48 protein-coding genes (1 of these 48 cut by a window edge) are annotated in these 57671 nt (G+C 41.5%); 25 read left to right on the plus strand and 23 right to left on the minus strand.

Annotated elements, in window-relative coordinates; genetic code table 11:
* Position 1 precedes the first annotated feature (1 nt).
* The 8 genes from ACQ96U_RS20515 to ftsY all read right to left on the minus strand — a co-directional run bounded on the left by ACQ96U_RS20515 (position 2) and on the right by ftsY (position 8237).
* Positions 2 to 610: a PEP-CTERM sorting domain-containing protein gene (locus tag ACQ96U_RS20515; protein WP_431723138.1), complete on the minus strand. Its 609-nt coding sequence runs from the start codon at positions 608 to 610 to the stop codon at positions 2 to 4.
* A 289-nt stretch (positions 611 to 899) separates the two neighbouring features.
* Complete coding sequence (locus tag ACQ96U_RS20520; RefSeq protein WP_431723139.1) at positions 900 to 1409, minus strand: glycine cleavage system protein R; 510 nt, start codon at positions 1407 to 1409, stop codon at positions 900 to 902.
* 65 nt (positions 1410 to 1474) lie between these two features.
* The gene (locus tag ACQ96U_RS20525) at positions 1475 to 2983 is read right to left on the minus strand and encodes a DUF3360 family protein (protein WP_431723140.1); all 1509 of its coding nucleotides are present in this window, start codon (positions 2981 to 2983) and stop codon (positions 1475 to 1477) included.
* A 543-nt stretch (positions 2984 to 3526) separates the two neighbouring features.
* The gene (locus ACQ96U_RS20530) at positions 3527 to 3745 is read right to left on the minus strand and encodes a hypothetical protein (protein ID WP_431723141.1); all 219 of its coding nucleotides are present in this window, start codon (positions 3743 to 3745) and stop codon (positions 3527 to 3529) included.
* Between the two features lie 257 nt (positions 3746 to 4002).
* A complete protein-coding gene (gene rpoH / locus ACQ96U_RS20535) occupies positions 4003 to 4857 on the minus strand; it encodes an RNA polymerase sigma factor RpoH (protein ID WP_431723142.1) in 855 nt (284 codons plus the stop codon).
* Positions 4858 to 5027: 170 nt separating this feature from the next.
* Positions 5028 to 6086 (minus strand): permease-like cell division protein FtsX, encoded by a 1059-nt coding sequence (ftsX, locus tag ACQ96U_RS20540; RefSeq protein WP_431723143.1) that lies wholly within the window; start codon positions 6084 to 6086, stop codon positions 5028 to 5030.
* Positions 6083 to 6769 carry a cell division ATP-binding protein FtsE gene (gene ftsE, locus ACQ96U_RS20545; RefSeq protein ID WP_431723144.1) on the minus strand — a complete coding sequence of 229 codons (687 nt, stop codon included), beginning with the start codon at positions 6767 to 6769 and terminating at the stop codon, positions 6083 to 6085. Before ftsE ends, ftsX begins: the two co-directional genes overlap by 4 nt.
* A gap of 58 nt (positions 6770 to 6827) precedes the next feature.
* The gene (gene ftsY, locus ACQ96U_RS20550; protein ID WP_431723145.1) at positions 6828 to 8237 is read right to left on the minus strand and encodes a signal recognition particle-docking protein FtsY; all 1410 of its coding nucleotides are present in this window, start codon (positions 8235 to 8237) and stop codon (positions 6828 to 6830) included.
* Between the two features lie 242 nt (positions 8238 to 8479).
* Here ftsY and ACQ96U_RS20555 point away from each other — a divergent pair, with 242 nt between their 5' ends.
* From ACQ96U_RS20555 to ACQ96U_RS20595, 9 genes are all read left to right on the plus strand, one after another.
* On the plus strand, positions 8480 to 9871 hold the full coding sequence (locus ACQ96U_RS20555; RefSeq protein WP_431723146.1) for a M16 family metallopeptidase: 1392 nt from the start codon (positions 8480 to 8482) through the stop codon (positions 9869 to 9871).
* Positions 9872 to 9873: 2 nt separating this feature from the next.
* The gene (locus tag ACQ96U_RS20560) at positions 9874 to 11430 is read left to right on the plus strand and encodes a M16 family metallopeptidase (RefSeq protein WP_431723147.1); all 1557 of its coding nucleotides are present in this window, start codon (positions 9874 to 9876) and stop codon (positions 11428 to 11430) included.
* Complete coding sequence (gene rsmD / locus ACQ96U_RS20565) at positions 11399 to 12025, plus strand: 16S rRNA (guanine(966)-N(2))-methyltransferase RsmD (protein WP_431723148.1); 627 nt, start codon at positions 11399 to 11401, stop codon at positions 12023 to 12025. The genes ACQ96U_RS20560 and rsmD overlap by 32 nt, the downstream gene beginning before the upstream one ends.
* Positions 12026 to 12538: 513 nt before the next feature.
* Complete coding sequence (locus ACQ96U_RS20570; protein WP_431723149.1) at positions 12539 to 12904, plus strand: DUF5362 domain-containing protein; 366 nt, start codon at positions 12539 to 12541, stop codon at positions 12902 to 12904.
* Between the two features lie 140 nt (positions 12905 to 13044).
* Positions 13045 to 14484 (plus strand): coniferyl aldehyde dehydrogenase, encoded by a 1440-nt coding sequence (locus ACQ96U_RS20575; protein ID WP_431723150.1) that lies wholly within the window; start codon positions 13045 to 13047, stop codon positions 14482 to 14484.
* Between the two features lie 30 nt (positions 14485 to 14514).
* Positions 14515 to 15072 (plus strand): hypothetical protein, encoded by a 558-nt coding sequence (locus ACQ96U_RS20580; RefSeq protein WP_431723151.1) that lies wholly within the window; start codon positions 14515 to 14517, stop codon positions 15070 to 15072.
* Between the two features lie 67 nt (positions 15073 to 15139).
* Positions 15140 to 16753 carry a GMC family oxidoreductase N-terminal domain-containing protein gene (locus ACQ96U_RS20585; RefSeq protein ID WP_431723152.1) on the plus strand — a complete coding sequence of 538 codons (1614 nt, stop codon included), beginning with the start codon at positions 15140 to 15142 and terminating at the stop codon, positions 16751 to 16753.
* 291 nt (positions 16754 to 17044) lie between these two features.
* Positions 17045 to 17530: a pantetheine-phosphate adenylyltransferase gene (gene coaD / locus ACQ96U_RS20590; RefSeq protein WP_431723153.1), complete on the plus strand. Its 486-nt coding sequence runs from the start codon at positions 17045 to 17047 to the stop codon at positions 17528 to 17530.
* Between the two features lie 72 nt (positions 17531 to 17602).
* Positions 17603 to 17854, plus strand: a complete 252-nt coding sequence (locus ACQ96U_RS20595; protein WP_431723154.1) for a YfhL family 4Fe-4S dicluster ferredoxin — start codon at positions 17603 to 17605, stop codon at positions 17852 to 17854.
* 186 nt (positions 17855 to 18040) lie between these two features.
* Here ACQ96U_RS20595 and ACQ96U_RS20600 read toward each other — a convergent pair whose 3' ends face one another.
* Both ACQ96U_RS20600 and mutM read right to left on the minus strand, forming a co-directional pair.
* On the minus strand, positions 18041 to 18478 hold the full coding sequence (locus ACQ96U_RS20600) for a hypothetical protein (protein ID WP_431723155.1): 438 nt from the start codon (positions 18476 to 18478) through the stop codon (positions 18041 to 18043).
* Positions 18479 to 18810: 332 nt separating this feature from the next.
* The gene (gene mutM / locus ACQ96U_RS20605; protein ID WP_431723156.1) at positions 18811 to 19626 is read right to left on the minus strand and encodes a bifunctional DNA-formamidopyrimidine glycosylase/DNA-(apurinic or apyrimidinic site) lyase; all 816 of its coding nucleotides are present in this window, start codon (positions 19624 to 19626) and stop codon (positions 18811 to 18813) included.
* A gap of 227 nt (positions 19627 to 19853) precedes the next feature.
* Here mutM and ACQ96U_RS20610 point away from each other — a divergent pair, with 227 nt between their 5' ends.
* Together ACQ96U_RS20610 and ACQ96U_RS20615 are read left to right on the plus strand one after the other, a co-directional pair.
* The gene (locus ACQ96U_RS20610) at positions 19854 to 20747 is read left to right on the plus strand and encodes a CheR family methyltransferase (protein ID WP_431723157.1); all 894 of its coding nucleotides are present in this window, start codon (positions 19854 to 19856) and stop codon (positions 20745 to 20747) included.
* Positions 20748 to 20935: 188 nt separating this feature from the next.
* Positions 20936 to 21823 carry an ABC transporter substrate-binding protein gene (locus ACQ96U_RS20615; protein WP_431723158.1) on the plus strand — a complete coding sequence of 296 codons (888 nt, stop codon included), beginning with the start codon at positions 20936 to 20938 and terminating at the stop codon, positions 21821 to 21823.
* A 31-nt stretch (positions 21824 to 21854) separates the two neighbouring features.
* On the opposite strand, the gene yegQ is transcribed toward ACQ96U_RS20615, so the two are convergent.
* From yegQ to radC, 4 genes are all read right to left on the minus strand, one after another.
* Positions 21855 to 23195 (minus strand): tRNA 5-hydroxyuridine modification protein YegQ, encoded by a 1341-nt coding sequence (gene yegQ, locus ACQ96U_RS20620; RefSeq protein ID WP_431723159.1) that lies wholly within the window; start codon positions 23193 to 23195, stop codon positions 21855 to 21857.
* 112 nt (positions 23196 to 23307) lie between these two features.
* The gene (gene rpmG / locus ACQ96U_RS20625; protein WP_027707329.1) at positions 23308 to 23463 is read right to left on the minus strand and encodes a 50S ribosomal protein L33; all 156 of its coding nucleotides are present in this window, start codon (positions 23461 to 23463) and stop codon (positions 23308 to 23310) included.
* A 16-nt stretch (positions 23464 to 23479) separates the two neighbouring features.
* Positions 23480 to 23716: a 50S ribosomal protein L28 gene (rpmB, locus tag ACQ96U_RS20630; protein ID WP_431723160.1), complete on the minus strand. Its 237-nt coding sequence runs from the start codon at positions 23714 to 23716 to the stop codon at positions 23480 to 23482.
* 255 nt (positions 23717 to 23971) lie between these two features.
* The gene (gene radC, locus ACQ96U_RS20635; protein ID WP_431723161.1) at positions 23972 to 24658 is read right to left on the minus strand and encodes a RadC family protein; all 687 of its coding nucleotides are present in this window, start codon (positions 24656 to 24658) and stop codon (positions 23972 to 23974) included.
* A gap of 182 nt (positions 24659 to 24840) precedes the next feature.
* Between radC and coaBC the strand changes: the two genes are divergently transcribed.
* The 5 genes from coaBC to slmA all read left to right on the plus strand — a co-directional run bounded on the left by coaBC (position 24841) and on the right by slmA (position 31293).
* A complete protein-coding gene (coaBC, locus tag ACQ96U_RS20640) occupies positions 24841 to 26049 on the plus strand; it encodes a bifunctional phosphopantothenoylcysteine decarboxylase/phosphopantothenate--cysteine ligase CoaBC (protein WP_431723162.1) in 1209 nt (402 codons plus the stop codon).
* Between the two features lie 18 nt (positions 26050 to 26067).
* Positions 26068 to 26526 carry a dUTP diphosphatase gene (gene dut, locus ACQ96U_RS20645; RefSeq protein WP_431723163.1) on the plus strand — a complete coding sequence of 153 codons (459 nt, stop codon included), beginning with the start codon at positions 26068 to 26070 and terminating at the stop codon, positions 26524 to 26526.
* Positions 26527 to 27988: 1462 nt separating this feature from the next.
* Positions 27989 to 29431, plus strand: a complete 1443-nt coding sequence (locus ACQ96U_RS20650) for a phosphomannomutase/phosphoglucomutase (protein ID WP_431723206.1) — start codon at positions 27989 to 27991, stop codon at positions 29429 to 29431.
* Positions 29432 to 29632: 201 nt separating this feature from the next.
* Positions 29633 to 30520, plus strand: a complete 888-nt coding sequence (gene argB, locus ACQ96U_RS20655) for an acetylglutamate kinase (RefSeq protein ID WP_431723164.1) — start codon at positions 29633 to 29635, stop codon at positions 30518 to 30520.
* A gap of 173 nt (positions 30521 to 30693) precedes the next feature.
* On the plus strand, positions 30694 to 31293 hold the full coding sequence (gene slmA, locus ACQ96U_RS20660) for a nucleoid occlusion factor SlmA (RefSeq protein ID WP_431723207.1): 600 nt from the start codon (positions 30694 to 30696) through the stop codon (positions 31291 to 31293).
* Between the two features lie 6 nt (positions 31294 to 31299).
* Here slmA and ACQ96U_RS20665 read toward each other — a convergent pair whose 3' ends face one another.
* Both ACQ96U_RS20665 and pyrE read right to left on the minus strand, forming a co-directional pair.
* Positions 31300 to 32286 carry a hypothetical protein gene (locus ACQ96U_RS20665; RefSeq protein ID WP_431723165.1) on the minus strand — a complete coding sequence of 329 codons (987 nt, stop codon included), beginning with the start codon at positions 32284 to 32286 and terminating at the stop codon, positions 31300 to 31302.
* 72 nt (positions 32287 to 32358) lie between these two features.
* Positions 32359 to 33003, minus strand: a complete 645-nt coding sequence (gene pyrE, locus ACQ96U_RS20670) for an orotate phosphoribosyltransferase (RefSeq protein WP_431723166.1) — start codon at positions 33001 to 33003, stop codon at positions 32359 to 32361.
* Between the two features lie 83 nt (positions 33004 to 33086).
* Between pyrE and ACQ96U_RS20675 the strand changes: the two genes are divergently transcribed.
* Positions 33087 to 33872 carry an exodeoxyribonuclease III gene (locus tag ACQ96U_RS20675; protein ID WP_431723167.1) on the plus strand — a complete coding sequence of 262 codons (786 nt, stop codon included), beginning with the start codon at positions 33087 to 33089 and terminating at the stop codon, positions 33870 to 33872.
* A 101-nt stretch (positions 33873 to 33973) separates the two neighbouring features.
* Here ACQ96U_RS20675 and rph read toward each other — a convergent pair whose 3' ends face one another.
* Positions 33974 to 34702, minus strand: a complete 729-nt coding sequence (gene rph / locus ACQ96U_RS20680; RefSeq protein WP_431723208.1) for a ribonuclease PH — start codon at positions 34700 to 34702, stop codon at positions 33974 to 33976.
* Between the two features lie 280 nt (positions 34703 to 34982).
* Between rph and ACQ96U_RS20685 the strand changes: the two genes are divergently transcribed.
* Positions 34983 to 35852 (plus strand): YicC/YloC family endoribonuclease, encoded by an 870-nt coding sequence (locus tag ACQ96U_RS20685; RefSeq protein ID WP_431723168.1) that lies wholly within the window; start codon positions 34983 to 34985, stop codon positions 35850 to 35852.
* A gap of 204 nt (positions 35853 to 36056) precedes the next feature.
* Here the strand turns inward: ACQ96U_RS20685 and ACQ96U_RS20690 are convergent, their stop codons facing one another.
* Both ACQ96U_RS20690 and ACQ96U_RS20695 read right to left on the minus strand, forming a co-directional pair.
* A complete protein-coding gene (locus ACQ96U_RS20690; protein WP_431723169.1) occupies positions 36057 to 37214 on the minus strand; it encodes a Fic family protein in 1158 nt (385 codons plus the stop codon).
* 258 nt (positions 37215 to 37472) lie between these two features.
* Positions 37473 to 38453, minus strand: coding sequence for a YecA family protein (locus tag ACQ96U_RS20695; RefSeq protein ID WP_431723170.1), 981 nt, complete (start codon positions 38451 to 38453; stop codon positions 37473 to 37475).
* A gap of 464 nt (positions 38454 to 38917) precedes the next feature.
* On the opposite strand from ACQ96U_RS20695, the gene ACQ96U_RS20700 reads away from it, so the two are divergent.
* Together ACQ96U_RS20700 and ACQ96U_RS20705 are read left to right on the plus strand one after the other, a co-directional pair.
* Positions 38918 to 39274: a nucleotide pyrophosphohydrolase gene (locus tag ACQ96U_RS20700; protein ID WP_431723171.1), complete on the plus strand. Its 357-nt coding sequence runs from the start codon at positions 38918 to 38920 to the stop codon at positions 39272 to 39274.
* 17 nt (positions 39275 to 39291) lie between these two features.
* Positions 39292 to 41667 carry a DNA/RNA helicase domain-containing protein gene (locus tag ACQ96U_RS20705; protein WP_431723172.1) on the plus strand — a complete coding sequence of 792 codons (2376 nt, stop codon included), beginning with the start codon at positions 39292 to 39294 and terminating at the stop codon, positions 41665 to 41667.
* 226 nt (positions 41668 to 41893) lie between these two features.
* Here ACQ96U_RS20705 and ACQ96U_RS20710 read toward each other — a convergent pair whose 3' ends face one another.
* From ACQ96U_RS20710 to tssI, 4 genes are all read right to left on the minus strand, one after another.
* Positions 41894 to 45247 carry a DEAD/DEAH box helicase gene (locus tag ACQ96U_RS20710; protein WP_431723173.1) on the minus strand — a complete coding sequence of 1118 codons (3354 nt, stop codon included), beginning with the start codon at positions 45245 to 45247 and terminating at the stop codon, positions 41894 to 41896.
* 716 nt (positions 45248 to 45963) lie between these two features.
* Complete coding sequence (locus tag ACQ96U_RS20715) at positions 45964 to 47262, minus strand: inosine/guanosine kinase (RefSeq protein ID WP_431723174.1); 1299 nt, start codon at positions 47260 to 47262, stop codon at positions 45964 to 45966.
* A 534-nt stretch (positions 47263 to 47796) separates the two neighbouring features.
* On the minus strand, positions 47797 to 48525 hold the full coding sequence (locus ACQ96U_RS20720; protein WP_431723175.1) for a hypothetical protein: 729 nt from the start codon (positions 48523 to 48525) through the stop codon (positions 47797 to 47799).
* Positions 48509 to 52777, minus strand: coding sequence for a type VI secretion system tip protein TssI/VgrG (tssI, locus tag ACQ96U_RS20725; RefSeq protein ID WP_431723176.1), 4269 nt, complete (start codon positions 52775 to 52777; stop codon positions 48509 to 48511). Before tssI ends, ACQ96U_RS20720 begins: the two co-directional genes overlap by 17 nt.
* A gap of 395 nt (positions 52778 to 53172) precedes the next feature.
* Here tssI and gmk point away from each other — a divergent pair, with 395 nt between their 5' ends.
* From gmk to ACQ96U_RS20750, 5 genes are all read left to right on the plus strand, one after another.
* A complete protein-coding gene (gmk, locus tag ACQ96U_RS20730; protein ID WP_431723177.1) occupies positions 53173 to 53790 on the plus strand; it encodes a guanylate kinase in 618 nt (205 codons plus the stop codon).
* A gap of 201 nt (positions 53791 to 53991) precedes the next feature.
* Entirely contained in the window at positions 53992 to 54240 is a 249-nt protein-coding gene (gene rpoZ, locus ACQ96U_RS20735) for a DNA-directed RNA polymerase subunit omega (protein ID WP_431723178.1), read from the plus strand.
* A gap of 208 nt (positions 54241 to 54448) precedes the next feature.
* Positions 54449 to 56569 carry a bifunctional GTP diphosphokinase/guanosine-3',5'-bis pyrophosphate 3'-pyrophosphohydrolase gene (gene spoT / locus ACQ96U_RS20740; protein ID WP_431723179.1) on the plus strand — a complete coding sequence of 707 codons (2121 nt, stop codon included), beginning with the start codon at positions 54449 to 54451 and terminating at the stop codon, positions 56567 to 56569.
* A gap of 59 nt (positions 56570 to 56628) precedes the next feature.
* The gene (locus ACQ96U_RS20745; RefSeq protein WP_431723180.1) at positions 56629 to 57021 is read left to right on the plus strand and encodes a RidA family protein; all 393 of its coding nucleotides are present in this window, start codon (positions 56629 to 56631) and stop codon (positions 57019 to 57021) included.
* Between the two features lie 172 nt (positions 57022 to 57193).
* Positions 57194 to 57671 carry the 5' portion of a substrate-binding periplasmic protein gene (locus tag ACQ96U_RS20750; RefSeq protein ID WP_431723181.1) on the plus strand. Its footprint extends 326 nt past the window's final position, so 478 of the gene's 804 nt are visible here — the first part of the coding sequence; the start codon lies at positions 57194 to 57196; the stop codon falls past the right edge of the window.

The raw sequence follows: 57671 nt of genomic DNA on the forward strand, positions 1-57671 counted from the left end.
ATTAACTGTTTTTACGGCGAAGTTGAGACATACCTAACAGCGTAACACCAAATAACAATGCTGTTGCAGGCTCTGGAACACGTACATTATAGTTGAAATCATCCATCACCCACTGATATTCACTTTGATTTTCACTGTAAATAACCAGGCGATCAATGTTGTGCCAGTCGAGACGGACACTTAATGGCACATCGGTTCCTATATTAAATCTGTCACTTAGATAAACTTGCTGATTATCGCGCCAACCCGCAAACATAATGTCCTGGTCATTCCAAGCCGAAGTAAAGTTAGCACCAATAAAATCAAATGTTGAGTCTTGGTTTAACCAATCGAAAATAGCAGGACCAGCTCCATATGCATTAAAAATAGCATTAGAACCAGAAGTAACACCTGTAGTATATCCACTGTTTGTCTCAACATATTCTCGACTGTATGCAACAATAGGTGCTGACCCATTTCTTGACCATGAAAAACCACCATAGCCTTGGGGCAAAGCTGTTTCAGAAGTTCCTGGATCTAAATCATCAAATGTAATAACCCCCGCTTGAGCTGATGCGATACATGCAACAGCAGCAACTGTTGATAGTGTACGACTTATTATTTTTATCATTCATTTCTCCTAATCTTTTTCTTTATTATTAGTGAGGCATGTATGTGCAATAATGCACACAATAAAAACAAATGACAATTTTTAACTCATACTTCAGTTGTAGCTTATTTAACTATTTTAAAGTTATAGATTCATTGCACTCTTATTTGATAGAGCATATTTACTACATTTAGTTGGGATTTATTGGGAGGAAAGAAAAAACAATATGTATTACAAGAGGGTAATTCGAAGGGTTAATAACAACAAACTACTCATTGTGTAGTTTGTTGTTATTACTTAAAGTAGCCTGCTACTGTTCAGCGAGAATATTAGCAACAACACGAACATTTAAAGCTTCAAGCTCAGCAACAAGTGAATCCTGGTCAATATCAGTGGGTACTTTTAAGTTAAAGTCTGCTTTAAAAACACTTCGCCCTAACTCTGTTACAGCAAAGCGGTGACATTCCATATTACTAATACTCGCACCACAGCTTTCCAAGATATTAGATATATCATTAATAAAGCCTGGCCGGTCATCGGCTTCAACCGTCAGTTGCAATCTTTTAATATCAACAGGTGATGGTGGCTGCACTTCCGAAATAACGGCATATAAATCAGTGATATTGGTTAACTCAGTTTGTAATGATTCCGCTTGGTCCTCATCAACCTCAACTTTAATGATTCCTGCACACTGACCTTCAAGATGACTTATTTTACTTTTTAACCACACGCCTTCTCGAGCATGAGTTTTTTCAGCTAATAATCTTATTAAACCCGGACTTTCAGGCCCCATTAAGGTGAGAATGAACTGTTTTTTCATAGCCTATTTCCCGTAGTCAATACTGAGCCTTTATAGTGAAGGCTCAGCATATCGATCTTTAATTATTAACGAAACGCAGGCACTAAAGCAGGTACTCCAGGTAACATACCAACGGCTGCCATAGCGATAAAGCAAATCCCAAAAGCTAAGCCTGGAATTATGAGCTTATCAGTAAAGCTGAGTGTTTTAGCGCGGTCTTTATCTCCAATTAAACCGTTATTATCTAACAGCATTGTTAATGACCACCCAAAAACGGGGTTTACAACCGCTGAGGCAAAAATACAAATACCTGCAGATTGAGTGTCTTTTGTATCTTTAACCATTTGCATACCGGCTTCCAATAATGGCAAAAATACCCCTACTAATAATGCAACACTCATCACTGGTCGCCATACAGTAATATCCATAGGGTAACCAGCCACAGCTACAACGACACACATAATGCCTAATAGAATGGCACCGCCAGGAATGGGACGCTTAGCAATCGCCGCCGGAATCATGTACGTACCCCAAGAGGAGGTAATATTACCGCCACCAAAGGCTGTACCCACAACCTGACGAATAGAGCATGCAGTCATGGTGTCATCAACATCCATCAACACATTTTTTGCTTTTTTAGGATAGTTAAGCTCTTGGAATACACGGTGTCCCAGAAAGTCTGGAGACCACATGGCAACAGCAAGAATGGCAAAGGGCAAAGATGCAATGAAGTGTTGCATATTTGGTAAGCCCAGTTTCCAGCCTGTTTCTGTTGATCCCCACCAATACATAGGATTCAAATTAGGTAAACCAGGTGCTGTTTTAAACTCAAAAGGTGCACCAAGTAACAATGCAATAACAACAGCAGCAACAGAACATAAAGGAATGGATAACCAACGTTTACCAATTCGCGCCAAATAAGCATAAAGCACGATGTTAACTAGCAACACCACAAATGCCACATGGCCAACGTTCATTTGACCAGCCCACTCAATCAATGAATTAATCTGTGAGGCTGTCCCCGTTAACCCCAGATAGGCAAGTAGGCCACCAGCCACCCCCTCTCCGGTTAACTTAACCAATCGTGAACCACCTTTGGTTATACTTAAAATTAAACCAAAACCACCAAGCAAAATCGCCAGCGCCAGAGGATGTCCTCCAGCCATTGCAATCATGCCAATTAACGGAATCATAGGGCCATGATTACCCGCCAAGTTAGCACGAGGGTTTAAAAATCCAGAAGTTAAAATAACGAACAGAATGGCAGATACCAGCATCTCAACGCGAACATTTTCAATAACAAAGTTTGCATCAAGCCCGTATCCTGCAGCGTAAGAAGACATAACTGCAGAGTACATAACGGTGATACCAATTGTTCCCGCTAAAGCAGGTACAAGGTCTTCCCACTCAAACCGAAAATCACGCCCAGGAAGATTTAGCTTCCAACGACGTGGCTTCATGATGGTTAATTCATGATCAAGATAGTCAGACCGGCTGGCAAACTCACTACTGGGACGGTGTAGTTCCTGGTAACTCTTCTCTTGGTTAAGATCACTGGCATCTTCACCAGCTTCATGTGGATGACTGTTATGCATAATGACAAATACTTCCTACTACATACTACTCATTACTTACTAATCAGTGTGGAAAGTGTTTGTCCACTCCAGATACCCAGCATCAAATGAGCAAGCAACCCCCACACTTTATGCCGCAAAGTGTAAGTTGTTTTTTACATGCAACTAATGACCATGATCATTAGTTATACATATTCTGTTTAATATGCCAGCAGCAAAATGCTTAAACACTGATGACTTTTTCAACTTAACTTCCATGTTTATCTGGACCTCAAACAGAAGTCTGGACCAGCGTATACTTTCACCATTTAATTCTAACTAGACAAAGTGTAGTTCAGTTCAGTATTCATGCTTAGGCTATTTTATTAACAAACTGCCATTGCCTTTTAATGCGTGCTAACAAGTCATGACTGCAGGAAATACCACTCCACAATCACTTCATATGAAATGATTACTCAGAATACAGTTGAGAGATATTTATGATGGATCATTTGCTAACAGAGCTACGCTTTTTTACGCTAGCTCTGTTAGGGGCTGCTTAGAGGGGAAGGGCTTTCAAAACCTTTAATAGGTCATTTCACACTGATTATAGGAAACAGTAGGATGGGAAATACAGTGTGCTTCTAATAATTCATTGGCCATTTCAGCCAAACGCGCTCGATTAGTACCTGATATTTCTACTGTTCCACCTGGTACATCGGCAATTAAAAACCACCCGCCTTCTGGAATTGGCTGACAGTCTGCTTCTGTGTATTGATTTTCAGCAAAGTATAAACAAGACATATTGAGCACCAACCCTTTTTGTTTTTAGCTTCCGTTATTCACACTTATATAGATATACCTTTTAACCAAAAGTTTTCTAAAAAAAATCCTAATAGTTCACACCTGTCTTGTTTTTTTAAGTTTGACCAAGCTATTTAGAGCAAATGCCTGAATATCCAAACAACAATCACAAGCAAATAGCGAAAACAATCAATCAAAAAAGGCTGCATAATGCAGCCTTTTAAATATATGAAAAAATCTACTGTTTACTTTATAATCTACGCCTGAAGTGTCAGCTTCAGTTTCTTCATTGCATTTTTCTCTAATTGGCGAATCCGCTCTGCTGATACGTTATATTTCGCCGCAAGTTCATGCAATGTAGCCTTATTATCTGTTAGCCAGCGATGGTGCAATATATCTCGACTGCGCTCATCCAACCCCGCCAATGCATTCTGCAAATTCTGGGTTGATGTTTCAGTCCAATTTGCATCTTCAAGTTGGCGTGCAGGGTCGTAACGGTTGTCTTCCAGATAGTATGCAGGGGCTTGATATGCTTGATCGCTATCATCATCTACGCCTGCATCAAATGCAGTATCCTGACTTGCCATGCGCGATTCCATCTCACGCACAGTCTTTGGCTCAACCCCTAAATCTTTAGCAACTGCTTGTACTTCATCATTGGTAAACCACGCCAGCCGCTTTTTAGAGCTACGTAAATTAAAAAACAGTTTACGCTGAGCTTTAGTGGTTGCGACTTTCACTATACGCCAGTTGCGTAGGATAAACTCGTGCATCTCTGCTTTTACCCAATGTACTGCAAATGACACCAAGCGAACGCCCATTTCAGGGTTAAAGCGCTTAACTGCCTTCATCAAGCCAACATTACCCTCTTGAATAAGGTCTGCTTGAGATAACCCATAACCTGAGTAGCTTTTTGCAATATGGACAACGAAGCGTAAGTGAGACATTACCATCTGGCGAGCGGCTTCCAAGTCTTGTTGATAGTACAGACGCTCCGCCAACTCACGCTCTTCATCTGCAGTGAGTACAGCGATACTGTTGACTGCCTGCACATAAGATTCAAGGTTATGTCCAGGAGACAACACATCAATGCGTTGTAATGCAGTGCCCATTAATATCTGCTCTCCATTCTTTCTATAATATTGGCCGAGTGAGTGTATCACCGTTTATATAAGAGTGTGAACCTGTAAAATAGTTCCTTTATCAGGCTTTAGTATAACCTAACAGCTTAGACAGCCCTTAATACCTGTAAGTCGCCAGTTCGAACACATTCCATGTAGCATTACCTTGGCTCAATCATTCTTAGTTGCCGCTGGCATGTAAACCAAGCTCCAATCCAACCAAGTCCCCCACTAGTCACAACCAGTAATAATGAAGCATCCATTGTCATTGCAGCTATCTCAAAGTGAGTTTCGTAGAGTTGAGACAAATCTGCAACAGGGTCAGTCAGCAACCAAATCAAACAATGAACTAACACTAGTGCTAACAGCCCTCCCAGTACTCCAAACCAAAGCCCCATATATAAGAAAGGACGGCGCACATAGGCATTCGTTGCCCCCACCAACTTCACCACCACAATTTCTTCACGGCGACTTTCGATGGCCAAACGCACGGTATTCGCGATTACCAGAATAACAGCCAAGGCAAACAATCCCGCCAACATAGCGCCTGCTCGTTGGCCTAGCTGTAACATAGCATTCAATCGTGCGATCCACGCTGTATCAAACTGTACCTGTTCAACACCTTTTATTTGCTCCAGCGTTTGGGCAATCGCTTGCTGATGATACACGCCATCAATCTGCTTTGGCTGTAATACGATAGTAGCGGGTAACGGGTTTGCAGAAAGGTGCTGTAGTACGCCCTTAAAGCCACCCTGCTGTTCAAACTCCGACAATGCTTGCTCTGGGGTAATCAACTCAACATTAGAGAAGCGTTGATCCTGCTGCAGCTGCTCAAACACCTCAGCAACATTACTTGAAGGCGTTTCTAAAGTGAAAAAAAGGCTGATTTGCGGAGCGCCATCCCAACGACTACTCAAAGTCTGGGCATTCTCAATCAATAAATACAACATGGCTGGTAGTGATAGAGCCACTGCGATCATCAGCGCGGTCATAAACGAGGCAACTGGAGCCTTAAGTAACCTTTGCAAACTCTGCCACATCATTTGCTGATGATGTAACAGAAATAAGCTGAATTCACTGCTCCGATGGGTACGTTGAGCACTTTTTCGAGGTTGGTTCTCCTGGTTCACACTCGCTGCCGGTCTTCCAGATGAAGACATATTACTTTTTGCTAACTTCCCACTTTTTGAGCGATAGTTCTCCCGCACATTGTTCGTCATAGTGCCCCCACATCGGACACTAAACGGCCCTCACTTAATGTCAACACACGGTGTTTAAGCTGACCAATCAGCGCCAAGTCATGGCTGGCAATCAGAATGGTAACGCCGACTTGGTTAAACTGCTCAAACAAGAGCATGATTTCACCAGACAGTTCTGGGTCCAAGTTACCGGTTGGTTCGTCTGCCAACAACAGAGGAGGTTTATTGACAACAGCCCGAGCAATCCCCACCCTTTGCTGCTCTCCACCAGAAAGCGTAATAGGCAATACTTTTTCTTTGTGCAAAAGACCCACTTTATCTAAAGAAGCCCGCACTCGTCGTGGAATATCTCGTGGTGAGTAGCCAGCAATTTGCAGTGGCAATGCAACATTATCAAAAACAGAACGATCAAAAAGCAAACGATGCTCTTGAAAGACCACACCGATATTACGTCTCAAAATAGGTATCTGACTGCGCCACAGCGTTTTTAAGTTCTGTCCCCCCACCCAAATCTGTCCTGCAGAGGGACGCTCAATCGCCGTAATCAACTTTAGAAGCGTGCTCTTTCCTGCACCAGAGTGGCCAGTCAAAAACACCATTTCACCCAGCAGAATTTTAAGATTAATTCCTTCTACACCAGATTGACCGGTTGGATAACGTTTACTGACGTTATCAAACTGAATAACTGTCTTATTTTGCTTCATTGATCACGTCTTATGCTTGCCATACTGCTTGCCAGCCTTCTAGAGGAATGATCGTGCCTTACTTATTTTCATCAGAAAACAACGCATCAATAAATTCATCTGCTTTAAAGGGGCGTAAATCATCAATTTGCTCACCAACACCCAAAAAGCGAATAGGTAGTTTCATCTGCTTAGCCATCGCAAATACGATGCCGCCTTTTGCAGTACCATCCAGTTTAGTCAGCGCCATACCAGTTAAACCAACGGCTGCATTAAAGTCATGTGCCTGATTTAATGCATTTTGTCCAGTGCCCGCATCGACAACCAGTAAAACTTCATGAGGTGCAGAAACATCCAATTTAGCCATCACCCGTTTTACTTTAGTCAGTTCATCCATTAAGTTACTTTTGTTGTGTAAACGCCCTGCAGTATCAGCAATCAATACATCAATATTGCGGGCTCGCGCCGCTTCAATGGCATCGTATATTACTGAGGCACTGTCTGCGCCAGTATGTTGAGCTATAACAGGGATTTCATTACGCTCACCCCAAACCTGTAACTGTTCAACAGCAGCTGCCCGGAACGTATCACCTGCGGCCAGCATCACTTTCTTGCCTTCAAGTTGCAGCTTCTTGGCTAATTTGCCGATTGTGGTTGTTTTACCTACTCCATTAACCCCCACCACTAAAATCACAAATGGGGTACGCTGCGGATCAATCGCTAATGGCTCGTCAGCAGGATCCAACTGCTTCCGTAGCTCTGTTTTTAAAGCTGCCAATAATGCATCAGCATCATCCAACTCTTTATACTTAATACGCTCAGTTAAACCATTGATAATGGCAGAAGTCGCTTCAATACCCACATCAGACACTAACAGCTGGGTTTCAAGCTCCTCCAACAGATCATCATCAATTTCTTTTTTACCAATAAACAGGGTTGTAACACCTTGCACAAACCCTTTACGTGTCTTGGTCAAGCCACGTTTCATACGAGCAAAGAAGCCTTTCTTTGATTGCTCTTCTGCTTGTGCTGTTACTGAAGTATTTTGTTCAACCAATTCAGGTTCTGGTGTTGGAATACTTTGCTTATCAACCTGTGGTGCTTCACTTTTGACAGGCTGTTCTTGTGGTATAGCTACGGCAGCTATTTCAACCTGTGGTGTTTCAGATGAAACTTGTTGCTGCTCCTCACTCACCGTCACGACAGCATCAGTTTGAAAAGAAGGTGTCTGCTGCTCTATTACTTCATTAGTCTGGGGAGTTTGCGTCTCAACTGATGTAGTTTGATCAGCTGTCTCATTTTCTGCTTGTGACGTATTCTTATCTTCAGTCACTTCAGCCGTTTGATGAACAGGCTCAACTTCAGCTGTAGACTGTTTCTTTCTGCCAAAAGGCCAAAAGCGCTTTTTGGTTTTTGACTGATTTGTTTCTTGATTTTCGGATGCATCGGTATCTGAAGAGTTACCGTTCCCTTTACGTGAACCAAACATAATTGTCTTGATCTATACCTAAGCTTGGAAATACTGGGATTATTTGGAATTTGTGCCTGACGAGGCTGGGCAAGTTGATGCTTTGGCTGTAATACGCTGTAAGCTGTGAGAATATTATCGCTTGTATTAGCACCACTACAACGAATAACCCATTATAAATAAAGTATTATCCTATCACTTCTCACGCGCTTGGTGTATGAAATGTTGCCTTGCTGTGAAGATATGACACAAAGGAAACCTGAATGATTAATAACAAACCCTGGCAAAGGATCATTTTGGGTTGCAGCTTGTTTCTGTTGACCAACTTTGCTGTAGGCCGCACCCCCACACCGGAAACCAATGAATACATTCTACAAAATGGCTTAAAACTCGTCGTTCGTGAGGATCATCGAGCACCTGTCGTTGTTTCTATGGTGTGGTATAAAATTGGCAGCAGTTACGAGTATAGCGGTAAAACAGGTCTCTCCCATGTGCTGGAACACATGATGTTTAAAGGTACCAAAAACCTCAAGCCAGGTGAGTTTTCAAACATCATGGCGCGTTTTGGCGCCGAAGAAAATGCGTTTACCAACTACGATGCTACGGCTTACCATCAAGTGATGAGCGCTGATCGCTTACCCTTAAGCTTTGAGCTTGAGGCTGAACGGATGCACAACTTACTACTTGATGAAGATGAATTTAAAAAAGAGCTTAAGGTTGTTATGGAGGAACGTCGTCTACGTACCAATGACAAGCCGAATGCCCTCATGTATGAACGTTTCAAAGCCATCGCCCATCAAGCCAGCACCTATGGTAATCCTGTTATTGGCTGGCCAGATGATCTAAAGCACATCTCTGTTAACGACCTGAAAACTTGGTACAACCGCTGGTATAGTCCAAATAATGCAATCGTGGTAGTGGTTGGTGATGTCAATCCAGAACAAGTACGCAAACTGGCTCAACAATATTTTGGTCCAATCAAAGCACGAGAAGACTTACCTGAAGCCCGTCCTCTGAAAGAAATTAACGAAGCAGGCGAACGACATTTAACCGTAAAACTACCAGCACAACTCCCCACACTGGTCATGGGCTTTAACGTGCCTGCTGTTATTACTGCTCAAGAAGAGTGGGAACCTTATGCACTGCGAATGTTAGCGGGTGTATTAGATGGCGGCTATAGCGCACGTATTGAGTCAGAGTTAGTACGAGGCAGTGAAATCGCGGCCTATGCAGGTGCATCTTATAATGCCTTTACACGAGGCGATACCTTATTCACCTTAAGTGGTGTGCCTAATCTGCAGAAAAAACACACTATTAAGTCACTGGAAAAAGCACTGTGGCAGCAATTAGATAAATTAAAATCCACTCCACCCTCTCAACAGGAGCTCGATCGAATCAAAGCTCAGCTCATCTCAACACTGGTCTATCAACAAGATTCTATCGTTGCACAAGCGAACTTAATTGGTTCTCTTGAAAGTATTGGTTTGAGCTGGAAGTTAGCAGAAGGGGATATCACCAAGTTGGAAGCCGTCACGCCAGAACAAATTCAAGCGGTTGCCAAAAAATACTTTACCCATAACCGGCTGACCGTAGCGGTTTTAGATCCTCAACACAAACTCAACGTTCAACATCCAGCTTCTGCAACTGAGGACTAATCATGGCGAACTCTTTTTCTGTGGATAAACGTAAATTTTGGTCCGGCGTCATAATCGTTTTACCTATCATTATTGCCTTGCTGTACAAGACAGGACCAGCCCCTCAAACACTCGCCCAATCCTCACAGACCAGTGAAACAGTCAATCAAACAAGCGAAACATCACCCCCATCAGAATTACCTCCACTGAATAAGCGCTTTACTTCTATTGCTGAACTGGAAAAGCAAAGTAACTTGCCCAGTCGAGAGTTAAATATTCAGCAATGGCAAACAACTAATGGGGCCCGTGTTTACTTCATGCAGGCTGATACTTTACCCATGCTGGATATTCGACTGGTGTTTGCAGCAGGTGCTTCACGGGATGATAAACTTCCTGGGCTGGCTCAAATAACCAATGGCTTGCTCGCAGAAGGCACATCCAATAAAGATGCAGCTCAAATCGCAGCAGGGTTTGAACAGCTTGGAGCCCAGTTCAGTAATGGCAGCTACCGAGATATGGCAATTGCCTCGCTACGAACACTCACTAAAGAGAACTTGCTCTCACCTGCCCTAGACCTATTCACTGAAGTTATTGCTACCCCTTCTTTTCCTGAAGATGCATTCATCCGCATCAAAAATCAGATGATGGCTAACTTACAGTACATAAAACAACAACCAGGAAAACAAGCAAGCCAAGCATTCTATCAAGCGTTGTATGCCAAACACCCTTATGGCATTCCTGAACATGGCACACAAACCTCACTGAATACCCTAACTCCAGATGATATTCAGAACTTTTACCAAAAATACTATGTTGCCAATAACTTAGTCATTGCTTTGGTTGGAGGTATTGACCAGACAAAAGCAAAAGCTGTTGCTGAGCAAATTGCCAGTAAGCTGCCTAAGGGTAAAGCAGCTCCCAAAACCCCAACACCAACCCCCATTGCAAAAACTCAGCAAAAACATATTGAGTTCCCATCCAGCCAAACCCACATTCTACTGGGAACATTAGGTGTTGCTCGTGATGCCAAAGATTACCCAGCACTTTATATTGGTAACGAAATTTTGGGTGGAGGCGGGTTTGGCTCCAGGTTAATGAAGGAAATTCGAGAAGATCGGGGCTTAGTATATGGTGTAGGCAGTGCTTTTATTCCAATGCAAGCTGCTGGGCCTTTCTTTATCAACTTACAAACCAAACAGTCTCAAGCTAAAGAGGCTTTGTCACTCTCCCAGAAAATTCTGCAGGACTTTATTGCTGAAGGCCCTTCACAGCAAGAGCTTGCTCAAGCTAAGCAAAAACTTCTTGGCCGTTACCCATTATCCACTGCCAGTAATGCAGATATTGTCAGCCAATTAGGCGCTATTGGCTTTTACCATTTACCGCTTGATCATATGCAGCAGTTTTTGGAAGATGTACAGGCAGTCACCCGAGAGGATGTGCAACAAGCCTTTGCTCAACACTTTCAAAAACAACCTTTGTTAACTGTAACCGTTGGTCAACAGGCGAAACCGGATAACACAGAAAAAGCCCAAGAGAAACAACCCAAGCATGAAGCACCGCTCACGCAAGCCAGTCAGTAAACAGAAAGTACATGCTAGTCAACGCCACAGCCAGCTCCGTATTATCGGAGGGCAGTGGCGTAGCCGAAAACTACCAGTCGCCGATTTACCAGGGCTTCGTCCCACAACAGACCGAATTCGGGAAACAGTATTTAACTGGCTGGCACCTTATATAAACGGGACTACCTGCCTGGATTGTTTTAGTGGTACTGGAGCACTTGCTTTTGAAGCATTATCTCGTGGTGCAGCATGGGCTGATTTATTAGAGATTGCTCCACAAGCCAATCAGTTACTCACTACCAACTTAGCTACACTGCACTGCCAAAACGCACAGACCCATGCTATCGATTGTTTACAGTGGTTAGCTAAGCCTCCAACAAAAACCTACGACTTAGTCTTTTTAGACCCTCCATTTAATCAAGGCTTGATTATCAAAACAGTGCAAGCGCTGTTAACTCAACCTTGGTTAAAACCAGGTGCACTTATTTATATTGAGTCAGAACCTTGTGACCTTGACCAGATAATTAATACGGCGCATGAAGATGTACAACACTGGTCTCTATTGAAAAGTAAAACGACAGGTAATGTGCAATACTGTCTGTATCAGCTACCTTAACAATAAAAAAATTTATCCACCACGAAGGGGATACCCCCCTTCACTATCAATTTTAAAAAAATTTGTCCTTTTTATGTCATATTTTTCTACTAATTAACATTCTCTTTATTTTATAAACAACCCACCCAACAAAGTGCTTTAATTTCCCTTAAGAGTGAACAGGTTATTAATAAAAGTTCACGTAGTTTTACCATATAGACAATGAATTAACTTAAGGCATCTACTACACTTCATACAAGATTACGCTGTAGCCACGGGTACGCCATATTCCAGGCATTATTGATACAACAAGTATTAGCAAAGTTTGTGTTTTTCTATTTCGATAGTTATCCATCATTGTCTCATTTAGCAAAGATTTACACTTTCAGTGAATGGCATAATTTGTTAGAAAACATACAAACCAAGCTATGTGTCATACCCCATTAACACAGCATTACAGACTCTGAAAAGTCAGCAAACATAACATCAACCGTGATAGATATTTTTATCGTATTTATTTAGGAGAGAATGCTAATGGATAATGAAAAAGCCTTAGTAGGTGAAATGACTTTACCTATTTTTCAGTGTAAAGGCTGGCTCAAGCTGCTTGGAGTCTTATCAATTATAGGTGGTATTTTTATAGCACTGACTATTGTTGGAATTCTGGTTGCTTGGCTACCAATTTGGCAAGGTGTTCTTTTATACCAAAGTGCTTCTGCTATTGAAGAAGCAAAACATAATGAGAGTAAAGAAGCTCTGTTAAGATCCCTTAATAAACTTAAGGTTTATTTTATCATCATGGGTGTACTCATGCTGATTTGGCTAATTCTCATGGTACTTGGCTTAATTTTTGGTGGGTTAGGCATGTTTATGAGCATGGCTCAAATGCAAGGTATGTAGCCCCTTTATAATATCGGGCACCTCTAAAAATACAATGATATAGGCTTACTGGTCATAGTACGTGCTTGACACTCAATCCTCTTTGGCTCTAGTCTCAAACAATTGTTTGACACTTTTGCTGCAAGGCACGGTACAAATCTATGACCAGTCAAGCTTCATTATCAGTCACAGCAGATACACAACAAAATACGCTTAATGAAGTATTTTCCTTACAAAAAAGTGCTTTTCAAATAACCCCCTACCCTTCGCTTGCTGAAAGACAACATGCATTAACACTACTTCATCGCATACTGGTCAACCATCAACAAAAAATTATTGACGCAATAAATAATGACTTTGGTTCACGCTCACCGGATGAAAGTCGCATAGCTGAACTTATCCCCAGCCTGCAAGCTATTCGCTATACCCAAAAACGTTTACGACGCTGGATGAAGCCTCAACGACGTCATGTTGGCTGGCAGCTACAACCCGCATCCAGCAAAATACTTTACCAACCTCTTGGGGTAGCAGGCATCATGGTGCCTTGGAATTATCCATTATTTTTAGCTATTAGCCCATTAGTCGCAGCATTATCTGCAGGTAACCGGGTGATGGTAAAGATGTCTGAATACACGCCTCAGACAGCAGAATTATTTAAACAACTTATTACAGATAATTTTCCAGAAGATTTAATAAGTGTCATAACAGGAAGTGCAGATGTAGCCATTCAATTCTCTCAGTTACCCTTTGATCATTTATTATTTACTGGTTCTACACAAACCGGTAAAAAAGTAATGCAAGCCGCCGCAAATAATTTAACGCCCGTAACACTGGAGCTTGGCGGTAAATCACCTACCATCATAGCACCTGACTATCCAATCAGTGAGGCAGCAAAAAGAATTTGCTTTGGTAAAGCAATCAACGCGGGCCAGACATGTGTTGCTCCCGATTATATTCTACTGCCTGAAAATCAGTTAACGTCTTTTATTGATGCATTTTCTGCTCAATTCAAGCAAATGTATCCCGACTTTGCCAATAACCAATCTTATAGCCATATTATTAATGACCAACAATATCAACGCTTACAGCAATGGCTAACTGATGCCCAACAAAAAGGCGCCCAAATAATTAACACCTCTGATTTCACGCCAGATGCTGCCTCTAGACGTTTTCCTATTCACCTGGTGACACATACCAATGAAAATATGCTCATTCGACAAGAAGAAATTTTTGGTCCCATTTTGCCACTCATTACTTACCAATCCATTGAGCAAGCTATTCGTTTTGTAAACCAGCAACCCCGTCCATTAGCATTGTATTTATTTAGTCATGATCAAACATTACATGATAAGGTTTTAGTCAACACTCATTCAGGTGGTGTTTGCCTCAATGAAACACTGTTACATGTCGCTGTTGATGATTTACCTTTTGGTGGTGTTGGTCCTTCAGGAATGGGTCATTATCATGGGCAGGAAGGATTTCAAACATTTTCCCAAGCTAAAGGCATCTTAAAAAAAGGCCGCATAAATAGTACTCAAATTATTTACCCACCTTATAAAAACAAAGCAATAACATGGCTATATAAGTTGCTACTACGCTGATATTAGTCGTATTAATAAATAATCAGAATTATGAATAAAAAAATTCAAGGAAGACGCCATTTTTTAAAACTTGGCATTATCGGCTCTGTCACCCTAGCCACCGCAGGTACTTTAATTCCATTTCTTAGTCAACAGCTGACTGGCCCTTCTCTAAACTATAAGGTACTCCGCCCGCAGGATATTGATTTTTTTCTTAGCATAACACCTGTTATTGTTGGCCTTGGCAAGTATCAACCACACGCCATAATGGAGCCTTTTTTAAAAACACTGGATGATAAACTTCATTATTTAGCCAGTAGCATTAGGTATCAATTACAACAAGTTATTGATCTTTTTACCGCCCCCATAACCAAAGGATTACTTACCAGACAATTTCGTGGTAGTTGGCAAACACTTCATTACTCTAATGTTCAACAGCTCTGGCAGAATTGGCAAGTCAGCCGCTGGTCTATGTTACGGCAAGCAAGTAGTGCAATATCCCAGCTTGTGCTTTTAGTCTGGTATGGCCTTGCTGAACATTGGCCTGCAATTAACTACCCAGGTCCACTATTTGCTGATCAGCTTATTACCCAACCTAATGACTTCTAGCCCCTCACTCACCAGAGTCAAGCTATAACAAGCAAAAAATACACCCGTAAAAATATAGGGTTTAAGTATGAGTAGTGTGATTAGAGACATTTATACAACAGACGAAGCCAAACAATGGGCTATTTATAATGCACTAAAATCCCTTCCCAAGCCCCGAGACTTTGATGTAATTATCGTTGGAACTGGTGCAGGTGGCGGGTTTACTGCTGACATTTTAAGTAAAGCAGGGCTAAGCGTAGCACTTATTGAAAGTGGACCACTACAGTCTTCTAATGATTTTAATATGAATGAGCAGCAAGCTTACCAGTCACTTTATCAGGAAGGGGGTTCACGTACTACTAAGGATGGCGCCATTAGTGTTTTGCAAGGACGTGCTGTCGGTGGCACAACTGTAGTTAACTGGACATCTTGTTTTCGCACACCGCCACAAACATTCGCCCACTGGCAAGATCATTTTGACTTAGCTGAACTGGATAGCACCGCGATGTCTCCTTGGTTTGATTATGTCGAGCAACAGCTAGGCGTAACACCATGGCAAACAACACCTAATCGCAATAATGCGATTTTACAGTCTGGCTGCCAACGACTTGGCTACTCATCAAATACCATTGCCCGCAATGTACGTGGCTGCTGGAACTTAGGTTTTTGCGGTACAGGCTGTCCAACGAATGCTAAGCAGTCTATGCTGGTCAATACCTTACCAAAAGCCTTGAAACGAGGTGCTTACTTAATTTATAACTGCAAAGCTCATAAAGTGCTTTGGCAGAATAGCCAGGTCAAGGGGATTGAGTGTCACCCTATTAATGGGGACAAACATGGACCATCCATCACTTTAACTGCACGCCATGTTGTCCTTGCTGCTGGTGCTATTGGCTCTCCAGCCTTATTACTAAGATCAAGCATTCCAGACCCACATCAGCAAATAGGTACACGAACTTTTCTACACCCAGTAAGTGCCAGCTTTGCACTTTTTGATGAAGCGGTTGATGGTTTTTATGGGGCTCCCCAATCCATTTACTCTGATCATTTTCAATGGCCAGCAGATCAACAAATAGGTTACAAGTTAGAGGTCCCCCCCTTACAACCAATGCTAGCAGCAGGTCTACTTAAAGGTTTTGGTAAGCAACACCGTCAGCTCATGCAGCAACTTCCTCACTTGCAATGTACTATCGCCTTACATCGTGATGGCTTTCATCCACAAAGCCAAGGGGGTCAGGTTAGCCTCCGCGCTGATGGAAGCCCAGTGCTCAATTACCCCATTACACGCTATCTATGGGATGGCGTAAAACGAAGCCTGGGATCAATGGCCCGAATACAGTTTGCTGCTGGCGCACACAGTGTTATTCCATCTCATAGTGCAGCTCAGGTTATGAGTGATCTCCAGGCAGCCATACAACAGCTCAACCAACTTGCCTGGCAGCCAAATCAGGCACTCATTGGTAGTGCTCACGTTATGGGGGGGTGTGGAATGAGTGCCAAACCAGAAACAGGTGTTATCAATCACTGGGGAGAGCATTTCTTTCTGGACAATCTATCCGTCATTGATGGTTCATGTTTTCCAACAAGTATTGGTGCAAATCCGCAGCTTTCAATCTATGCCCTTGCCTGTAGACAAGCTACCCACTTAAGTGCCAAGTTGGGCAACCCCATCACATTAATAAGTAATCAAAACACAACTTAAGGGGTTGAGAGATCAGGGTTTGCGCTAACTCAAGGTATTTATAACGAGCATGACTGTTGCGTGAAAGTAATTTGTAGAGCCAGCACCTTTCCGTTACCATTAGTGCCCCCAAAGCAAAGGATATTCTGGCAAGCTGCATCACTTCATTAGCATATTCATAGATTTTGTTTAAAGTTTACAGGGCATCAACTAACACCCTGTCATCAATGTCTTACACTGTAATATGCTAACCAGTCTCCTGATAGTTTCCTTTGCGTATCAGTTAAAGTCACCGATAAGCGATGAAAGCAAATGAATACCGTGATTTATCCGGGTACGTTTGATCCCATTACTAAAGGCCATACAGATTTAGTGGAGAGAGCCGCTCGTCTGTTTGATCACATTATCATAGCAGTAGCTAAAAGCCCCCAGAAAAAACCGCTATTTGATCAGGAAACCCGCGTACAGCTTGCCGAAGAGTCAGTCGCTCACATTAAAAATGTTCAGGTTTGTGGGTTTGATAACTTACTGGCAGAGTTTGTTGTTCAACAAAAAGGGAATATCATCCTTCGTGGACTCAGGGCAGTTTCAGACTTTGAGTACGAGTTTCAACTTGCCAATATGAACCGAATTTTAGCCCCACAAGTTGAGAGTTTATTCTTAACGCCAGCTGAGCAATACTCATACATATCATCCACACTGGTAAGAGAAATTGCTTCTCTGGGTGGTGACGTAAGTAAGTTTGTTCACCCCAGTGTGGCAAAAGCATTAACAAGTTATTTTAACTCAAAAAGTTAGCGTCATAACCTGTTCTTTGCAGACTTTGAGACTACTAACTGCTCAGTTAAGTCTGCATGAGGTATAACTGCGATGGCATTATATATTACTGATGAATGCATCAACTGCGATGTTTGTGAACCAGAATGCCCAAACAACGCGATTTCTCCTGGCGAAGAAATTTATGAAATAGATCCAATGCTCTGTACGGAGTGCGTTGGTCACTACGATGAGCCTCAATGTCAGCAAGTTTGCCCTGTTGATTGCATTCCGAAAGATCCCAATCATGAGGAATCGAAAGAAGAGTTGTTGCGTAAATATGAAATTATTACTGGTGCAGCTTAAGCTGCATCATGAAGTATATACTTCATGTCCTTTCCAGCACAAAGAAGCCCCTGAAGGCTTTTCCCCCATAAAATAACCAAGTTACTGATGACAATACCTGCCGGCCAAGAACTCTCAACCGGCTTGCTTAGTATGGCGTAAATACACTTACCAGCATTTGGTATTGGCTACAGTGGCAACTAAAGCTTATTCACCTGAAACAGTACAACCCAGGCAGCGCTTAAATGTAGCTCGAGCAGGAATCCCAATCAGTGTTTCAGCCGCTTGATCCGCATTACCACCAGGTAGAGAGAAAGGCAAACTCACAACATAAAAAGCAGTGCCTAGTACTGTTGCGCCTAACAATAGTGGCCGAGCAACAAGCAAGTCTCCTGCCATCGCAAACCCGCTTGGATCTTCCATTAATGCCTGACGAGATGCTCTAACCTGCTGATCATCCATAGGCTGTTGCTGAGAGTAAGCCTGTTGTTGATAACTCGGAGAAACTGGCTGCTGTTGATAAACAGGCTGCTCACCGTATATCTCAGCTTCGTTACTATCACCATTTGCTTGACTGGTTACAGGCATCATAGTGACAGCGATAGAAGCGACCACCCCAAATAGCCGATATAATGTGTACTTCATAAATCTTATCCTTATCGCTGGCCAGATTAAGACATAATAAGCCAATAATAATTTTTACTATAACAGTTCGCATCAATCTGTCAGCACTGTTCTTTGCCAGACAGTACTTTTTATAAGATAGCTGACCAGACCACTTCGTGCGAAACTCTAATTACAGAATGAATACTCCAACAAAACCACACATAGTGTATTAGCACTCACCAATACACTCATACTGTCCCCTGGTAATGTTATGTATAAAGCATTAATCGTAAAATGCCAGGCTTACTAAATACCACAAAGAACTTCAATAACATTTAATATCTGTGAAGCACACCTACTGTTTTACTCTGTTAACGCTGGCAATGTTTACAGTACACGGTACTTCGCTGTGCTAATCGGATTTCCTGTAATACCGTGCCACATATAACACAACTTTCGCCTGCACGCCCATAAACCATAAGCGCTTGTTTAAAGTAACCCGGTTTGCCATCTCCTCCGACAAAATCTTTTAGTGTTGTGCCACCTTGAGCAATGGCAGCAGTTAACGTCTGCTTGATTTCTTCAACTAAGCGCTGATAACGCTCTTTACTAATTTTATTCGCTGCGCGATTAGGATGGATACCCGCTTTAAACAAAGCTTCATTCGCATAAATATTGCCAACCCCAACAACAATGTGACTATCCATAATAAAGTTTTTTACCGCTAACTGTTTGCTTCGCGAACGTTCAAACAAATAATGTGTATCAAAAACATCATCTAATGGCTCAGGGCCTAAAGACTTCAACAACTTATGCTCCCCAGGTGCAGAAGTTGTCCATAATACAGAACCAAAACGCCGGGGATCGGTATAGCGTAAAACTCGACCATCACTAAACACAAAGTCAATATGATCATGCGTTTCTGCCACAGCTCCAGATAACAGCACACGAAGACGTCCAGACATCCCCAGGTGAATAATGACCGAACCTGGATCAGTTGACAGTAAAATGTACTTAGCCCGTCGTGATACACTGTTAACTATAGTGCCAGGCAGTACTCGTGTTAACTCCTCAGGAACTGGCCAACGTAGTTTAGGTTGACGAATAATTATTTCCTGAAATTTATGTCCTGTAATATGAGGTGCAATACCCCGGCAAGTGGTTTCAACTTCTGGTAACTCAGGCATAGCTTTATAATCAATCTCTAAATAAAATATCTAATAATACATTCAGATAAGCCATAACAAAGCATCAACAACAGCGTAGTATCTGTATTTACTCATATTTCATTTTATCTTCGCCATTATGCCATTTATTATTCATGGATGTCTTCATGTACTACTCCCTATACTTAAACGTATAACCATTAAATAGTAATAGGTAGCATAAAGCGCTTAACAAACTGCAGGTCTCTATGGAATATCGACTACGACCTCCACATCCGGCTGTTTTACAACAGCAACTTCGTTTTACCACACAAGACTTTTATCTATTAAAACAAAAAGCCAAAAACACGCTAGGTATTTCTCTCACAGATGATACCTTTGATCTCGTCTATCAAAGATTAGCTAGCCGCATTAAGCAACTAAAGCTAAAATCATTTAACTCATACTACAAACATATAGAAAAAAACAAAGAAGAAATATATCGTCTAATTAATGCACTTACGAGTACAAGTTCTGTTTTTTTTGACAGCAAACCACTCTTTGAAATACTAAAAAATAATTTATTACCTACTCTACTTTTTGATAACGCTTTTCATAATTTACGAATTTGGTCTATTGGTTGTGGCTTTGGCACTGAACCATACAGTATTAGTATCTGCCTATATGAACAATTGCCTGAACCGATTTACCAGCGATGTCAAATCATCGCAACTGATGTTAATTATTTTTCGATCAACGAAGCAAAACGAGCAGTTTTTGATGAAGAGTGCTTAATAAATCTATCAACCAAACAAAAAAAACTTTTTTTCTTTAAAGGTATTGGCCACCAAGAGTCTATGTATCGCGTAAAACCGTTAATAAAACAACGTATCGTTTTTCACACAGTTAATTTAACGGGACATTGGCCTTTTTTATCACCAATGGACATTATTGTTTGTCGTCAGCAATTTGTTTTTTTTGATCAACAAAACAAACAACAATTACTCTCTAAATTGCTCACATTACTCAACCCTGGAGGTTATTTAATTATGGATAATCATGAGCTACAAAGCATTTTAGAAAAATTGAATAGTTCTAACACTTTCTTCCATTCATCAAACTGCCAACAAATAAGCGAAAGCATCTTGCAAAAAAAGAGCTAAATTATCCCTTTCACAACTTACCAGTAAACTCACACAACTCATTTATTATTTCATTTTTATCTATACTGTCTCCATAGCCAACCATTTATCTAATCGGCTCTCAGTGACATATGTGGCAAACACTCATTTTAGTTTGTGTAATCAGTTGTTTTTGTTCTTGGTCTGCAGCCAAAGAGCTGCGGATTGGTATGATTTTATGGCGTGGTGAAACCCCTGCCGAACAAGGGTTTAAGGATAAACTTGAAGAACACGGTTATCAGCTATTACTAAAACAATTCAATGCCAAACAAAACCGCCAAGCCTTATCATTTTTTATCCGAACAGAGCTCCTCAGCTGGAGTCATCAGCTTGATTACGTTTACACCTATGGCACGACTGTTTCAACATTAATTAAAGAGTTTGGCAACTTACAGCAACCTCAACTCTTTGTCGTTGTTACCGATCCAGTGCAAGCAAAACTTGTATCCAATTTGGATCAACCGAAAGCAATCGATCTTTTTGGTAGTACCAATCAAGTCCCCACGCCATTACAAATTTCTCAAGCAAAACAAATTTTACATTTTAACAAGATAGCGTTTCTGTATAACCCACGTGAAAATAATTCCGAACACTTATTAGAACGCTTACGACAAATTCAGCAAGAACTCAATTTTGAGGTGTTTAGCTATCGCATTAATCCAGAAAGTAGCAACTTTAAACAACACCTTTATCGAGTAATGTCACAGATTACTAAAGATCAAGTAAACACCGTATTTCTGCCCTCAGATAGCTTTTTAATTTCACAGCGAGCGGCATTAATTGAAACAATTAATGCTTTTGAAATGCAGTCAGTGGCTGCCGTTGATATTTTTGTAAGTGACGGGGCGTTATTGGGGACAACTGCAATTTATTATGAATTGGGAGAACAGCTTGCCAATCATGTTCATCAGCACCAACAGGGTACAGCAATCAGCAAGCTAAATGTGGTAAGACCTGGTCAAGGCCAGCTTCTTATCAACCGCTCTGCCTGGCAACGGTTTTCACTCACGTTACCAGACGACTTAAAAAGCAAGGTTAAATGGATTGGTACTCAGTAAACAGGTAACTTTCCTGTCATTCACACCTAAGTTAACCCGCCTGAGGAATATTACGTGCTAGCAAACCAAACTCTCCACCCTGATAACCTGCCAAAGGGATTTTCACGCGGTGGCCAGAGCCCGGAGCGACTTCCATTGTTTCGCCACGCTTATTTTCCATATGCGATAACACAAAAGTTTGATTACCTTCTGGCGTCAACAACTCCAGCTCATCGCCAATGGCAAAGCGGTTTTTCACGTCAACAACAATAGACTGCTCATCAGCATCCACAATTTCACCGACAAATTGTTGCTTATCACTGATCGAGTTACCTCGTTCATAATTCTGATACTCATCATGCACATGACGGCGGTAAAAACCTTCGGTATAACCACGACTGGCTAGCTTCTCAAGATCATCCATAAGGTCCATATTGAATGTTTTACCCTGAACAGCATCTTCAATTGCTTGGCGATAAACTTGTGCTGTCCGAGCAACATAATAGTGAGATTTAGTCCGACCTTCGATTTTCAATGAAGCCACGCCCATATCCGTTAAACGTTTGACATGCTGGATTGCGCGCAAGTCTTTGGAGTTCATGATGTAGGTGCCATGCTCATCCTCGAATGCAGGCATCAACTCACCTGGACGACCTTGTTCTTCTAACAGAAAGATTTGATCTGTTGTTTGTCCCGCTCCAAGCTGAGGTGCTACTTGTCCTTCTTGCTGAGGGTCTACGACCTGAACAGCAACAATATCACCGGTTTCTGTTTGCTTAGCATCATGAGCATCATATTTCCAACGACAGGCATTGGTACATGTGCCCTGGTTTGGGTCACGACGGTTCATATAACCAGATAACAAACAGCGGCCGGAATAAGCGATACACAATGCGCCATGAACAAAAACTTCAAGTTCCATCTCAGGGCATTGCATGCGAACCTCTTCGACTTCATCCAGTGACAGCTCACGCGACAAAATGACCCGAGTGATACCTTGCCGATACCAGAATTTAACAGAAGCATAATTAACGACGTTGGCTTGAACAGAGAGATGAACAGGCATATCAGGCCACTTATCACGCACCAACATAATCAAGCCAGGATCAGACATAATGAGCGCATCAGGTTGCATCGCAATCACTGGCTCCATGTCCTGCATATAGGTTTTGATTTTGCTGTTATGTGGCGCAATATTACTGGCGAGATAGAATTGCTTCCCTTGCTGATGCGCTAGTTGGATACCCTTTTCCAGGTTTTCCATTTTAAAATCATTGTTACGTACCCGAAGACTGTAACGAGGCTGCCCTGCATATACAGCATCAGCGCCATAGGCAAAGGCATACTTCATGTTTTTCAGGGTACCCGCAGGTGATAACAATTCCGGCTTCATAACCTACTCGCTCTGCTTAATCGCCAACGGTCAAAAAATATACAAACTTAACTTTAAATACAAAAAAACCCGCTTTGGCGGGTTTTAGCAACCTGACAAAAAGGCAAAAACCTTATTTGATTTTTGCTTCTTTGTACATCACGTGCTTGCGAACAACTGGATCAAATTTTTTCATTTCCAGCTTGTCTGGCGTGCTACGCTTGTTTTTGTCAGTTGTGTAGAAATGGCCAGTACCTGCTGAGGATACCATTCTAATTTTCTCACGCATGATACAGTCCTCCTAATTAAATCTTTTCGCCACGAGCGCGCAATTCGGCAATAACACTGTCAATGCCTTTCTTATCAATAATGCGCATACCTTTAGCAGAAATCCGCAATCTCACAAAACGCTTTTCTGACTCTACCCAAAAACGATGGTAGTGCAGATTAGGCGCGAAACGGCGCTTGGTTTTGTTATTAGCGTGAGATACATTATTACCAGTGACTGGTCGCTTACCAGTTACCTGACAAACCTTTGACATTTTTCGCCTCTCCAACCGCTTGCCAACCTCATCAGGTTGGTAAACCTATTACCTAAATCAACCGGGTGTGCCTTTCAATTTAGCTGAAATTCAGTCAATCGAGACGCACATCTGGGGGCCATTGATTCACGCAGTTTGTTGAGGCGTGTTGAGTTGGCCCAATCGTGTGCCACCCCCGCAAAGAGCACAGCTTTATACCAGAAGACAAGCCCATTCGCAAGAAATCCACGATAAAATTGGCAACATTTTGATCAATTAAACACCAGTTATGAGCAAGCCCTTTTCTGCAAAGGACAACACATCAGCGTTACCAACGATCAAGTGATCTAACACCCGTACCTCAATTAATTCTAGCGCAGCTTGCAGCTGTTCCGTGATATGACAATCTGACGGGCTGGGTTCAATATTACCACTTGGATGGTTATGAACCAGAATAACCGCAGCAGCATTAAGCAGTAAGGCCTGCTTAACTACTTCTCGCGGATAAACAGAAGCAGCATTCAACGTGCCACGAAACAATTCTTCAAAACTAATAATTTGATGCTGATTATTCAAAAACAATACCGCAAACACTTCATGGGAATAGTGCCGTAACTTACTCTGCACATAACGCTTGGTCTGGGATGAACTCTGTAAGCAGTTACCCATTGTCAATTGCGCTTCCAAGTGTCGTGATGCCATCTCCAAAACGGCTTGTAACTGTACATACTTAGCCGTTCCCAAACCATGCGCCTGACAAAACGCCTGTTGTGAAGCTTCCATCAACGGCCGTAAGCCTCCAAACTCTGTTAGTAGCTCCCTGGCTAAGTCCACAGCGGTTTTACCTTTAACGCCCGTACGTAAAAAAATTGCTAATAGCTCAGCATCAGATAGAGCTTGAGCACCCATTGTGAGTAAGCGCTCTCGAGGCCTTTCACTGCACGGCCAGTCCGTTATCGCCATGATGAATCATTCACTCTTATTAACAAATACGATTCCATTAAATCCTGCTATGGTTTTTTCACGAAGGCCACTATAGACTGGTGACATCCACAACTGCGCAGGGATTAGTATCTTAATGGGCTAATCTCAAAATTAATGCGAACAGATACCAGCTTCTACCGTTAAACCAATCCAGAGTTACCATGCACCAACTACAGAGTAAAAAAATTGTCCTGGGGATAACCGGCGGTATAGCTGCTTATAAATCAGCCGAGCTTGTTCGTCGACTGCGAGATGCTGGCGCTGAAGTCCGGGTTGTTATGAGCAAAGGTGCACAAGCCTTCATTACGCCACTAACCTTTCAAGCGCTATCTGGTCACCCTGTCCATACCGAGCTGTTAACACCTGAAGCTGAAGCAGGTATGAATCATATTGAGCTAGCGCGCTGGGCAGACCTGGTAATCATCGCTCCAGCAACAGCGAATTGCTTATCTAGCTTGGCGCAAGGTCGAGCTGATGATTTGCTAAGTACACTTTGTTTAGCGACTCAAGCACCGCTCTGTATAGCTCCAGCGATGAACCAACAAATGTGGCAACATGCAGCAACCCAGCACAACCTGCAATGCTTGATTGACCGTGGCGTACGTTGCTTTGGTCCTGCTCAAGGATTCCAAGCTTGTGGCGAAGTTGGCCCAGGCCGAATGTTAGAAGCCGCAGAAATTGCTCAATTATGTGCAGAGCAATTTAGTCCAAAAACCCTAGTGGGGCATCATGTCGTCATTACTGCAGGCCCTACTCGTGAAGCCATTGATCCTGTGCGTTACATATCCAATCACAGCTCTGGGAAAATGGGTTTTGCTTTAGCACAGGCGGCTATTGATGCTGGTGCTGATGTTACTTTAATCAGTGGTCCTGTTCAGTTAACAACACCTGCAGGGGTTAAGCGAATTGACGTAGATAGTGCCGAAGCTATGCATAAAGCCGTTCAAGAACATACCGTCAATGCTGCTATTTTTATTGGCTGTGCAGCCGTGGCTGACTATCGCCCAGCTCAAGTTGCCCCCCAAAAACTCAAAAAAGATCCAACCAATACAGATCAAACAATGACCTTAACGTTGGTTCGCAATCCAGACATTATTGCCAGTGTGGCCAGTAAGCAGCCAAAACCGTTTGTTGTTGGCTTTGCCGCAGAAACAGAAGCGCTTGAACAGCACGCCAAAGATAAGCTTGCTCGCAAAAAGCTGGATATGATCATTGCCAACGATGTCAGTCAAAGCAATATTGGTTTTAACAGTGACCAAAATGCGGTGACTGTCTTTACCGCAACCAAGCGCATTTCGCTTGAACAAACGACCAAGCATGCCTTGGCTAAACAGTTAATTTCCCTGATCCATGAACAACTCTCGTCGTAATTGTTAAGTTAAATTGCTATGAAACCAACGTTACAAACTAAAATACTTGATGCGCGTATTGGCAAAGAATTTCCCTTACCGCACTACGCCACTGAAGGCTCTGCAGGGATGGATTTACGTGCCTGCTTAGATGAGCCGCTCACGCTAGCACCTGGCCAAACTGAACTTATCCCAACGGGTATAGCAATGCATATTGCTGATCCTGGGTTAGCTGCAATGATTTTGCCTCGCTCTGGGTTAGGGCATAAACATGGCATTGTGCTTGGCAACTTAGTAGGATTAATCGACTCAGATTATCAGGGTCAGCTCATGATCTCTTGCTGGAACCGAGGTCAAGATAATTTCACCATTCAACCAGGTGAGCGTATTGCTCAGCTTGTACTGGTACCTGTCGTGCAAGCGCAATGTGAGATCGTTGATGAGTTCGATTCTAGTGAACGCGGCGCAGGAGGATTCGGCCACTCAGGAAGGGAATAAATTTCTTCCCCAAAAATGTTTTTCTCTCAAAAAAATCAACCTGTTAATGCAGTTAAGACGGATAAATCACACTGTATATCGCTCATGTTGGGGCAGTGCATTGCATTAACAGGCTTTGAGCTTATCCTTTTCATAATCGCAATACCTAAAACGAAGCCCTAGCCTTGGCTTATTACACGACTAGTTGCACTTTGTCTCTATAATTATTTGCATACCCTTCGCTATAGGTATAGTCATGCCACTTTAGGCTTAGCTTAACGGGATAGTTATGATTAAAAAGCGCCCTAAAAAAGAACCAGATAATAGTAAGCAGGCAGCCCCCAGCAAAGGAGCATCCTCTCCCCCCACTGATCACAAACCAGTCCGTCACTTTTTCATCATCAGCAGCGCAGGCGCGGTATTGGGTGTATTACTCACCTTAATTATTGTTTTTCTATTCTACTATGCTGGTGGTAACAGCCAGTTCAAAGATCAAATTATTGCGACACAAGGAGTTCAATACCAACAGCAACTTAATCTACAAATTGCGGTCATTGAACAAACGGTAAAGGGTCTAGGTAAAAACCTGGATATTATTGCCGCCCTTGAGAAAAAAGATCAGGCTAAACTCCGTCAGCTAGAAAAAGCGCTTACTGCAACAGTGCCACACGCCGTCCAGGTTAGATTTCGCAAGCGGGATGATGATTCTCTCCCCAGTGATGGCGCCGTTCCAATGAACTATGCCGCTCGAGATATGGCACGAAAATCTGAGCGTGGTCAGCAAGTCTCTGCCGAAATTCATAAAATTGAAGGCAAATCATATGTCATCGCAACGGCTCGCATTAAACCTGAGCAAGGCCCTGTTTTGGGCGCAGTCATCACTGTTTTTGATTTATCTGTTTTAACCAGTGCCTTTCAGCCAATCCCTGCCAACCAGGGACAAATTGCTTTACAGCAGCAATTTAATTCTAATCAGCAACCCCAGACTCAGCTCACTTATGGCACGGCAACTAGTGGTGAAACACCTATTCGTCTACCAAGCAATAATTCATACTGGCAGTTAAACTACACGCCATCTGACTTAAGTGACAAACTGCCACTCTCTATACTATGGATTATTATTGCGGCTATTGTCGCCTTTGCTTGTATAGCAGTTGCTACTTGGCTTGCAATGACTATGCTAACTAAAGCAAGTAGAGCGGATGCAGCGTCATTAGTCTCGCTCTTAGAAGCACGTATTGCCAGAAAACGTAAGACAGTTTACTTCCAACTTGATTTATTCCATAACATTGCTTTGAGCTTGGAACAATTGCTAAAAGATCAATTTAAACCGACAACTACAAATGCCACATCGAAGCCAGAAATTGACGATTCCGTAAAATCTACGCCACCAACTAGTGATAATATCGCTCCATCAACAGCGTCTGTAGCAGATGAAATAAGTAACTTTAACTTTGCAGACCCACTTTTTCAGTCCACTGATATGCTTGATATTGAAGAGTTTGATGAGGATGAAGAAGGGGCTGACAGTCAATCAGAGGATACTCAAGTGGAAGTGCCAGCAAGCATTTTTCGTGCATACGACATTCGAGGTGTTGTAGGAGACACTCTCACATATGAAACAGCCCAACTGATAGGGCAGGCCATTGGCTCAGAAGCTCAAGCACAAGGCGAAAAATGTGTAATCGTCGGTGCCGATGGACGTCTGTCCAGCCCTGAAATCAGCCACAAACTCATGCAAGGAATTATTTCATCTGGTTGTGATGTCATCAGTATCGGTATGGTACCAACACCTGTCTTATACTTTGCTACCCACATTATTGATGAATCCAACTCAGGTGTAATGGTTACCGGTAGCCACAATCCACCTAATTACAATGGATTTAAAACCGTTCTTGCTGGAAAAACCCTCGCTAACGAAGACATACAACAGTTATATACACGAATAAAAGACAATAACCTGCAACAAGGACAAGGTTCTTTAATTGAAGTTGATGTGCTAGAAAGTTATGTCGAACGTATTCGCAATGATATTGCGCTAGCCAAGCCGCTTAAAGTTGTCGTAGATTGCGGTAATGGTGTGGGTGGTGTTATTGCACCTCGGCTGCTGGAAGACTTAGGCTGTAATGTCATTCCTTTATACTGCGATGTAGATGGCAACTTCCCTAACCACCACCCTGATCCAGGCAAACCCGAAAATCTCAAAGACCTTATTGCTAAAGTAAAAGAAACGAATGCTGACTTAGGGCTAGGTTTTGATGGCGATGCAGACCGGGTAGGCGTCATTACCAATGAAGGGAAACTAATCTATCCTGACCGGCTGCTCATGCTATTTGCTAAAGATGTGGTTTCCCGGAACCCCGGCGCTGACATTATTTTTGATGTAAAATGTACGCGCAAGCTGACTGGATTAATCAGTGGTTACGGCGGCCGTCCGATTATGTGGAAAACAGGACACTCTCTCATTAAAGCCAAAATGAAAGAAACAGGTGCACTGCTCGCCGGTGAAATGAGTGGGCATATTTTCTTTAAAGAACGCTGGTACGGCTTTGATGATGGTATTTACAGTGCCGCACGGTTATTAGAAATTCTTTCTACTGAAACTCGCAATGCTGACCAAATTTTCGCTGCATTTCCTGAGACGATTAGTACACCCGAAATTAATATCCAAGTAACTGATGAAAATAAATTTGCCTTAGTTGAACAACTCGCTAAAAAAGGTAACTTTGGTAAAGGTACTATAACCGATATTGATGGGGTTCGAGTTGATTTTCCTGTTGGTTGGGGACTGGTAAGAGCATCAAACACCACACCTGTTTTAGTCTTACGCTTTGAAGCTGATACCGAAGAAAATCTGAAAAAAATAATGGCATTATTTAAAAAGCAGCTGATAGCCGTTGACTCAAGTTTAGATATTCCATTCTAGCCCTTATTAACAGAACCCTTTAGTGGTTACCCCTGGTCAGCTAAATAGTACAAAGTGCCAGGGGTAAATAGCATATGGCAACAAAGGGTGTTAATGTCATTGACTTCAAATTAAACTTTTTATGCTCAAGCTAGACCCATAATGAGGGTATATTACCAAGCACATTAACCTTGGTTCTTGATTTTTTTGATGGTATCCAGCATGACATTTTCCCTCGAAGCAGCATCGCAATCTGCTTCAATCTTAACTGAAGCCTTACCCTATATTCAGCAGCTATCCGGCCAGACCATTGTGGTAAAATACGGCGGGAATGCAATGGAAAATAACGAGCTTAAGCACAGCTTTGCGCGTGATATTGTACTGCTGAAAGAATTAGGGATAAATCCTGTCATCGTACATGGGGGAGGCCCACAAATTGGTGCATGCCTTAAACAGCTAAACATTGAAACTCAGTTTATTCATGGTATGCGTGTCACTGACCAACCAACCATGGATGTGGTGGAAATGGTCCTAAAAGGTCAAGTTAATAGCGAAATTGTCAATTTAATCAACTGCCATAATGGCAATGCTGTTGGGCTTTCAGGAAAAGACGCTCACTGTATTATTGCCCGTAAACTGACCACACACCTTGTCCCTGATGCAGGCTCTGAAACCATCGACTTAGGGTTTGTGGGTGAAGTTGCTGAGATTCGTACTGATTTAATTGATTTACTACTGGCCACAGGTTTTATACCTGTCATTGCGCCCATTGGTGTCGACGAGCAAGGTGATACCTATAATATCAATGCAGACCTTGTCGCCGGAAAAGTCGCTGAAGTGCTACAAGCCAGTCAGTTATTACTGCTGACCAATACACCTGGCTTGCTAAATAAAGAAGGCCAATTAATCACTGCGCTCAATACGACAGAAACAGACCAGCTCATTGCTGATGGAACAATCAGTGGTGGCATGATACCGAAAATAAAGTGTGCTATAAGTGCTGTGAACAATGGGGTAACAAGCGCCCATATTGTCGATGGTCGGGTAAAAAATGCTGTCCTACTTGAGTTATTGACTAAGGCTAATGTCGGTACACTGATCAAAGCTTAATCTAGACCAAGTAAACTGTTTCTTTTTATCCAAACACGGTTACACACAACAATAATCACGACATTGCAACGCTAAGCCACTTTTAGCCATAAAGATGAGCTTGGCAAGGATCGGCCATTCCGGGGGGAAGACTTGCCGCTATGTCTACGACATCAGAACAATTACAGGTAATAATGGAAAGCACTCAAAAGCTATCGCGCAAAGAGCAAATACTGCAAGCGCTTGCGCATATGTTAGAGCACAACCCCGGCTCTCGTATTACAACATCACGTCTAGCTAAAGAGGTTGGGGTCTCCGAAGCCGCACTTTACCGTCACTTTCCTAGCAAAGCTAAAATGTTTGAGGGGTTAATTATCTTTATTGAAGATACCATTTTCTCTCGTGTTAAGCTTATTTTGGCTGAAGAAAAATCAGCTATCCGCCGCTGTGAACAAGTATTAACACTACTGTTGACGTTTACAGAAAAGAACCCTGGTATTACCCGCATACTGACGGGTGATGCGTTAATGGGAGAAACAGAAAGACTACGTTCTCGCGTCATTCAGCTTTTTGATCGATTAGAAACTCAAATCAAGCAAATTATTCGTGAAGCCGAAATAAGGGAAGGATTACGTACTAATCTAACTCTCAATGGAGCAGCCAACTTATTGATGGCAGCAGCAGAAGGCCGAATTTCACAATTTGTGCGGAGTGAGTTTAAACGGAGCCCTACTGAGCTTTGGTCAGATCAGTGGCCTTTACTGGTTGTCGCTGTATTTCGTAAAAAGACCTGAACACAATCAGTCTGAACGAGAGAAGGGAATTGCTTTCCCTTCAATCTCCAATACCATTATATTGCTCTGATAGCCTTTGACTGGGTATCGTTTCTGCTCAGCAACTTGCTCAAGTGCTACTTTCCCCTGCTGATCAGTGACTTGCCGAGAGTTAACCGTTATTAACAGCGCCTGCTGTTCTGGCTTCCAGTGACCAATACTCAGTGTTCGCACACCCGAGGGCGCATTAGCAACCCAGGTTAAACTTCCTTTCTGCGTTAAAATCAGTTCGTGTTTCGTGTCGCTGACGGCACCACTAATCCAGATACCATGTAAATCTTCTTTGGAAATATCCACAGGTTCAGGGACCTCTGGTGTATCCTCCCCGGTCAGCATCCGAAAGCGCTCAATATCTTTAGCAAACTTCTCTTTAACTTCTTCTTGTTCTTTACGGCGTCGCTCTATTTCTTTATCCAGCCGTTTGCTTTCCTCATCAAGCTGCTTGATATCATCTAAAATTCGTTTAGGTACTTGACGACCACTCCGTTCGAAATTGGCTGCCTGCTCTTCTTTTTGACCTTTGTTTTGCTGAGTGCGTCGTATGTCACCTTCGATGGTTTTGATTTTATCTTCAATCTCAGCCACCTGACGCCTCATCGCACGCTCAATATCATCCGTGGAGCTGTACAATGTCAGTAACGTCTTATCTCTTGCTTCTTGTTGCGCTTGCTGCTGCTCTAAAGCCTCGCGAATCAAGTCTTGCTGCTTCTTCTCAATCAGCTGCTCAGGGGTCAGTGCTTTAGGTACTTTTTCTAACACACGCCCTTTATCATCTATAACGGTATAGCCGCCCTGAGCGGCCAAATGCGGAGGGATACTGTTTGAAATGACCAAATTACCGCTTTCATCCACAAATCGATAAAAGCGCAGTGGCTCTGCTCCCCACGCCAAACCGGTCAGCAAGGAACATGTTACAGCAAATATCAAACCCCATTTAATATGACTTTGCATCATCACATAACCTAAACGCACTACATTTTGATAGAGTTTTAAATAGTATTTACCCTTTACCGCTTCTCAACACACTCAAGCAACCCCATATTGCTGTCGATATTGCGCTACTGCTTCAGCATATTGCTTGAGATTTTCATCACTTTTTATAAAGTCTAGTACTTGTTGTAGATTAACAATACTAACAACAGGTATTCCAAACGTTTGCTCAACTTCCTGAATAGCAGAAAGCTCACCTTTACCGCGCTCTTGGCGGTCCAAAGCAACCAGCACTCCTGCGGGTTTAGCCCCTTGATCCTGAATAATCGCCATCGACTCACGGATGGCTGTACCTGCCGTAATGACATCATCAACAATGACGACATTGCCTTGCAGTGTTGCCCCCACAAGCTGTCCGCCCTCGCCATGTTGCTTGGCTTCTTTGCGATTAAAGGCAAACGGTGCTTCCCCATGACCCTGACCAGCCAGTGAAATGGCTACGCTGGTCACCAGTGGAATGCCCTTATATGCCGGTCCAAACAAAACGTCATAGTTAAGTTGAGCATCCAATAATGCCTCGGCATAAAAACGCCCCAAATGCAGCATTGCTTCGCCTGTTTTAAACAAACCTGCATTAAAAAAATAAGGGCTTTTTCGACCAGACTTTAAGGTAAACTCACCAAAAGTTAAAACCTTGTGCTCAATTGCAAATTTAATAAAATCGCGTTGGTAATTTTGCATGTTCAAACCTAATTATTAACTATTAGGGTTCCACAGATGTTTAGCTCAGGTATCATACACTCTCCTTCAGCAAGGGGCTATGTATGAAGATTATTAGTTTCAATTTGGACGGTATCAGTCGTGCGTGTGAAAAAGGCTTTTTTGAGTGGTTAAACCGACAGGATGCTGATGTTATTTGCCTGCAAAATATTCAGGAAAATGATGCCGAATTGACTGACCAGCGGATTTTCCCAAGCGATTACCTGCACTATTTTTTTTCTGCACAGTCTGGTCAACCTGGTGGTGTTGCTATTTATAGTCGAACCCCACCCAGAGCCATTATGTCAGGCCTGAACTTTCCTGAAGCCAATACCTTTGGCGCCTACATTCAAGCTGACTTTGACCGTTTGAGTATCGCCAGCATTTGGGTACCTGAATGCCAGCAGTCAGCAGAATTAAAAGCAGCAAAATATAATTTTCTTGATGCCTATTTCCTACAACTGGAAAAAATACAACGCAAACGTCGAGAATTTATTTTATGTGGCTCATGGGAAATAGCAGTGGATAATCATGATGTTGCAAATATTAGCCACAAACATACTCTCCCTGGTCACTTGCCAGAAGAGCGAAATTGGATGGAAGATGTACAACGACAGTTGGGGTTAGTGGATGCCTATCGTGTTGTTGATCGCAGTGCTGAGCAATATACCTACTGGCATAATGATGAGGCGTTTGAGCAAAATACGGGCTGGCGTTTTGATTACCCTTTAATTACACCATCATTAAAGTCACGCGTATTAAACGCCGGTATTTACCGAGGTCAACGCTTTTCCAACCATGCACCCGTCATTACCTACTATGATTGGGAACTGCCCAACGAACACTTTTGATTCAATATTTTAGCTCAAAAGTAGCTAATTTAAGGCGATTGTCTGCCGAACTGGCAGACCCGCCCAACTCATTTATTGGTCTACCCTATACAAAGGGTATATTAAGGCATAAATGCCCCTTCTAATGCTTCTTTCTGGAAATTAATCAACTGCTGAATACCTGTTTCAGCCAAATCCAACATGTTATTCATTTCCTGACGAGAAAATGCTGCATCTTCGGCTGTGCCTTGGACCTCAATCAAACCACCCTCTTCATTCATCACTACATTCATATCCGTTTGGGCATTTGAGTCCTCTGCATAATCTAAATCAAGCACCGGCACACCCTGATAAACACCGACAGAAACCGCTGCAACAAAGTGTAATAACGGTTCAGTGGTCAGTAATTTCTTTTGCTGTAATGTTTGCAATGCATCAATTAAAGCTACCATCGCGCCAGTTATAGATGCTGTACGCGTACCACCATCCGCCTGAATCACATCACAATCAACATAGATTGTACGCTCACCTAACTTAGTAAGGTCGACTGCAGCTCTTAATGAACGACCAATTAACCGCTGAATTTCCAGGGTACGTCCACCTTGCTTGCCTCGTGCGGCCTCACGCGCCATACGCTCACCCGTAGAACGAGGTAACATGCCATACTCTGCTGTTACCCAGCCTTTACCTGCACCTTTCAAAAAGCGAGGTACATTTTCTTCTACAGTTGCAGTACAGATAACCTTGGTATCACCAAAGGCTACTAACACAGAACCTTCAGCATGCTTGGTATAGTTTCGGGTAATAGTTACTTCACGAAGCTGATCTGGAGTTCTACCACTTGGACGCATAGTGTTTCCTTGTTTAAACGGTAAGATGTGATTACCAGGCATTATATACCTTACAAAAGCGGCTTCACATTATAGCTATCAATCCACCAATCTCGATTAATAAGCCTTCATCGAACTGATACCTAAAAGATTGATCTGAGAGTAATTCGCGAAGGGATTATGCTAAGGTACAATCAACAACCCGTTTACAACAACCATATTGGCATCCATCGTTCGCTAAAATGCTGCACTGCCAATAGGTTATCCCTATTCACTCAACCGTACATTTGGGAAATTATACATGACATGTAGCATGACAGCCTTTGCCCGACTGGAAGCACAAGAATCATGGGGCACTTTGAGTTGGGAAATACGCTCAGTCAACCATCGTTTTCTAGAGCCACACTTCAGGCTACCAGAAGGCTTTCGTGATCTGGAATTTGCCTTACGTGAACGCATCCGTAAATTTGTTTCTCGTGGCAAACTGGAATGTCAGTTACGTTATGAAATCGCCCCAGGCTTATTGGAAGAATTTACCGTTAATGAAGCCTTAGCCGAAAAGCTCGCCAATACCTGTAGCCGCCTTGCACCCATGTTCAGCAACGTGCAACCTGTTGATATGTTGAGCGTTTTACAATGGCCAGGCGTACTTCAGGCCAATGAAGTCGATAGGGATACGATGAAGCAAACGTTGCTCAAACATTTTGAAGCAGCCCTTAAGCAACTGGTCGAACATCGTCAGCGTGAAGGCAAAGAGTTACAACAACATATTGAGCAACGACTTGCTTCTATTAGCGAAGAAGTGGCTAATGTACGACAAGCGATGCCTGAAATCCTGGATCAACAACGACAAAAAATCCTCCAGCGCTTTGAAGAACTCAAGCTTGAATTAGAGCCCACTCGTCTTGAGCAAGAAATGGTCATGATTACTCAACGCGCCGATGTTGATGAAGAAATGGATCGTCTACAAACTCACGTCACCGAAGTGCAACATACGTTCAAAAAACAAAAAGGTGCCATTGGTCGTAGATTAGATTTCCTTATGCAAGAAATGAATCGCGAAGCCAACACCCTTGCCTCAAAATCCATCAGCACCACAGCCACGCAAAGTGCCGTCAACCTCAAAGTACTTATCGAACAAATCCGCGAGCAAGTACAAAATATTGAGTAGTTTTTTAGCTTAATAATGATTTACGAAAAAGCCCTGCTAATTAAATGAAATTAATGCAGGGTTTTTTTATGTATCCATTTTAATACTGTTACCCTCAATTTCGCCTATAATAAAAGAAAAGCCATCTCCTGCAACACTTTTGTCCACATTCGACATAACGAACTTCGAAATATCATTAATGGGAAATATAGGGTCATACAGCGTTTAATCCTGATTCAAAATATCAATGTAGGCGCTATAGGCAAACACACGATTACGTTTATTGCCTGTAAGCTCGCGCACTAGTGACAGTTCAGGTTGAGATAACTTATCCATTACCTTGCCCGCTGTGGCTGCGGTGATGCTGCCATGTTTAACCAGGGTATTGATGTTGACAACAGGGTATTCAAATAACACATTCAGTACCTGTTGTGCAGAGGATGCCATACGCCCAAGGTCTGTGACTAATGCCCGGTGCTCGATGCGTAAGTTATTGAGTTGCTGAGCCATGCTCACAGCTTGGGTGGCCGTTTCAGTAATGGCATCGACAAAAAATAGAAGCCAGCTTTCCCAATCGCCTTTCAGGCGTACCTGTTGCAAACGCTCGTAATAGACCTGCCGATGCTTTTTGAAAAACACTGACAGGTAGAGTAGTGGCTGGCTTAGCACATTGGCTGCAACCAATATCAGTGGAATTAACAAGCGACCCAAGCGCCCATTACCATCCATAAAAGGATGAATAGTTTCAAACTGAACATGTGCTAGCGCCGCTTTGATTAATGGGTCAGTGGCTTCTGGGACATCGTTAAGGAAACGCTCCAACGCTGCCCAACAATTGGCCAATTCATTGGCAGGTGTAGGCACAAAGGTAGCTTCATCGGCACGATGGCCACCGATCCACACCTGGTTTTTGCGAAATTCTCCTGGCCCCTTGCTGATACCTCTCCCGGAAGTCATCAAAGCCCTATGTATTTCAGTAAGCAGACGAAAGGTGATGGGGTGTCCTTCTCGAATTCGCTGCACACCGAGCTCCAATGCACTGACATAACAGGAGACTTCCTGTACATCATCCATCGGAACACCTGGCAACCCCTCCATTTCGTAAAGCATCAGATCACTAAGGGAAGATTGTGTACCTTCGATTTGTGAGGACATAACAGCTTCTTTACGAACATAGCTGTACAGAAACAGCCGCGCATCTGGCAGCAATGTACTGATAGCGTCTAGTCGGCCAAGCGCTAACATGGCTTGGTTAACACGACTCTGTAGTTTGTTCTCAAGCTGTAGGGGAGGTTGTGGAGGCAACGCCGAAGGTATAAATGCTTGGCATTGTACGCCACCCGCAATGCTGGGGACATAACTGCCAGTTAAACCGCGTTCCATAAAGATTCCTGAAGTTAAAATAACAAAGCTCGCTAATTTAACTTATACAAAAAAATAAAATAAGAGGGAGAGTTAATTTAATTTACACCTACCGTAGAACTAAAAAGAAAAATCATTACGCATTCACCCAAGTAGCATCATTTTTAGTTTCCAGCACATCGTCCAAATGAAGTGATTACCCAATCCTTTATCTATTCCCATGTACAGGTAGCCGATGTGGCTTTAATAAATTTGCTGTTAAAAACCCACCACTTATATCTAAACCAAAAACTTAAAGCTCTGTGTCAGTAATGGCAAAATGATTATCTTTGGTGACACGGGCTCACCATTATTAAACCTTTTCGGGTCCATGGTCACAAAGCCCCAAAACTGCAAAAAATTTTCAATAAAACGAACCTCTATCAACACGCCTAATTGATCTTGTTGAGAACGATACTTGCTCTTTGGTACCTGTTTAACTAAATTGGGAAACGCAGTTTCAACGTCTTTAATTAACCGTTCCAATGAACCATGTGATTGCAATCGCCAGAGCATAAACAACCAAAATGATTTAAGGCTTATATCATTAGACCAACCATCCAAATAGCCCCAGTTATATTGCTCAACTACGGTTTCTAGAAGAGGCAGAAAGAAGCCTGCTATCCCTTGTTGCTGATATTGTTTTAGTATGCCATCGCTCAGGTGAAACCGCCCACGCTCAAAATTAATAATGCCCGCTAACTCGGCCAACACACGGGTATAATGCAAAGCATTAAATTTATCTTCGTTACTTCCAATATAATCACTGATGCTAGGCATGGTCTCAAATTCGGCCACGGCAAATTCAGGCAGTAAGGCGCTCGCTTGCTGCACTAACTTAGCTGGTAGGTTGCCTTTCGCTGTTGCTTTAATTGAACCTCCCTGCTCCACCATAGCATCAAGCATAACAGGGCTAGCTGACAAATCATTAGGCACACTTATCTTAACGTCAATTAGTTCATTAAAGGGAGCATAGAGCCAATTCGACATTTGTGTCGGCGACAAACCGCAAAAATCATCAATGGGGCGATTATTACGCTCTACCATTTTTTGCTGAGCTAAGCGGTTTAGCTCGTCCTCTGTCAGCGTTGGATTCATAGCAATGGCTTGTAAAATATCATCAGCAATTTCTGAATGCTGTTTTGAAACTGCATCCATACAACAGCGCTTATATTTTTTGCCACTGCCACAAGGGCAAGGATCATTACGTCCAACTTTCATTTTTATCTTTCTCTTGCCTGTCCCAGCGTTTACCAACACTTATCACTTGATTTAACCACACTTAAAATAACACTTAAGTAGTTACCTTGTTAACTATTAGCATTCTGATAAAGCATCACTGTCCAAAGTCTAGATAACGTAGCCATAAATCCCTCCCTGGAAACTTGATTACCGCATCCTTGCAGCAAACAGTTCGACGCACGCTATCCAGCCTTTGTCTTCCAAGGACGTATATTGAAGTAGCACTTAATAATAATTAAAAAATACAACGGATATCGTGTAATTGAGGAAAAGAGTGATTCTTTACAAAGGGAAGGAGATATAAATTAGTTCGTCACAGTAACCCTTATTCCTGCACGAGGCAAAATCAATAACGTTGATCTCTACCAATAGCAGAGTATAGTAATCCTAAGTTTGATGACTTTTTAGTTTATATGTTCTTGCTTTACTAATTTGGGCAATAAATGAACACTTTAGAAGAATTAAAAGTTGAGCTACAGCAGTTTGCTCAAGAAAGAGACTGGGATCAATTTCATTCCCCTAAAAATCTTGCTATGGCATTAGCTGGTGAGGCAGGTGAGGCAGGTGAGTTATTAGAGGTATTCCAGTGGTTGACGGAAGAACAATCAAAAAACCTGACTACAAACCAGATGGCAGCTGTTGCAGATGAATTAGCTGATATTCAAATTTATTTAATTAGGCTTGCAGATAAGCTGAATTTAGATCTTACCAAGGAAGCTAAAAGAAAAATAGCAAGCAATGCAGTGAAGTATCCTATCAATAAAGCTAAAGGCAATCCAAAGAAATATACTGATTTATAATATGGTAAGGGAGTTCCATGCTAGTTTACAGTGCCACTAAGCAAAAATTTATTGATGATGTGCGCTCAAATAGAATTGGTGAAATAGTTGAGAATGAAGTCTTAAGAAAGCTAAATAAAAACTCTCCAAGAAGTGAGTTTTTGTCCTGGGAAAATTCACTTCGTTACATGTTTCAGGTATTAATTGATCCTGAAATACCGGCTTCTGCAAGAGTAGCCATTGAATATAATATACCATTGACAAACAGGCGAGTGGATTTCATCTTAACAGGCAAGGATAAAGAATATAAGGATTCGGCTATAATTGTTGAGCTAAAACAGTGGTCTGAAGTTGAAACGACAACAAAAGATGCAATAGTTAAAACAGTACTAAGAGGCTCAAAACAAGAAACTAATCACCCTTCATATCAAGCATGGTCATATGCAGCTTTAATAGAAGATTACAACGAAACTGTCAGGAATGATTCGATTCACCTACAGCCATGCGCCTACTTGCACAACTTAAGATCTAATACTGCTATTAATGATCCCTTTTACTTTGAACATACCAGCAAAGCACCTGTTTTTATTTCACCAGACGCAATAAAACTGGCGGAGTTCCTAAAAAAACATGTCAAATATGGTGATACTAATGACATTATGTATCGTATTGAGCATGGAACGATCAAACCATCAAAAAATTTAGCTGATTGCTTGTCCTCCATGTTAAAGGGCAATCAGGAATTTGTATTACTGGATGAACAAAAGTTAGTCTATGAAACTGCAATTGATCTTGCTCATCAAAGCACTAAAGGAAAAAAACAAACATTAATCGTGCATGGAGGACCAGGCACAGGAAAATCAGTAATCGCAATAAACTTACTTGTTGAATTAACCAAACGAGAACTATTAACTCAATATGTTTCAAAAAACGCAGCTCCAAGGGAAGTTTTTAAAAATAAACTGACAGGAAACTATAAAAAGTCACATATTGACAATTTGTTTAAGGGATCAGGCAGCTATATAAACACTAAAAAAAATACATTTGATGTATTAATTGTAGATGAGTCTCATCGCTTAAATGAGAAATCCGGTCTTTATGAAAACTTAGGTGAAAACCAAATCAAAGAAATTATTGAAAGCTCAAAACTTAGTATTTTCTTTATTGATGAAGCTCAAAGAGTAACATTAAAAGATATTGGATCAGCTGAATCTATTAAGCTTTACTCTTCAAAAGTTGGATCAGAAGTGACCGAGCTAAGCTTGGTATCACAGTTTCGCTGTAATGGATCTGATGGTTTCTTAGCATGGGTAGATAATACACTGCAAATAAGTGAAACCGCTAATACAACACTAGATGATATAGATTATGAAGTTAAAGTTTTTGACAATCCTAATGAGTTAAAAGACGCAATCTTTGAAAAGAATCGACTTACGAATAAAGCAAGAATTGTTGCTGGATATTGCTGGGACTGGGTTAGTAAGAAAAGCAAAGATGCATTTGATATTAATATCCCTGAATACAACTTTAAAGCACAATGGAATCTAACTGAAGATGGTGGTTTGTGGCTAATTGCTCAGAACTCAGTAAATCAAATTGGTTGTATACATACTTGTCAGGGGCTAGAACTTGATTATATAGGAGTTATTATTGGTGACGACTTTATCATTAGAGATGGTATTGTTGTAACTGACGCAGCCAAACGATCTAAAAATGATCGATCGATAAGAGGGTATAAAAAGCTTTTAAAAGAAAATCCCAAAAAAGCTAAAAATGCAACCGAAGAGATTATAAAAAATACCTACCGCACTTTAATGACTAGAGGACAAAAAGGATGCTATATATACTGTATTGACTCGGAAACCAATGAGTACTTAAAAAAAGCAGCTACAAGAATAAACGAAGAATATGTAAAAAAAGATCCGTATTCAGGTTTGGATTTCCCTATTGTTGAATATAAAGAAGCAAAACCATATGAAGGGTTTGTTCCTATTTTGGATATTTCTATAACTGCTAATACTTATAAAATAGATCAATATATCGAAGAGCAAAATTGGATTCAATTACCCGAAATATTCTCAACTCGAAAAGGTATGTTTGTTGCTCGTATTGTTGGTGAATCTATGAATCGTAGGATTCCAAATGGCTCTTGGTGTTTATTTATAGCAAACTCTGAAACTACTCGTAATAACAAAATAGTTTTAGTTCAACATCCGAATATCAAAGATCCAGATCATGGCGGAAACTATACTGTAAAACTTTATCAAAACGAAAAAGTTATTAAAGATGGCGAAATTATTAATCAGCGTGTAATTTTAAAGGCAGATACTAACGCTTATGGCTATAATCCAATTATTTTGGATGACTCAGTAGAAAAAGCTCAAATAATTGGTGAGTTTTTGGCTGTATTATAACGCACTTTAAATGCTATTATTAGATTAGAGTTTTTATATTTTGCATAACTTAAACTCACTTACATTAGCTGTTGTCTAACAAGCATAATTAATATGCTATAACTTAGCAAGTGAGTTTAATAATAAATAGCAGTTGTTTCTAACATCTTGATCTACTAAGCTTGCACTGAAAGTCTATTGCTGGAGGCCAAGCTTTTGTCTACCTGTGACAGCTTCTTAAAAAAATCTAAAGTGCTAAGTATTCTAACTGCGTGTTAGTAGTTTTGCATACACTTATTTCTAGGGTTAACGCAGACGCTAAAAGCTGAAAATAGGGTTTGTCTTGCCACACGCTTAGGTCACCTACAACAAAAAAGTGTTGTTTGGCTCTAGTTAATGCCACATTCAGTAAGTTAGGCTTACTGGCAGCCCAAACTGCGCCACCTGCATTTTGGGGATCACAACCTAGTACTAAAATCACGGTATTATTTTCTTTACCTTGAAAAGTATGTACTGTCCCAATATGAAAACGACGCCATTTAAAATATTCACGCTGGGTGTAATTAGCCAGCTGGCAGATTGTGTATTTTTGTTCATCAATTGCATTGGCCAAGTGTTGTTTCACCGCTTTGAAAGGAGAAATAATATAAACATCAGATAAACTATGTTTGGCGTTTAACAGTTCAAACAAAATTGCTAAAGTATCTCTGCCTAACTCTGCTTTATATTGCTTGGTTGTACAAGTGCCTTGCGAGTGAAACCAACGATTGTTACCCAACACAACATGCGGTTGGGGTTGTATCTTTTCAACATTTAATCCATGGATCATCCGCTGGTTATAGGCAATTTGGTTCGCCAGGGAAAACATGGGGTCAATACAGCGCCGATGTACCCAAAGAGGGATACCAATCCACACTGTTTTTTCACCTACCTGTAACTGACACCCATAGGGATTTGCTCTATCAGCCACTTGCTGTACTGACCAGTTGATTGGCGTCCAATGTTCATAATCATCATTTAATACCGCTTTAATCAGTTCATCGACTAATTTAGGCGGTGTGGTAAATACAGGTTCAATCTGTAACGGATCGCCAACCACAAGCGTTCGTTTGGCCCGCCAAATTCCACCTACCGCTGCCTGAGGTATTGCTTGTCCCGCTTCATCAATCATTAACCAACCAATTTGACTTGCACTTAACGTGCTAAGCATTCGCCCTAATGATGCAAACGTTGTGGAAATAACAGGGACAATCATAAATAATGTTCGCCATACCCCTTGCGGTTGATCAACAGGAGTATCCTTCAATAAATCACTAATATTGTATACCGCCTTTTCTCTAAAATGTTTAATAGCTAAAGCTTCTTTCAACCATGCTTGATGCAAATCTAATGCACTGATAAAAAGCTCTGATCGTAACCGGTTAATGGCTTCATTCTGCCAAAATGCCACTCGCTGCACGCCAGGATCATTAATAGATTGGCGATTATCAGGCACAACCATTTGGGGAAATCGTTGCTGATAATAAATTAAAGCTTCTTTTTTATCTTGATAAGCATTACAGGCTTGCTTATATTTCCACTCGGCTTGTTTAATAGACTCTTTCTGTGTTTCAATCAATTTATTGAGACGATGGATTTCTTGCTTGACTTCTAGCTTACTTCTCTTCAGTGTAATTCGTTTGTCATTGATAGCATGAAGTTGGTTGCAGTAATCAATATAGTGCTTTCGTTTAAACCAACGAGTCCACCATGCAAGTGGCTGTGATTGCAGTTGCTGCAATGATAACTCTTCAACCTCTAGGCTATCATTAATTAATTCTTGTTGTTTGTTCAGCTCTTCCACTTGTTGTTGGAAACTGTCATTTTCAGCAGATAATTTAGCAAGTTTCATTTGTGCAGCAGCTGTATACTCTTCTTGACTCGTATCAGCTAAAAACTGGATAATTTCATTAAATTGACCAAGCTCAGCAACTAATTCATCAAAGCAGACTGCTTTTTGAATAAACGCTGCCTTTGCTTGACTAAAAGTAAGCGTGTTAGTTAATTTTTTCCAACGCCACAGATTTAGAAAGTTTTGTTCTTCAGAGCGGTTTATTTCTTGAGGTGTATCTTTAAGATGATGTTCAATGAAAAAAAGCCTATTCACAAAATCGGCTCTATTCTTTTTACGCCCCATTACTGCTGAGATAGTACCCCAACATTGCGCATCTTGCGCAAGGGGTTGCAATATATTTTTACGACTACTGGCACTTAGTTGATTGGCCACTGGCTTTAAATAGTCGATTGTCTGGAACTCATTTGCTAATGACTTGGCAAGTGGTAATTCCTTTGAAATATTTTCAACCGCCGCATTATTTGAAGAGGTCACTACCATCTCAAAACCTGATAATGACAAATCAGGAAAACCCTTATCATCAATTGATGCATTGACACTTTCAAAACTACTTAATACTCTGCTGCGCTCGACAATATTATGCGCAAAAATGTCTCTTAATAACGTGGTTTTTCCTGTACCTGGCGGTCCGTTTACAGACAATAACCCTTCTTCCGCTAACTCATACACTGCGGTATTGATTGCAAACTGTTGCATTAACGTCATAGGGTGAGTCGGCTCTGCAGGCCATCGACCAGCAGGCATCCAGTGGGGTGCAAAATGTTTATGAATGAGATGTAAGCCAGGTTGAGTATATAAATCTGCATGTTTATGCTTGTTGATGCTTAAATACGTCAACAAACCACTTCCACACTGCCCCTGCATGATACTCGCAATGGCTTTTTCAATATCTTCAATATAAAAACTGTTCAGAATAGGTAAAGTGCGTTCATCAACGCTTTCTTCATCACTTGTTTCAATATCATCAACATCTGATAGAACAGCCTCTTGTAGTGTATTAGTTTCTAACACCTCCTTTTTGTTGTCTTTTACCTCAAACCAATCCAACTTAAAAGCAAAGTGAGAATATGCGAGTGGTCTAAAGCTAGCCCATTGATAGAGCGACTCAATTAATGCTATTAATCCGCTAGCATTTAGAGTAATTCGCTGATTATTATTGGGATGCACCGGAAGCATATGCGTGATGCGATTTAATTGCTCTTTCAGCAATTGACAATGCGTTTTGAACTTTTCTATGGTTAATGTGTGGGCTGTACCTGCTAGCAAATGTCCAAGTGCCCAAGGCAGTGTACTCACTGACAAGCTATCAAAACTAGGGGTGCCATATTCATCCAGTATTACTTTTGCAAAACACGTTTCACCTTCATTATCATAACGCTGCTCAAACTCAACAACTTTTGTTATATCTTGCTCTTCTGCAAAAACATCATGACAAATGCGCTCTAGCAGCCCTTTATCAAATAAGCCTAAATAAAGGACATAGTTAAGTTTCTTGCTAGGGTCTCCGCCTAATTGAGACTTGGCCTGTGGGTTTATCCAAGGTAATACTGTGTCCTGCGACTGATGAAGTTCATTGTTGGTTATCCTAACCATCTCTTCTTCTGGTAACAGCTTTTCTGGCAAATCATAAGGCTGAAAGAACTCAACAAGGTGCCAACTTCGCAAAATTTTAATCGCGTACTCGTCACTTGCTTGCATCATAGTCATCTACTGTCTTCTTTATAATCAGGCCGCTATAATAGCAAAATTCCGTAATGCGGGTGGCTAATCTTCAGCACTTTAGTTATTAAGCATGTTTTGTTACGCAATGATTACAAAACCATTCCTGGCATCAAAGCAGCGCTACACTCCCGATACATATTTCACAAACAATACACAACAACATCTTAACTGTCGTTTTATACAACATAAATTACCTCCTAAAACACAAAGTTAGCAAAACGACGGATGAGGTTGTTTACGGAGCAACTGCCAGGAGCAGTGTGAGGGGCAGAGGCCATGAATGGCCTTCTGACACGGGCGAAGTAAATAATCTTATCTGTCGTGTTTTCCCTTATACACTTTTTCAAGATATTGTTTTTACTTAAGCATTTAATATTACGCCTTTATCTACTTCAGATAAAAACCAATATAATTTTAAGGGCATATCTAAAAATGAACTTTTTTCTTAATAGCTGTGTCAGCGCTGTACTCAGATCCTCATGTACTCCTTATACTCTGCGGTCCTCTGTGCAGTGCTTCCTTGCTCTTACAAAAAAATCACTATTTTTAGAGGTACCCTTAATTAAAGGAAAAATTGAGCGCATTGAAAAATATACCCTTTACTAAGGCTATATCTTTTTATGGATAAGCCTAAAGTAAAAAGCCAGGAATAAATATCCTGGCTTTTTTAAATCAATTGAAATAAAGCTACTTAAAAATCACTACATATCCCAATATGCTTCTTCCAAGCTGTCTTCTCGCTCTGGTAAACCATGAGCTAAACGTGGTGAGCTTTGGACAAGAATTTCATAACTTACCCGGTTTGCGTATTTACAGACTTGAGCAAAGGAAGAGTAAGTCATGTAATTGCGATCATGCTTACTTGAGCTAGGCATGACCTTAAGGTGGAAACGGTTTGCTGCCATATCATGCAGCAAGGCTGCTAATGCACCATCGCCTGCACCATTGGTGTTTACAATACGTTCCGGTCCACCCATAAACGGACTGATATGCGAAATAACTTTGATAGGCTCTTCGCAGTCATCTTTGAGTAATGGTCTGGAGAATTCGTAGCGGTTGTATTCAGGGATAACGCCTGACTTTAGCGGGTACTTAGTAACACGTGCACATTGCTCATCAGTGTAACCACCAAAGTATAAACCTGCAGGTCCTGCTGTCAGTAGCACCATATCAGCCATGTCTAATAATTTGTCCATGGCACCGAGAGGATCAGCCTCTCCTGTCAGTGCTTCAGCTTCATCTTCGTTACAGGCAATCAAGTTAACATGGGCACGAATAAATGCTTCGATTTCATCACGGTACTCAGAAACCATAAAATGAGTACCCAACGTCAAGCCCACTGGCAAGTTTCTGGCTTTGGCAAGCTCAATACTTTTTTCCATTGCCTCATAGATAGAGCCGTGCTCACGTGTTCGAAACAGATAAGCATTGAATACAACAGCAGATGCATGCTCAAAAGCTTCTTCAGGAATAGACTCGGGTTTGAGCAGGTCCATGTCCCCTGGCAGAATGACAAAACTTCGTTCGCTATCAGGGGTTATTAATGTCAGGGCCCGGCCAATACTGCCGACTGGTTGCATGTAATCTAGGTTAACACGGGTGCTGGTCGTTCTGAGGAAGTGGTATGCGGGCGAACCGACGTGAATAGGATCAGCCATTACTCCTAGCTGAATAGCAGGAGCATCAGCCAAGATGGAAAAGTTATGCAATGTGTTTCCAATAGTACTACCCGCTTGTTGATTACAAATTAAGCCCTGGGCAGTGAGGTCTGCAAGTATGGCTTCCCCCACTTCAGCACTTGGTAATACTGAGGTTCCTGGCTGCAGGTCATACTTTTCCATGAATTCATAAGAGACATGGGCTTCTATATCTACCAACGTTTGTTCAACACCAACCAAGGGGTAGACAGCTTCAGCGATGAGATCACGCTCAGGGGAAAAGGGACGTGGAGTACCCACAGGGAAGTAATGCTTAACTTTGCGCTTGCCTGGAAACTTCATGACTAAAAGACTTATCCGCAAAACGCGCTATTGTAGTGACTTCAACGCTTAATGCCAATGGGTAGAGGCCGAAAGATAAAAATGCCTTAGGTAAGTCTTAGCCAGCCTAATAACTCATGCTCATAGAATATTTATCATGCAGACAGCTAACAATGGTTAAATAACTGAATTAATCAAAGACCAACTTCTCTCATCCATCACTAGCATTACCGTAGCAAAAGCCTTAGTCTTTACTTCTAGCTCCCAGCACCTGCTCCACAACCAAATTCAAGCCCTGCAAACCAACTTAGTGTTATATCCCAAAGCTCAGCCTCCATCTTTATTAAATGAACATCAGCTGTAATACAATGCGTGCGAATTTCAAACAAAGGCTGGATAATTCCCGCAGAACTGTTTGCCGCATGGACGCGGCAATCAAGCCTCCATGGAAGGATTCACGGCGTGTTCAGAAGGAGTTATGCAGACTTTGGAAAAGGTCCGTAAAAAAGAAATTTTACAAGCAAAGGGATAATTAGTAACTTTTCTTCATTCGTATTAATCAGCAGGTTTTTCATTCAAAAAGTAAAAATCCATATTTATAGTGTAAGACTTTATTTGATCGTGGTATACATAACTTGGATCTGGACCATTTAGTTCTGTTTCACAAAAGCTAGCAAGCGTTTCATCCTTGAAAACGCTATCTTTTTTTTTCCAACAACGACTTACACGGTTTGAGTTTGGATAACCAATTTTTTCTTTTGCTATAGAGTTATTTTGACTAGTATAACTAATAGTAAAACCACCCGTTGTTAGTTTATCATCATAAAATCTGACTGATATGTAGTCAATCTCATCATTACAGCGATTTATTTTCAGGTTTACTTGCTGTGGTACAGTAATTATATACTCTGTTCCTGAATTAATACCATAGTATTCAGAGTAATATCGCCTAGGAATTTGTTGTGAATTTTCACTCCAATCTCTTCGAGTTAGACATTTTCTTCCTGATGACGACCACTTTGTATACGCTTTAACATACCAGCCTTTAGGCTTTTTTCCTTTGACTGTGAGTAAATTATTTTTCAGATCAACACCCCACACAGTCATATGAGCGTTACGTAAATATATATTACCCTTACGATAATATCCCTCAGGTATGCCCTTGGTCCACCAGAACTTTATTGCCTCACCAAACCAGCCTATTACACAAGAAATGGCAATAATAATTATTACAAGACTCCACCAGAATAATTTAAGATTCTTAATCTTACTTAAGCTGATCATAAATTGATTCTCTATCAATATTAGGAACTTCCAGCATATCTTGGGGAATATTTCCATTTAACAGCTTACTGAACAGTGCAATATCGGATTCAATTTTATGAATTTGTGTTCTGTAGAAGCTAATTTCTGAAGCCAATAACAGTTTTTTTTCCTCAAGATCCTTTCGTAGTTGTGTGCGATAATCAATAGTATGCGGGCTTCTTAATGATGCACGTAATGCACTAATATTTAATTCACCCATACTTTTAATTTTATTTACAAAATCTACGAGTATTCTTTTACTTTTCTCTAAAGTATTTATTGCAAACTTCAAATCTTGTTTATATTCCTCACCCTGCTTAAGAAGCATTTCCAAAGCATATTTTATATTTGCTATATAACCATCTGGCATACTATGATTTAAGCCTGACTCAATAAGTTCGTTCAATGGATCTAAATCAAGATTTTTCAATGTCGTTTTATCCATAGTAATATAATGCATTCCATAAACTAAGTTTCTTACTTCATTTTCTATATCATCGCCATCTGTACGCAAATCCTGTCCATGTTGTTGATGTGCAAGATAATACATTAGTGTTGCCAACCCCTGATGAGTTAAACCTAAATTTTGTAATCCAACAATATAGTGGCTACTTTCAATAGTTAATATTTGCTGTAATTGTCCATGGTGCAAGTAATGATCCTTATCCATATTTTCCATATCCAACACAGTTTTACCTGATGATGTTATGGTTAGCATAACACTTGATAAGGTAACAATGGGAACTGTAAAAAGATTAGTAAGGCCATTTACAAAGTGTTGTATAATTAGCTTTTGTCGTTCAACAAAACTTACTACATCAGATAATCCACCGCTAATGCATTGAAAAGGCACCATGGGTACTATATCTCTATTATTTACATGACGGAAATGAGGAACTGACTTATAACGCTCGACAAATCGTTTAGTACCCACTCTAGGGCTACCGTAGGTATACAGTACAGGCTTATTAAATAATTTTGTTTCCTGTATAATCGCTCCCATAAGTGTTGCTGCAGCCCCACCAAGGCTATGCCCACCTATAAAACAAAAACTAACGTGCTCTTTATGTATTAGTAAGTACTGCTCTATAAAATCCCAAATTGATTTTAAAAAACGATTAAACCCTTGATGTACACGAGGAGCATTACTATCTATAAAAGGAACCCACTCATCTAACAACTTATCTTTTTGAGATTGGGCTGGTGTAAAAGGTACTTGCTCAGCATCTCCATCTGTTATTACATCTTTAAATCCTGGAGAATCATAAATAATATCCAAAGACTTAATAACTGTTTCATCTTGCTTTATATCCAGCAAATACCTAACAACAATTCCAGGTGCTACTTTTAACGCTAAATCTTTATTTACTGGCTGCTGCCATAATTGCTCCAGCTCATCTACATTCCATTCACTCCCTTCTGTGCCTCTTACTAAAATAATAACCCTTTTACCCTGACAAACTATTAGGGCTTCAGCACCAACTTCATTATTTATAAACAAACGAGGAAACATCAGTCTATCCGCAAAGGGAACCGTCTCAATCAAAAAATTAAACTGCTGAGTATTGATTAGCTCTGTTTTTTGGTACTGTGCAAACTTGTTTAATACATCGAACAATGATCCACTTTCTTGATTTTTTTCATTTTTATCCCAGTCCGAGTATACCCATAGACACCCCATTCCCATGTTATAGGCATTTATATAATGGTAGTCTCGGCTATCCACCAGTATCGGTACATAAGACACTAAAGATTCGATTTCAATACAATGTCGCTGGCAAACGGCTAACCCATCTATTTCAGTAATAATATCACCAAAATATTCCTTCGCTGTTTTGGTAATAAATCTTTTTGCCTCACGTCCCCCATCAGCAATATCAGCCAATAACGCATTTTTAATGTCATCAGGATATGTATGAAACTGGTATTGCCATGAAGCAGGTCTATTCTCTAACCATTCACGTACTGGTTCTGTGCCTACCTCTTTTTTCAAGCGGCGGGCACAAATTAAATCCCAGACTTTTAGTGTTAGTTTATAGTTTGTATCGATCAATTTGGTTTTATAAATAACACCATCAGAAGGAATAAAATCTTCAAATAGCTGCTTTTGGTTGGCACTCAAAAGCTGATAATAAACTCCTTTATAGGGTTCATTTTGTTCATCAACGACACGTATTTTTATCCAGCGCTGCTTCGCTTCCTCATCATAAATTTCAGGTTCAATTTTTTTAAGTCCTTTACCCTGAAAATGTTTTGCTTTTTGCCCAGTTAATTTGGCTCGATTCAGTGAAAAGTTACCTGAAAAGTCTTTATCTGCTTCCATTGGGGCTGCAGGACTATTTGAAGCAGCTTGCTTAGCACCTGTTACTGATCCACCCCCCAAGTTGTAACTTGGACCTTTAATATAAACGCCACTGTGATCAATTTTTATAAAACTTCCACCAGCGTAAAAAACAACTTCCCGATCTGATTCAATAACAATTTTTTGGCCGCTTTTTACTTGCCATTCTTGCCCTGCATCAAGTAAATGGTCACCATCTATTTGGCTATGTTGAGTATCACCGACCTGATGATGAATATCCCCTTTCACTACGCGTTCGTGGTGCTGGTCGACTTTTAGATGATTGTCCTGTTTTATATTTAAATAATGATTATCAACAATTTCATGACGACGCATTTCCACTACTTCTTCACGACTGTCATTTTTGACTCGAAGATCACTGTCTTTTTCACCATGAATACGTATTTGTTCTGAACCCTGTTTATCTTCAAAACTCAACTCATTGTAACCGCCACTGCCAATTGTGGAGTCTGAACGAAAGCCAGAACGTGTTTTCTGTTTCGGTAATGGGTAAGGCGGATTTTTACGTCCATTGTAGACGACACCTGTCACCACTGGCTGGTTCACATCACCATGCAGGTAATCAATGGTAACTTCCTGTCCTATACGGGGAATTATTAAAGCGCCCCACTGCTTACCAGCCCAGGTTTGCATCACCCGCATCCAACGGGATGAGTGCTCATTATTTTGACCTAGCCGATCCCAATGAAACTGCGCTTTGATACAACCAAAACGTTCTGTGTAAATTTCTTCACCCTCAGGCCCTGTCACCACAGCAGACTGCTTACCAGGCATTTCTGGTGCTTTGGCTTTTAAAGGTGGTCTAAAAGGTGTTGTTTTTGGAATCCACAATCCATGATTTCGGTACCAGCTACCTTCTTCCGACTTAGCATATTCATCTTGTCCCTGAGGCTGTTCACCCTCATGCATCATCTGACAGATAATGTACGATTGGTTTAATGCCGTTCGAGGATGACGTACCAAGTCAACCTTATAGCCAGGAAGCAAACGGCGACAGGTACTTTGCGCATTAATTTTCTCTGCAAAGGTATTAAATGCTTCTAAGCGTAATTGTGCGTAACGTTGCCCTTGCTCTGGTAGCTGATAACCACCCGGAAATTGGTAATCAACAAGTGATTCATCCCCTTGACTGGCCGTTACATATAAATCCAGGTTAGGCTTGGTAAAGTTATAATCATCCAGTTCTACTTTACCGATGGTTCGTTGGCAGGTGTAGTGTAACTCATCAACAACTTCATAATCTGGCACCAACCCTGTTTTACCATGAAATTCTACAGACTCTCCTGCAATGGGTCCAAATGCCGTATTGTGATCAGAGATAATAAAACAGTGGCTATCCGCTTGATGTTCAAAAAAGTAAAAAATACCCTCTTGCTCTAGTAATCGAGAAATAAAATTAAAGTCTGTTTCGTTATATTGAACAATATAATCATGTGCTTGATAGTTTCCTGTGAGTTTTTGAATAAAGTCTTCTTTTTCTGTAAACTCAGCCGTTTCTAATACTCGTTTTACGATCTCTGGAATCGTTAACGATTGAAATATTCGACAGTCTGTTCTTTTCGTCAAATACCATAGTCTGGGTATAAAATCGAATGAGTATTCTGTGTATTTATCTGCAGTGTTTCCCTGGATAAACTGATTAATAATACCATTTACCTGCCGTTCAAAGTCCTCCCCAACAATCGTCAACGTTACAGGCTGTAGCAGCATGCCAACGGGGTCAATATTATCGTTAAGACTTACGGCATTTATTGAGTAATGAAAAAGCTGAGAAATACCTTCATTCCCAATAAATGAGGTAACATTCAAGGTATCGCTTAATGAAGGAATGGTAAGATAGAAAATGCTTTCGTTTGCCGCTAATGACATCAAATCTACCTATTAAGAGAATACGAAAAAGCTTAGTTACATCTCTCAATTATAGGTAAAAATACATATACTGATGTGCTTGAAAATGGTTATCGAAAAGGCTGGAAAAAATCACATATTTTGTTGAATATTACTTTGATTACTCACTACTGTTGTATGTATTTTGGTGTAATCAAACCATCTCTATGACCATATATACCATTAATAGTTAAAATCTTGCATAATTAGACGCTAGACTTATAAAGTAACTCATAGTGAGTAAGCTCGAAATTTCAGGCAAATGCAACCAACCTGAAGCGGTTATTTGCTAGATTTATACCTGCAGTGAGCACAAACGCTAACTCGCTACAGGTATTCAAAGCATTAAAAAGTGACACGACTTTGTTAGGAGTAACATGAACACTCAAGGTTCCCTGTATATCATCTCTGCGCCGTCTGGTGCTGGCAAAAGCAGCTTGGTTGCAGCCTTGGTTAAGAACGTAGCCCAGATTTGCGTGTCTGTATCCTACACTACACGCGCTAAACGCCCTGGCGAAGAGGATGGGGTTAACTATAACTTCACCACTCAAGCAGAGTTTCAACAAATGCTAACCGATGGGGCATTTCTTGAGCAGGCAGAAGTATTCGGCAACTACTATGGTACTTCTGAACAATGGGTCAATGAGCAGTTAGCCAAAGGTACTGATGTCATTCTGGAAATTGATTGGCAGGGTGCCCAGCAAGTCCGCCGCCTGCGACCTGATGCAATATGCATTTTTATTGTCCCACCCAGCCGTGAAACGCTGTTAGAACGCTTAAATACACGTGGGCAAGATAATGACGAAGTGATCGCCAAGCGGATGGCAGAAGCTGAGAGTGAAATGGCCCACTTTGTAGAATATGACTACCTGATAATTAATGATGAGTTTTCGCAAGCACTTAGCGAACTTGAGACCATTATAAAAAGTCAAAGATTAAAAGTAGACAAACAACAGCTCAAACATGAACAGCTATTGCAAAAACTCTTGTCATAGACAATGGTGATTAAGTAAACTGTTTGGTCCCTTAGACCGCCAGAAATACTGAATGATACCCACAACGAGGGGTTTTTAGGGGCGGCCGTCAAGTGATGAAATCCCGGGAGCTTATATTAATAAGTGACTGGGATGAAGATCGCCGACAACAAACCCTAAAAATGATTCGTAAAGGGTATACCTCGCTTATGGAGATCCCTGATGGCTCGAGTGACTGTAGAAGATTGCTTAGATAATGTTGATAACCGCTTTCAGTTGGTAATGGTAGCCACTAAGCGTGCACGCCAACTGGCTACGGGTGGTAAAGATCCCAAGCTAGAGTGGGAAGATGATAAACCCACTGTAATGGCGCTACGGGAAATTGCTGCTGGTTATGTCAGCCCGAGTATTTTAGATGAACCGAAGGAAGATGATCAGGATGTAGCCTTTTCACTTTCAGGAGGTGCTTAATTGGGATAACCCAGATGTATACCCTTCACGGATTATTTTTAGGGTGTTTTGCCTGTGCATTTCAGCTCAGAAAGCGAGCATATATCAATCAGTTGATTTCTTTCGTTGAAATCAACTTCCCCATAAAGTCGCTGAAGGAACTTGCCCCGCTTCCCCAAACCAGTAACACGTTCCATCATGGATGCAGTTTGAATACAGGAGGCGGGCTTTGTCTTCCATTATAAACTTAGCGCAAAAGCTCCAATCATATCTTTCACACCAACAGGTTAATCAAGTTCGTCGTGCTTACTATTACGCCGAACAAGCACATGATGGTCAACGTCGTCGAAGTGGAGAGCCTTATATCACTCACCCACTGGCTGTTGCGACTATTTTAGCGGAAATGCATATGGACCATCACAGCCTAATGGCTGCGATGCTACATGATGTATTAGAAGACACAAGTGTTGATAAAGCTGCTATATCAGAACAATTTGGTGATACCGTAGCACAGCTGGTTGATGGCGTTAGTAAACTGACCCAGATTCCATTTGAATCAAAAGCAGAACAACAGGCAGAGAACTTCCAGAAAATGGCCCTGGCTATGGCTAAGGACATACGCGTTATATTGGTTAAGCTGGCTGATCGTCTGCACAATATGCGTACTCTTGGTGTTTTACGCCCAGATAAGCGACGACGTATTGCCAAAGAGACACTGGAAATTTACGCACCGATCTCCAATCGCCTGGGTATGAATAATATCCGTGTCGAGTTTGAAGAGCTGGGCTTTTCCGCCATGTACCCCATGCGTGCCGGTTTAATTCGAGAAGCGGTCATCAAAGCACGGGGTAATCGCAAAGAAATCGTTAATAAAATTCAGCTGGCTATTGCTAAACATCTTGAAGATCATGGCCTGCAAGGTCGTGTACTGGGCCGGGAAAAACACCTTTACAGCATTTATAAAAAAATGCGTAACCAGCGGAAGTCATTCTCCGAAATTATGGATGTATACGCCTTCCGTATTATTGTTGATACGGTTGATAGCTGCTACCGCGCACTCGGTGTCGTACATAATCTTTACAAGCCTTTTCCTGGCCGTTTTAAAGACTACATTGCCATCCCTAAAGCCAATGGTTACCAGTCCTTACATACCACATTGTTTGGTATGCATGGTGTGCCTATTGAGATTCAAATCCGCACTCAAGAAATGGATGATATGGCGAATAAGGGGATTGCTGCTCACTGGTTGTATAAATCAGGCGAAGAGGCTCTGCTTGGCAGTCACGCTCGTACCCGACAATGGTTAAAAGGGGTGCTGGAACTGCAAAAGAATGCAGGAGACTCCTTAGAGTTTATTGAAAACGTTAAAATCGATTTATTCCCCGATGAGATTTATGTTTTCACCCCTAAAGGCAATATCATGGAGCTGCCCAAGGGCTGTACACCTGTTGACTTTGCTTATGCCGTTCATACTGATGTGGGTAGTACATGCGTAGCCTGTCGTATTGATCGCCAACTGGCCTCCCTCAGCCAGCCATTACAAAGTGGTCAAACCATCGAAATCATTACTGCACCTGGCGCACGCCCCAACCCTGCCTGGCTGAATTTTGTCGCCACCGGAAAAGCACGGTCTAATATTCGCCATTTCCTGAAAAACCAACGACACTCAGAATCTGTCGAGCTTGGGAAGCGTTTACTTAATAAGGCACTATCAGGATACAACCTCACTGTTGATAAACTCGCGGATGAGCAAAAACAAAATGCACTGTCCCAATTAAAGCTACCTTCCTTCAGTCAATTACTGGAAGAAATTGGCTTAGGCAATCGCATGAGCTATTTGGTAGCCAGGCATTTGGTGAGTGAAATTGCACCTCCTGCAGAACAAACAGTATCCGATACCAGCAGTCAGCCACTGACAATTCGTGGCACTGAAGGTATGGTCGTATCCTTTGCCAAATGCTGTCATCCTATTCCAGGTGACCCTGTTGTCGGTCACGTCAGCGCAGGTCGTGGTATGGTTATTCATACTGAGTCCTGCCGTAATATCAGCGATATTAGGCACAACCCGGAGAAATGCCTTGAAGTTGCCTGGGATAAAAATGTTTCAGGGGAGTTTTCTGTCGAGCTTAGAGTCGAACTGGAACATCAGCGTGGTATTGTAGCCACCCTGGCTACTACGGTGAATGCCACTGATGCCAGTATTGAAAAGATCAGTATGGAAGAACGTGATGCCCGTTTCAGTGTTATTCACTTACTCATCAGTGTGCGTGATCGGGTACATTTAGCGAGAACCATTAAACGCCTGCGAACAGTTAAAGGGGTCTCCTCTATCATACGAATAAAAGGTTAATTGGCCTCTTTTTTTCTACTATTATTTTTATCCTATAGGGTCAAACAGAAGGATTTTCTATGAGCAACAAACAAGTCATCACTACGGAAAATGCACCTGCCGCCATTGGTACATACTCGCAAGCGGTAAAAATTGGAACCACAGTGTATTTATCTGGCCAGATTCCACTAGACCCAACCACAATGGAAGTCGTAAGCAACGATGACTTTGCTGCTCAGGCCACTCAGGTTTTTGATAACCTGAAAGCAGTCACGGAAGCCTCAGGTGGATCAATCAATGATATTGTTAAACTTAATATCTTCATGACTGACCTGAGCAACTTTGCCACTGTTAATGAAATTATGGCGAAATATTTCCAAGCACCTTACCCTGCACGTGCCGCTATTGGTGTTGCCGAACTCCCTAAAGGCGTCATGGTCGAAATGGATGGTATTATGGAACTCGTCGAGTAATAGTATTTTTTTTAACTGCTGCTAAAAAAGCAGCAGTTTCTAACCTTTGGTCAGCATTTCCTTTTTCCCTACTTTCTTATCTCTTAGTCATTTAGCTTATTCTACAAGGACAGACTACTCTATTTAAAACCCTTAGTTATTTGTTGTTAGTCCCCACATGCAGTGCCATTACTTGAGAATACTTAGGAGTAACCTTAACGAATTACTCACTGGTTTTATCATTAAAGTCATCTGTTGTTTATTATTCAATACTAACAGCCACGCGCTTGAGATCGTATACATAGGATTTGGCCAAGATAAACCACCCTACGTTATTAATGAAGAAAGTGGTTTGGAAATTGACTTGGTAAGAGCCGCATTCGCCACGCAAAATACAGAAGTCGTTATACGCCTATTTCCGAGGAAAGCACTCTACCAACAAGTAAAAAAACGACTTGATGGTGCATCGGCACTGACACTAAAAGAAAATGATGGTTTATTTTACTCTGTACCTTATCTGGTATTTTTTAATGTATTGGTCACCAAAGCCGACAGAAAAATTATTGCCAACCATGTTGCTGACTTAGCAGGGCTACATGTGAGTAGTTGGCAAGGAGCATCTCGTTTACTGGGCTCTGAACTACAAAGCCTCATCCATCAACGTCAAGATG

Origin of the sequence: Zooshikella sp. RANM57, from assembly GCF_050749885.1 — a bacterium.
In the GTDB taxonomy this organism is placed as follows: Bacteria; Pseudomonadota; Gammaproteobacteria; order Pseudomonadales; family Zooshikellaceae; genus Zooshikella.

Excerpts from the sequence above, each read along its gene's own strand:
- ACQ96U_RS20515 (WP_431723138.1), bottom strand. The coding sequence starts at position 610 with ATGATAAAAATAATAAGTCGTACACTATCAACAGTTGCTGCTGTTGCA.
- ACQ96U_RS20520 (WP_431723139.1), bottom strand. The coding sequence starts at position 1,409 with ATGAAAAAACAGTTCATTCTCACCTTAATGGGGCCTGAAAGTCCGGGT.
- ACQ96U_RS20525 (WP_431723140.1), bottom strand. The coding sequence starts at position 2,983 with ATGCATAACAGTCATCCACATGAAGCTGGTGAAGATGCCAGTGATCTT.
- ACQ96U_RS20530 (WP_431723141.1), bottom strand. The coding sequence starts at position 3,745 with ATGTCTTGTTTATACTTTGCTGAAAATCAATACACAGAAGCAGACTGT.
- rpoH (WP_431723142.1), bottom strand. The coding sequence starts at position 4,857 with ATGGGCACTGCATTACAACGCATTGATGTGTTGTCTCCTGGACATAAC.
- ftsX (WP_431723143.1), bottom strand. The coding sequence starts at position 6,086 with ATGACGAACAATGTGCGGGAGAACTATCGCTCAAAAAGTGGGAAGTTA.
- ftsE (WP_431723144.1), bottom strand. The coding sequence starts at position 6,769 with ATGAAGCAAAATAAGACAGTTATTCAGTTTGATAACGTCAGTAAACGT.
- ftsY (WP_431723145.1), bottom strand. The coding sequence starts at position 8,237 with ATGTTTGGTTCACGTAAAGGGAACGGTAACTCTTCAGATACCGATGCA.
- ACQ96U_RS20555 (WP_431723146.1), top strand. The coding sequence starts at position 8,480 with ATGATTAATAACAAACCCTGGCAAAGGATCATTTTGGGTTGCAGCTTG.
- ACQ96U_RS20560 (WP_431723147.1), top strand. The coding sequence starts at position 9,874 with ATGGCGAACTCTTTTTCTGTGGATAAACGTAAATTTTGGTCCGGCGTC.
- rsmD (WP_431723148.1), top strand. The coding sequence starts at position 11,399 with ATGAAGCACCGCTCACGCAAGCCAGTCAGTAAACAGAAAGTACATGCT.
- ACQ96U_RS20570 (WP_431723149.1), top strand. The coding sequence starts at position 12,539 with ATGGATAATGAAAAAGCCTTAGTAGGTGAAATGACTTTACCTATTTTT.
- ACQ96U_RS20575 (WP_431723150.1), top strand. The coding sequence starts at position 13,045 with ATGACCAGTCAAGCTTCATTATCAGTCACAGCAGATACACAACAAAAT.
- ACQ96U_RS20580 (WP_431723151.1), top strand. The coding sequence starts at position 14,515 with ATGAATAAAAAAATTCAAGGAAGACGCCATTTTTTAAAACTTGGCATT.
- ACQ96U_RS20585 (WP_431723152.1), top strand. The coding sequence starts at position 15,140 with ATGAGTAGTGTGATTAGAGACATTTATACAACAGACGAAGCCAAACAA.
- coaD (WP_431723153.1), top strand. The coding sequence starts at position 17,045 with ATGAATACCGTGATTTATCCGGGTACGTTTGATCCCATTACTAAAGGC.
- ACQ96U_RS20595 (WP_431723154.1), top strand. The coding sequence starts at position 17,603 with ATGGCATTATATATTACTGATGAATGCATCAACTGCGATGTTTGTGAA.
- ACQ96U_RS20600 (WP_431723155.1), bottom strand. The coding sequence starts at position 18,478 with ATGAAGTACACATTATATCGGCTATTTGGGGTGGTCGCTTCTATCGCT.
- mutM (WP_431723156.1), bottom strand. The coding sequence starts at position 19,626 with ATGCCTGAGTTACCAGAAGTTGAAACCACTTGCCGGGGTATTGCACCT.
- ACQ96U_RS20610 (WP_431723157.1), top strand. The coding sequence starts at position 19,854 with ATGGAATATCGACTACGACCTCCACATCCGGCTGTTTTACAACAGCAA.
- ACQ96U_RS20615 (WP_431723158.1), top strand. The coding sequence starts at position 20,936 with ATGATTTTATGGCGTGGTGAAACCCCTGCCGAACAAGGGTTTAAGGAT.
- yegQ (WP_431723159.1), bottom strand. The coding sequence starts at position 23,195 with ATGAAGCCGGAATTGTTATCACCTGCGGGTACCCTGAAAAACATGAAG.
- rpmG (WP_027707329.1), bottom strand. The coding sequence starts at position 23,463 with ATGCGTGAGAAAATTAGAATGGTATCCTCAGCAGGTACTGGCCATTTC.
- rpmB (WP_431723160.1), bottom strand. The coding sequence starts at position 23,716 with ATGTCAAAGGTTTGTCAGGTAACTGGTAAGCGACCAGTCACTGGTAAT.
- radC (WP_431723161.1), bottom strand. The coding sequence starts at position 24,658 with ATGGCGATAACGGACTGGCCGTGCAGTGAAAGGCCTCGAGAGCGCTTA.
- coaBC (WP_431723162.1), top strand. The coding sequence starts at position 24,841 with ATGCACCAACTACAGAGTAAAAAAATTGTCCTGGGGATAACCGGCGGT.
- dut (WP_431723163.1), top strand. The coding sequence starts at position 26,068 with ATGAAACCAACGTTACAAACTAAAATACTTGATGCGCGTATTGGCAAA.
- ACQ96U_RS20650 (WP_431723206.1), top strand. The coding sequence starts at position 27,989 with ATGCTTGATATTGAAGAGTTTGATGAGGATGAAGAAGGGGCTGACAGT.
- argB (WP_431723164.1), top strand. The coding sequence starts at position 29,633 with ATGACATTTTCCCTCGAAGCAGCATCGCAATCTGCTTCAATCTTAACT.
- slmA (WP_431723207.1), top strand. The coding sequence starts at position 30,694 with ATGGAAAGCACTCAAAAGCTATCGCGCAAAGAGCAAATACTGCAAGCG.
- ACQ96U_RS20665 (WP_431723165.1), bottom strand. The coding sequence starts at position 32,286 with ATGATGCAAAGTCATATTAAATGGGGTTTGATATTTGCTGTAACATGT.
- pyrE (WP_431723166.1), bottom strand. The coding sequence starts at position 33,003 with ATGCAAAATTACCAACGCGATTTTATTAAATTTGCAATTGAGCACAAG.
- ACQ96U_RS20675 (WP_431723167.1), top strand. The coding sequence starts at position 33,087 with ATGAAGATTATTAGTTTCAATTTGGACGGTATCAGTCGTGCGTGTGAA.
- rph (WP_431723208.1), bottom strand. The coding sequence starts at position 34,702 with ATGCGTCCAAGTGGTAGAACTCCAGATCAGCTTCGTGAAGTAACTATT.
- ACQ96U_RS20685 (WP_431723168.1), top strand. The coding sequence starts at position 34,983 with ATGACATGTAGCATGACAGCCTTTGCCCGACTGGAAGCACAAGAATCA.
- ACQ96U_RS20690 (WP_431723169.1), bottom strand. The coding sequence starts at position 37,214 with ATGGAACGCGGTTTAACTGGCAGTTATGTCCCCAGCATTGCGGGTGGC.
- ACQ96U_RS20695 (WP_431723170.1), bottom strand. The coding sequence starts at position 38,453 with ATGAAAGTTGGACGTAATGATCCTTGCCCTTGTGGCAGTGGCAAAAAA.
- ACQ96U_RS20700 (WP_431723171.1), top strand. The coding sequence starts at position 38,918 with ATGAACACTTTAGAAGAATTAAAAGTTGAGCTACAGCAGTTTGCTCAA.
- ACQ96U_RS20705 (WP_431723172.1), top strand. The coding sequence starts at position 39,292 with ATGCTAGTTTACAGTGCCACTAAGCAAAAATTTATTGATGATGTGCGC.
- ACQ96U_RS20710 (WP_431723173.1), bottom strand. The coding sequence starts at position 45,247 with ATGACTATGATGCAAGCAAGTGACGAGTACGCGATTAAAATTTTGCGA.
- ACQ96U_RS20715 (WP_431723174.1), bottom strand. The coding sequence starts at position 47,262 with ATGAAGTTTCCAGGCAAGCGCAAAGTTAAGCATTACTTCCCTGTGGGT.
- ACQ96U_RS20720 (WP_431723175.1), bottom strand. The coding sequence starts at position 48,525 with ATGATCAGCTTAAGTAAGATTAAGAATCTTAAATTATTCTGGTGGAGT.
- tssI (WP_431723176.1), bottom strand. The coding sequence starts at position 52,777 with ATGTCATTAGCGGCAAACGAAAGCATTTTCTATCTTACCATTCCTTCA.
- gmk (WP_431723177.1), top strand. The coding sequence starts at position 53,173 with ATGAACACTCAAGGTTCCCTGTATATCATCTCTGCGCCGTCTGGTGCT.
- rpoZ (WP_431723178.1), top strand. The coding sequence starts at position 53,992 with ATGGCTCGAGTGACTGTAGAAGATTGCTTAGATAATGTTGATAACCGC.
- ACQ96U_RS20745 (WP_431723180.1), top strand. The coding sequence starts at position 56,629 with ATGAGCAACAAACAAGTCATCACTACGGAAAATGCACCTGCCGCCATT.